Genomic DNA, 57,671 nt, shown 5'->3' on the forward strand with positions numbered 1-57,671 from the left:
GATGTTATTTCATCATATACTTCACCTTTCTTTAAAATTGTTGTTGGGTCCTCTTCAATATTAATTGCATCGGGAAGATTTTGAGTTTCAATACATAATGCGAATCTTCTTGGATATACAATTCCATATTTACCGATACGTCCATCTAAATAATTAGCACTATAAATTTGAGCTCCCGGCAATGATGTACTTACTGTCAATTTACGTCCAGTAGCTTCATGATATAATATAGCTTGGTCTTTATCTTGGTTAAAAATGAACGGATGGTCATAACCGGCACCTAATTTAAGCTGCTCATCATCACTATCAATTACATCACCAATTCTTGTCATTGAATTAAAATCAAATGGAGTATCTTTTACTAGATTAAATTTACCAGTCGGTAATCCATCAGAATCAACACATGCATATTTATCACTATGCACTAACAATTGATGATTATAAATATCTTCTTTAGCCCCCGACAAATTAAAATACGAATGATTAGTAATATTAATAATTGTATCCTTATCACTAGTTGCTTGATAACGTACAATTAAAGTATCTTTATTTAAAGTGTAAATTGCTTTGAATGCTAAATTACCAGGATATCCCTCTTCACCATCTTTTGACAAATAAGTAAACTCAATTGAATCCTCAAGTATTTGATAATCAAATATCTGATATGAAAAACCTTTGACCCCACCATGTAAACAATTAGGACCATTATTAATTGGCAGCGTATAAGTTTCACTGTTTAAAGTAAACTTACCTTTACCGATACGATTAGCTGTTCTCCCAACTAATGCCCCTAAATAAGCGTCTTTAGTCTGATAATCTCTAAAATCATCATACCCTAGCACTACATCATCAATATTTCCATCTTTATCTTTCATTAAAACTTTAACAATCGTACAACCATAGTTTGAAACAACAACTTCTAAATCATCATTTTTCATTTGAATTAGATCAATTTTATCATCAATCTTTTCGATTACCTTTATCATCTTATTCTCCTTTCAAAACTGTTTCCACGAAACTTGTTAAGGCATCAATTCCATAATCATCCATTTTAAAAACACCAGCATCTTCTAATACATTAACAAATTTAATTGCTACTGCTTCCTTCAAGATTTCATCAATATTTGTCTCTGTAAATTCATGTTGCGCTAACAACTGTTGATACCATGAATGGTGTTTATCTAATTCTGGATATTCTTCAATCTTTGCTTTTTTCAATAAACAGTCACTTAATAATTTTAATTCATCTTTTAATCGAGCTGGTAAAATAGCTAACCCCATTACTTCGATCAGACCAATATTTTCTTTTTTAATATGATGTGATTCTTGATGAGGGTGAAAAATTCCATCAGGATATTTTGTACTTGTCCGATTATTTCTTAAGACTAAATCAATTTGATACTTATCACCTTTACGACGAGCAATCGGTGTAATTGTGTTATGCGGAATATCCTCTGTATGCGAGATTATATCTAAAACTGGAGCATTATAATGGCGCCAGTAATCTAACATTTTCACTGATAAAGCGACTAATTCTTCTTTATTCTCTGAAGTTAATCGAACTGTCGATAATGGCCATTTAACCACTTCAATCAATGTACTTGGATATTTATCAGAAATTAGTGTCTTTAAAACTTCTGCCCCTTGAATTGGAAATTCATAATTTCCACCTTGATAGTGATCATGACTTAAGATTGATCCACCAACAATTGGTAAATCAGCATTTGATCCAATCATGTAATGAGGAAATATATCTAAAAATGAAAACAGATTCTTAAACGTGTTCTCATTAATCACCATCGGCTTATGTTCCTCATTAAACACAATACAATGCTCATTATAATAAACATATGGTGAATATTGTAAATAATAATTTCCAGTCGCCAATTCAATTGGAATAATTCGATGAGTTTGTCGAGCCGCCCGATTCAAATCGCCACTAAAACCAACGTTTTCTTTACACAATAAACATTTAGGATATCCGCTTGATTTAATCAATTTAGCTTTAGCAATTTCTTTTGGATCTTTTTCCGGTTTTGATAAATTGATAGAAATCTCAATATTTCCATATTTAACATACTTTTTCCAAATAATATTTTTATCCGTACGACTCTTTCTAATATAATTAGAAGCAATTGATAATTTGTAATAATAATCAGTTGCTACTTTAGGACTTACCATATATTTCTGCTTAAATTTTTCATTTACAGTATGGGGTCTAGGCATAATACAATTCATTATTTTAGTATCAAATAGATCTCTACTTGTGGTATTATCCTCAATTAATCCTTTTGTTACTGCATGATCCAACATCTTTTCTAAGATAGGTGTCGCTAACGGTAAGTGTTCACTAATCTCTTCATATTCAAAGTCATTTTCATCAAATAAATCTAATAATAGGTTTACTGAATAATCACATTCATCTTTAGTAATCATCTCTTTGTCTAAAGCAAACTGAATTAACCGATTAATTTCATGGTTCATTATAGTAATTCCTCCCTTTTACACAATTATATTGTAGCTCTAACTATAAATATTGTCAATCATTTTTACTAAATTATAAGTAAATATTTACTAATTTATTGACTAATGTTTACTAAAGAATTATAATAGCGTTGTAAAAATAAAAAAGGGGGACTCAAAATGAGTATATTAGTATTAGGTGGTGCTGGCTATATTGGAAGCCATACTGTATATCAATTAATCGAAAATGGAAAAGAGGTAGTTATCGTTGATAACCTTCAAACTGGTTTTAAAGAATTGATTCATCCTAAAGCCAAGTTTTATCAAGGAGATCTACGTGATAAAACATTTTTAAATAATGTTTTTGAACAAGAAAAAATTGATGGTGTAATTCATTTTGCCGCCAATTCATTAGTTGGTGTTAGTATGAAAGAGCCATTAGAATATTATGATAATAATGTTTATGGCATGATTGTTTTACTTGAAGTAATGAAAAATCATAGTGTAAAACATATTGTCTTTTCTTCTACTGCTGCAACTTATGGTGAACCTAAACGTATTCCAATCGAGGAAGACGATGAAACATATCCAACTAATCCATACGGAGAAACTAAATTAGCAATGGAAAAATTGATGAAATGGTGTTCTAGCGCTTATGGAATGAGTTTTGTAGCTTTAAGATATTTTAATGCTTGCGGTGCCCATCCAAATGGTAAAATTGGTGAACTTCATAATCCTGAGACACACTTGATTCCATTAATTTTACAAGTCCCATTAGGAATTAGAGAAAGTATTTATGTATTTGGTGATGATTATGATACTAAAGATGGTACCTGTATTCGTGATTATATTCATGTAATGGATCTTGCCGATGCGCATATCAAGGCTTTAAATTATTTAAAAGCTGGAAATCCAAGCAATATATTTAACTTAGGTAATGGTGAGGGCTATTCAGTTTTAGAAATTATCAACGCTGCCAAAAAAGTTACAAATCTGCCTATTGCAGTTACAAAGGCGGCACGTCGTGCTGGTGATCCTGCAAAATTAGTTGCTAATAATACAAAGGCAAAAGAAATATTAGGTTGGGAACCTAAATATACTGACATAGAAAAAATAATTTCTACCGCTTGGAACTTTTATATTGGCCGAAAATAGGTTATAATATTAAGTACATCAAGGAGGGTAATCATGGCTACAATTAAAGATGTTGCAGAGCTAGCAAATGTTTCCAGTGCCACTGTTTCAAGAATTTTAAACAATGATAAAACATTATCTGTTCCTGAAGAGACAAGGCAGGCGGTATTTAATGCAGCTAAAGAATTAAACTATATAAAGAAAAGAAAGGCAACCAAAAATGAATTCACGATTGGAATTGTTCAATGGTATTCATTGCAACAAGAAATTGATGACCCTTATTATTTACAAATAAGACAAGGTATCGAGAACTTTTGCTTACAAAATAATATAAATGTTATTAGAACTTTTAGAGCCGATCAAAACTATCTAGATGTTTTGAAAGGTGTAGATGGCCTAGTTTGTGTTGGTAAGTTTAATAATAATGAAATTTCTCAATTTAAAAAAATTTCAAATAAAGTTATCTTTCTAGATATGCATAGTCCAAATAGTGATGACAGTACGATCACTTTAGACTTCCACAAAGCGGTTATTGATGCTTTAGATTATTTAAAATCTTTAAATCATCATAAGATCGGTTATTTAGGCGGTAAAGAATATCTTGAAGACAATGTTGTATATCAAGATGCTCGTAAAGAAATATTTATTGATTATTGTAACAAAAATAAGATTATTTACAAAAAATATTTACTTGAAGGTGAATTTACAACTGAATCTGGTTATTCCATGATGATGGATCTGATCAATCAAAAAGATTTACCATCAGCGATTTTTTGTGCCAGCGATCCAATCGCAATTGGGGCTCTTAGAGCTCTTCAAGAACACAATCTCAGCGTTCCAAGAGATATTTCACTAGTTGGTTTTGATGATATTAAGGCAGCCAGCTTCACTAATCCACCACTGACAACAATTTATGCTCCAGCATCACTTATGGGGGAATATGGAGCAAGTATGGTATATAATATTTTAAGCAAATATAATTCTCCTACTCCAATGAGAATAACACTCCCATGTACTTTAATTGAACGAGAGTCTTGTAAAAAAGTAGATTAAATCTACTTTTTTTATTTATTAATTTATTCTCTCTAAATAATACAATAAAATACTAATTTGGCATAAATAAAAAATAAAGGTGCATAATATTTGTATCCATCATCATTCCATGTTAAGATTTATACAGTTAGCAAGAGCTAACCTAAATAACTATAAATCTTTGTCGACAAAAGGTAATAAAAATAGTAAAGGAGTGAAACACAATGGATAAACAATTAAATAAACTATTAGCAGATTTAGTAGTTGAATACCACAAATTACAAAGTTATCACTGGTATATTAAAGGAAAAGATTTCTTTACTGTCCATGCAAAATTAGAAGAACTATATAACGGAGTTAATAAAGCCATTGATGAAGTTGCGGAAGCTATCTTGATGACTGGTTTTAAACCAGCAGCATCAATGCAAGAATTCTTAGATATTTCTGCAATTGAAGAAGTCAAAGGTGAACATATTACATCAAAAGATATCTATAAAGTAGTTCTAAATGATTTTAATTATTTATTAGATAGGATTAAATCATTAAAAAATAATGCAGATAATGAAAATAATTATTTAATTTCATCTTTAATGGATGATTATATTAAAGAATTCACAAAATCTATTTGGATGATAAGCCAAGTAGTTGAAAATTAATAAAAAAAAGGAGAAAAACAATGTCATTAATCGGAAAAGAAATAACAGAATTTGAGGCTCAAGCCTTTCATGAAAATGAATTTAAAACAATCAAAAAAGAAGATTTATTAGGAAAATGGAATGTCTTATTCTTCTATCCTGCAGATTTTACATTTGTCTGCCCAACTGAATTAGAGGATTTGGCAAATAAATACGAAGAATTTAAAAATATAAATTGTGAAATTTATTCAGTATCATGTGATACTCATTTCGTTCATAAAGCTTGGCACGATACATCTAAAACAATTAAGAAAATCAATTATCCAATGTTAGCTGATCCTACTGCTAAATTAGCAAAAGATCTAGATGTATATATTGAAGCTGATGGTTTAGCAGAACGTGGAAGTTTCATCATTAATCCAGAAGGAAAAGTTGTTATGTATGAAGTAATCGCTGGAAACGTTGGACGTAATGCCGATGAATTATTTAGACGTGTTCAAGCTTCACAATTTGTTTATGAGCACGGTGATGAAGTATGTCCAGCAAAATGGAAACCAGGAGAAGAAACATTAAAACCATCACTAGATCTAGTAGGATTAATCTAAAATGTCTAATCTTTATGATGCTATTATCGTTGGCGGTGGTCCTGCTGGACTATCCGCTGCGATATATCTAGCTAGAGCTAAATTTTCAGTTCTTGTAATTGAAAAAGAAAAAATCGGTGGTCAAATAACAATTACTTCTGAAGTTGTTAATTATCCTGGAATTTTACAAACTAGCGGTCAAGAGCTAACAGAAGCAATGCGACAACAGGCACAAAATTTTGGTGCAGAATTCCTACTTGCAACGGTTAAAGGGATCAATTTGAAAGAACCAGTAAAAAAAATCATCACTGATAAAGGTGAATTTTCAAGTATTGGGATTGTTTTAGCAACAGGTTCTCATCCACGTAAACTAGGTTTTCCAGGCGAAAAAGAATTTCAAGGTCATGGTGTAGCCTATTGTGCTACTTGTGATGGTGAGTTCTTTACCGGTAAAGATATTTTTGTCATTGGCGGTGGCTTTGCTGCTGCAGAAGAAGCCGTGTTTTTAACCAAATATGCTCGTAAAGTTACAATCATTGTCCGTGAGGAAGATTTCACTTGTGCTAAACAAGTTAGCGATAAAGCTAAAAATCATCCAAATATCGAAGTTCATTATAACACGGAAATAATTGAGGCTAAAGGTAATCACCAGTTAGAACAAGCAACGTTTAAAAACAACGCAACCGGTGAAACTTGGTCATATCATGCCGAAGCAAATAACACATTTGGAATCTTTGTATTTGCAGGTTATGAGCCAGCAACTGAAATATTCAAAAATCAAGTTGAATTAAATAACTATGGAAACTTAATTGTCGATCAAAATCAAAAAACTAATCTTGATGGTGTTTATGGAGCTGGTGACGTTTGTGTCAAAGAATTACGTCAGGTTGTCACTGCAGTCAGTGATGGCGCTACTGCTGCGACCTCATTAGAAAAGTATATCCCTAATATTGTTACTGCTTTAAAACTTTCCCCCAAGAAAATAAAGATTAAAGAAGCAGTACAAACAAGCAAAGAAACAAGTGAAAATGATGATAGTTTTATTACCCCCAAAATAAAACAACAGTTGGCTCCAATTTTTGCTAAATTAGAAAAACAATTAATAATTAAATGCTCCCTCGATCATAGTAAACTTGCTGGTGAAATCAAATCATTTATTGAAGAATTTACTACTCTCAGTGACAAACTTTCCTATCAGTTCGAAGAATCAAACTCTTCACCAGCAATGCGTTTCTATGATGAAAATAATAATTATTTAAATATTAGTTATCATGCTGTTCCTGGTGGTCATGAATTTAATTCCTTTGTAATTGCAATCTATAATGCAGTTGGTCCTAAACAACCGCTTGATACGCAAATCATCAATGAAATTAAACAAATTAACAAACCAACCAACATTAAGGTAGTTGTCTCCCTTTCTTGTACTATGTGCCCAGATGTAGTAATGGCAAGCCAAAGAATTGCAATTGAAAATAATAATGTTGATGCCCATGTATTTGATTTGGCACATTTCCCCGAACTTAAAGAACAATATCAAATTATGTCAGTTCCTTGTATGATCATAAATGATCAAGATGTGTATTTTGGTAAAAAAGATATCCAGCAAGTTATTGAAATTATAAAAAAGTAAGCTTACGCTTACTTTTTTTAACGATATAAATAACTACCTAACGGTGCTTTCATATGGTCTACTACATAACCGCTTCCTCCACGATTTTTTACATCTTCAACCATCGTTGTGATTAAAACCGGATTATCACTATTTGTTGTCATTACTGTAAACCAGCCAATCTCACTACCACTTGTATCATTTTGTGAAGATTTTAATTCTGCTGTCCCAGTCTTACCGGCTAATTCGATATCTTGATGATAAATCGAATGCCCAGTTCCATTACTATCACTGATCACTCCTACTAAAGCCTCTTTGATTCTCTTAACTGTATCTTTGCTAAAAACATCTTTGATCCATGCATCATTAGGTTTTTCATCAATAACTAAATAAGGCTGAGCAATCGTCCCCTCATTAACAAACGCTCCATATATTGATGCTAACTGTACAGGGTTTAATAATAATTGACCTTGCCCGTAGCCACTGTCAGCTAATTGTTGATCATCAAATTTACTATCTTTATTTTGATATTGAGAAGCATTTAAAGATAATTCAAAAGGTATTTTTGATCCAATCTTTAATTTCTCATATCCCTCAATCAACTTTTCCTTTCCTATTTCACTAGCAGCTCGAGCAAAATAAACATTATCAGAATAGATAATTGCATTATTCAAATTATTAGGCTTTGGAGCATGAAGTGTTGTTACATAATAATTACCCCAACTAGAATCTTTCTGCCACTTATCCTTAGCTCCAAAATCTTCATCTGGATCTATCTTATTACTTTCTAAACCAATTGCTGCAGTAATTGGCTTCATACTAGAGCCAGGAATATATGTCCCTCTAAAACGATTTGTTAAAGGTTTATTAGCATCATCATTTAATGCTTGCCATTCAGCACTACTAAAACCAAAAATAAAATCATTACTTGAAAACGACGGTGTTGATACTAAGGCTAAAATCTCACCTGTCTTTGGATTCATAGCTACCGAAGCACTCTTATCATTTTGATATTCTTTATACAAAGATTGTTGCAAATCAGCATCAATCGTTAATTTTATATCTTTACCATTTTCAACTTTTTTAGTAGCTAATGTTTCTACTAATTTATTATTTTTATCAATAATTATAATTTCTTTACCATCAGTTCCTTTTAAATCTGCTTCATAAGCAGCCTCAATTCCACTTCGCCCAATTAAAGAAGTTTCACTATAGCCTTCATTTTTATGTTTCTTCAAATCCTCAGCATTTACTTGCTGCAAATATCCTGTAACATGTGAAGCAGCTTCTCCATAAGGATAATAACGAACACTTACAGTATTTAGCTTAACTCCTTTGATTGTTAATAGTTGTTGAGCTTTAGCTTTTCCTTCTTCATCTTTTGCCATCTCTTTTAACGGTACGAACGAATCATCTTTGATCCATGAAGCACTCATTACTTTTTTTATTTCATCACGACTCATTCCAATTATTTTGCCAATTGCTTCATAATCAGCTTCTCCATTTAGTTTGCCTTGGACTAAACCAACAGAATAAGCCTCCCCTTTAGTTGCAAGTTCTTTACCATTTCGATCCAAAATTTTTCCCCGACTAGCACTATCAGTATTAATTTTTATCTTATAATCTTCTTTTAATCCTTCCAAGATCATCGCTTCATTATAAACAAGCTCCCCATCTTTTACTTCAACTTTATTTTCAGAACTTATTTTTCCTGCCAAAGTATCCATCGTTAAAGTATAATTAACAATCCCATCTTCAACCTCGCCAATTTTAATTTCAATATTTTTAGCTTCAATCCCCTCATAAATATTTTTATATCTAGCCTCAAATACTTTTTGACTCGTTTTAGCAAGTGAGCCCTTTGTTAACATATTATACATTTTTCCATATTCTTTATTTTCTAAATAACCATAATATTCTTTTACATAATCATCAGCACTTTTACCCCGTGAAAAAATAAAAAAAACTGCACCTATAATTAATGCAACTGCCACAACACCAATAATGATTAATTTTCTCCGATCTTTCAATAACATACATTTCCCTCTTTCCTAGCTAATTAGTATTATCTAGATAATATTTTAGCATAATTTTGATAACTAAACAGCATTGTTTATAATTTAATAATTATATCAGCATTCAATAAACAATTCGCAAATACATCATACGTCTTATGTGATAGTGTGCTATAATAAGATTTATATAGGAGGATATTTAGATGAACATATTAGTATTATCAAGATTAAAAACAGATGAAATAAATAAACTAGAAAAAAGTTTTCCGGATTTTTCATTTACATACAGTAAGGAAAAAGAAGTGACCCAAACAATGATTGACAATTGTGATATTTTAGTCGGTAATCCAGGGAAGCATGTGGAACTTAATCGTCCCAATCTTAAAGCAATACTACTGAATAGTGCTGGCAGTGACTATTATATTCAAGAAGGTGTTCTACATGCGGCAACACGTCTTGCCAATGCTAGCGGCAGTTATGGTAAAGCAATCGCTGAACATACTATCGGAATGATGCTAGCATTAAATAAAAATTTTAAAAACTATATTAATAATATGCATGAACATTCGTGGAAAAGCTACCGTGGCGGAAAAGAAATTTATCATAGTACCGTAATCATTGTTGGACTAGGAGATCTAGGTTATGAACTTGCTAAACGTTTAAAAGCTTTTGAGTGCAAAACGATCGGTATAAAAAGGAATGTTTCTCCAATACCTAGGGATATTGATGAATTATATACGATTGATAAACTTGAAGAAATCTTACCCCATGGTGACTTTATCATTTCATGTTTACCTCAATCTACAGAAACCATTAATCTTTTTAACAAAAAACGCCTATTAATGATGAAATCTGATGCATTGTTTGTTAACGTTGGTCGTGGTAGTGCTGTAAATACTCAGGATTTAAAAGAGGTTCTTAAAGCTGGACATTTGTATGGTGCAGCGCTTGACGTAATTGATCCTGAGCCTTTTAAGACAGACGATGATCTTTGGGATTTTGATAATGTTTTAATTACACCGCATGTTTCTGGAGGATTTGAGTGGGATAGTGTCCGAGAATATTTCACCGAATTGACAATTAGAAATATTAATCATCTAATCAAAAATGAACCTTTAGAAAACGAGGTTGACTTTAATACTGGTTATCGTAAAGTCGTTAAATATAATGATTAAATAATAAGGACTAATTCTCTTGAACCGCCCCTGTCAAGTAGACAGATGAAATAATTAAAATTATTATTGAAGTTGTCTCATCGACAACTTCATTTTTTCTTTATGCAGCTAATATTGTGCTGCTTGTATAGTGTTCTATTTTATATTTTATTATTCTTTTATTTTCAGGTACTGGATATTGATTTGGTGTTTGTAAAGAGAATGCCTCATTTCTAACTTCATATGGTGTCTTAACTCCAAATCTTCTCTAATTTCTTTCATACATGTAATAATGAATCCAATCATCAACAGCTTTGACAAGTTCATCTTTTGTATTGTAATATTTTCCGTAATGATACATCTCACATTTCATGATTCCCCAAAACCCTTCCGTTGGTCCAGTATCTATGCAACAGTGAACCCTTAACATACTTTGTGTCATACCATGTCCCTTAAGCATGTTTATAAACACTGAACTTGTATATTAAAAACCTCTACCACTGTGGAATAAAGGACGTGCATTAGGATTATCTTTAACCGCCTTATCAAATGTGTTAAAGACAAGTATGTTATTATTGTGATCACCAACTTCATAACCGACAACTATTCTATCATAAAGATCAAGAAAGCTTAAGTTCCAGTTGTCCATTTCAAGTTCGTATTCCTTCTGCTTGAGCTGACGTTTTAATAATGTAACTTCATCAACTTTTTCATCATCCTTACGACAGCCACGCTTATCACCTAAACCATCTTCTCCTTTTTCCTTATACTTCTTAACCCAGTTAAAAACATTAGCGTAAGTTGTTTCAAACAGCTTAGCTGTTATCTTATAATCCATATCATGTTCAAGACAGTACTTTATAATTTCAATACGTTCTTCCTTATTGACTTTCTGCTTTTCACCATATAGATATCTTCTCCTCCAGGAATATAATCTTTTAGTTCTATATGACTATTATACAATTTTACCCAATTTTTTATAGGACTAGATGACGGAATACAATATTTTATTGCCAAATCATCATATGATCCCCCACCGTTAAGATAATCTAATACGACCTATTTTTTTAAATTCTTTGTATAAGATGCATTTGTATTAGAAATATCAAATGCACTTTCACCAAATGCATTATATTTTTTACCCAGTTGCCACTATATTGCCTGATGTATTTATTTCTTTGGCTAAGGAGATGGTTGATCCTTCACCCTCTAAATATCTTTTGACAATACTTAATTTTAGTTCTTTTAAATATTTATTTTTTCTTCCCAATATAAAAACCTCCTGTATCAATGTTTAATTATTTACACTGTCTACTGGGAGGTTATCATATCATCTAATTAAATTAGTCTTTATTTTACTAGTTATATATCTAATTTAATTTGGCGAACTTTATTCGAAGCAACAATTCTTTTATTAACTTTATCATCATATGATAAAGTTCCTAACAACATCGGACTTTCATCATCATGAATTGCCATATTTTTTGCAACTAAATTATGATTACATGCATAACAATAAGAACATCCATGATTACAACAGCTATATGCACCAATATCAATACTCGCTAAACAACTACAATTGGCACGATTAGTATTTGTCTTGATATCCAAGGGATATCCTATCAACGTTTCAATATATCCTCGATCTAAACAACTACCTTTAGCAATTCCATATTCCTCTAAATGATATTTCTCACTACAAGTTTGAATATGAAGTTGATATTTTTGAGCAATTTTTCCAAACCGCTGGGCCAATTCTATTACATCATGATCAGTTAACTCATCAAACTTACCAATAATATTTTTGTAAATATCAAGAAAACTAATAATTACGGTTTCTGTATACGGAAAGAGCAATTGGCACATTTTTTCAAACATTTTATAATGAAATACTTTTGTATAACGTTGATTTAACAGAACTGGATCATAGCGCCAGATCACCCGCTTTTTTCCAAGCATCTTACTTAATTCAATAAACGTCTTCATTATTTCTAGTTTTGGTCTTAATCCCGGTTCAATATCTAAATCATAGGCAGTAATAGTAACCATAAAATAGTAATTGTATCCCATGCTGTCTATTTGGGTCAAATAGGGGACTATTGCTTTGGGATCTTTAGTACAAAAGCAGATGCAATCAACAACTTCTGGAGTAACATCTACGTGTGAGACCTGATGCTCATTATAAGGATTTCGAACTAATATGTATCCCGCTTTTAATCGATTAACAAACCATTTAGGATAAAGTGCACATATATCAGTTCGTCCAGAGACTTGAAGTAACATTATTATTCTCCCTTTATCAATAACAGCCTTATTATTTGGTTATTTGCTGTTTTTTTAACTAAATTTTTCTGTTGTTTCTTTTTGACTTTAATTACAAATCGTTGAAACATTTCTTTAAAATATTTATAAAAACCATTTATGACAATTGCATAAAATTTTACTTTTTCTTCAATAATATAAATGATCAAAGCTGAATTGTTATAATAATATTTTTTAAACACTTTCTCACCTACCTCTTAGCTATTTTATCATAATTTATTACAAATATTAACAATCATGATATATCATTAAACAATTATTCATGGTATACTTTTGATTATCGAGGTGGGTTATGAACGAGCAAAAATTAATTAATTTAATCGGTGAAATTGGGCGGCTTTTATTAAAACATGGGGCTGAAATTTACCGGGTTGAAGAATCATTATTGAGAATGTGTAAAAGTTATGGTTATTTAAATGTTGAAGTATTTGCTTTACCTTCATACTTTACTCTAACGATTGAAATGCATGATAATCATACATATACTTTATCAAAACGGACTCAACAAAATCGTGTTAATTTAGATATGGTCTATGAATTAAATAATCTAGTCCGCTATACTTGTCAAGAATGTCCCGACTATATTCATTTAAAAAGTAAACTTGAAAAAATAAAAAACACACCAATCAACATGCCCTTAGTATTTCTAGGTTATGGATTAGGAACTGGGTTTTTTACAACTTTTTTTGGTGGTGGAATCCACGAAACAATTATTGCTGTAGGAATTGGATTTATCTTATATTTCTTTATTTGGTTAATGGAAATATTAGAAATAAATAATCTTGTCAGTACATTGTTATCAAGCATGGTTTTAACTGCCATAGCAATAATTTCTTTAAAATTAGGTTTAATAACCAATTTACAGTCTACTATCATTGGCTGTTTAATGATTTTAACTCCTGGGGTTGCTATTACCAATAGTTTAAGAGATATTATGGGTAGTGATCATATTTCAGGAATGGCACGAATGTTAGAGGCTTTATTAACAGCCACTTTTATTGCAATTGGGGTTGGAACAATGATGATGGTCTTAGGAGGGTAATATGCAAAGTATAATTGAATGTTTTAGTGCTTTCATTGCATGTCTCGGGTTTGCTTTTATTTTTCGTATTCATCAGCATCCACGCTTTGCTATAATCGGGTCAATCGGCGGGGCATTAGGCTGGTTAGTCTATTTGCTTGCTTCAAATTTTAAAAGTGAAATCAGCTGTTATTTTTTAGCAATGGCATTTGTTGCTTTATTTTCTGAGATATCCGCCCGAATCTATAAAGCTCCTGCCACAATTTTTTTAATTATCGGCTGTTTCCCCCTGGTTCCTGGACGTGGAATCTATCAAACAATGCTATACTGTACGCAAGGTAACAGTGAATTATTTTTAGATAGCTTTTTAAATACACTAGCGATTTCTGCTAGTCTTGCTTTAGCAATCTTGATTATTTCAACTATTTTCAAAGTAATCAAAAAATTATCATGTCGTAAAATAAAGGTGAACTCATGAAAGTACTAGGTCTAATTGTCGAATACAATCCTTTTCATCAAGGACATTTATATCATATCAATAAAGCAAAACAACTAATTAAACCAGATGTTACGATCGTAATAATGTCTGGACATTTTGTTCAACGCGGTGAGCCAGCAATTAGTAACAAGTGGACAAGAGCAGGAGTTGCAATTAAAAATGGCATTGACTTAGTAATTGAGCTGCCATTTGTTTATAGTGTTCAAAGTGCTGATTATTTTGCCCAAGGAGCAATTGAATTATTAGCAAAGCTAAAAGTCACTGATATTGTTTTTGGAAGCGAATGTGGAAATATCAATATTTTCAAAGATATTGCCTTCACGATTAAAAATAATCAAAAGAATTATGATAACTTAGTAAAAAAACAGATGAATCAGGGTTTGCGTTATCCAGATGCCTGTAATCAGGCACTATCTATTTTAATGAATAAAACTGTTACTACCCCTAATGACTTATTAGGGCTTGCCTATGTTAAAGAAGTAATTAATCATAATTATCCTATTGAATTACACTGTATTAAAAGAACAAATGATTTCCATAGTTTGGACATCGAATCAATTAGTTCAGCAAGTGCTATCCGTCATGCTTTAAAAAATAAAATTGATATATCAAATCAGTTTTGTAACTATGAAGACTATCAAGAATTTTACTTTTTTGATGACTTTTATCCCTTCCTTCGTTATAAAATTTTAACTACTGATGCGCCAACATTAAAACATTTGCATTTAGTCGACGAAGGAATTGAAAATTTACTTAAAGAAAAAGTAGTTATCACTAATCATATGGATGAATTAATAACAAGCCTTACTTCGAAACGTTATACACGCTCACGAATTCAGCGCATGTTAATTCATATCTTGATGAATAATAGTAAAGAAGATATTGCTGAAGCAATGCAAATCGACTATATTCGAGTATTAAAGATGAATAATGTTGGGCAGGCTTATTTAAACAAAATAAAAAAAAGCTGTGAATATAAATTAGTCACTAATTTTTCCAGTTATCATCATCCCGCACTTGAATTAGAATTTAGAGCAACAAAATTATTATCCTGTTTATCAAAAAATCCAAATCAGCTTATATCATTAGAATATAAAAGTATCCCAAAATAGAAGCCTAAAATGAAATGAACCTCTATTATTTAGAATGTGATGTGTGTCCAAGCAACGAGGTTCACTTCAAAAAACTTCTATTTTATCATTAATTTCCTTTAAAATTTCTTGATCAAAATCTAATGTCTTAACTATCGCGATTGCATTTCCAACAGTACAAACTCCCTTCTTAATAAGGTAATCAAAAACGATTTTATTATCTTTTTTAATATCATTAAAACAATATTTATCTACTTGATCAAAGACTTCTGTTAATTCAATATCATGAGTAGTAATAATCGTCATAGAATTGCATTTAAATAAATATTTCATTAATGCCAGCGCAATAATAATTCGCTCTTTTTCATTTGTCCCCTTTAAAATCTCATCAATTAAGATTAATGATTTTTGCTTATTAGCAAATTCAGTAATTTGCTTTAAACGTTTGATTTCTTTAACATAAAAACTATCTCCATTCATAATATCATCCTTCATATGAATTGATGAGATCAAAGCAAACGGATAATATTTAAATTCCTTTGCAAAACTAATATTTAAGGTTTTTGCTAACAACAAATTGGCACCTAACATTTTCAAAAACGTAGATTTCCCAGAGGCATTGCTACCAGTAACAATCGTATCATTTGATATTACAACAGTATTTTTAATCGGTTTTTCTATCAATAAATGATACCCCTCTACTATCTCAACTCTTTCATCTTTTAATATGATTGGTATACAAGTATCATAAAGACTACGAATAACCTTAATCATAATACATACATCCAACAAACCGATATTCTCATAAAGAACCATGATATCATTTTGTACTTGATCTACTTTCCTACTAAGTTTAACTGCTTGAAATATATCAATAAAGAATAATGATTTCATTAACTCCAAAATATTGAAAATATCAAACTGTTTTATTTTATTAAAATAATATGTTGTTTTTGTCATTTTCTTCAAATGGATAAATGAGTTCATTACTAAAGTCTGATTTGAATCAGGATAAATATTTATTTTTAATAATTTATTGGTAATTTGAAGCATATCATTAATTAATGATATCTGAAGACTAATTTTTCCTGTTTTTTGAGATAATTGGGTATTCATTAAAATGCTCAATAATAACATTATAACAACAGAATAAACATTCTCTATATCAATTATTGCTGCTATTATACTAACCACATCAAGTATCAAAAACAGCCCTGCTAATAAACACGATTTAGCTGAAATATTTAGCAAGCTTCTTTTAATAGATAAGATCGGTACATATGCTTTATTAAGTTTATTCAGCTGATAAATACTCTCTGCTAATTTTTTTTGACAATTCAATTTATCAATAATACTTTCTTGAGTATCTAAATTATTATTTTCTCTAAAAAATAAATTATACAAGTACTCATTTCCTATCTCACTATAAGTAAAATTAATTTTCTTTAAAATTTGCGGCATTTCAAAATCTATAAAAGTTTCTTCGTCAATACTTCGTTCTTTATTATAATGATAATACTCTTTAGTAAAATCCCGATACTGCACACCAACTCCTAAATTATATTGATGGATCAAATATTTCTTCGTAACTAATATTTTTAAGAAACCTAATACTCCTGCAATCAACACGATACTTATAATAATTAACCAAATCATTTATCTTTCCTCTTATATTCTTGCAACTTTTGATACAATTGATAAAAAAATTTACGCGATTGCGGATAATGCAATAAAGCCGTACTACAAATTAAAATAAGTAGATAAATAATAATTATTATTTCCCCAGATATCCTACCTCTTCCACATATGCTTATAGTTGTAAAAAATGTAAAGACAACAATTAGTATTTTTTCAAAATCAACATATATATTTTTATCTTTGATTTCTTCTTTTGATTCACGAATTAATAATTCTCGATATTCTTCTATATTCTCAATAATTTCATTTTGAATAAAATCATTTTTAACTAGATCAAGATATTGAATCTTTTTTTGTAAATCATAATCTCTAATTTTTAATTCACTAAGCTTATTATCAAAAAAACAATATTCATTATTAATAATGATATCCTTTATCTCACTCAAAGAGAAATCAAGAGAACGTAAAATTTTAATTTGTTTTAGAGTTTTAATTTCTTCCTCTCCATAAAGACGATATCCATTGCTATTTTTATTGGGTCTAAGTAAACCTTTCTCTTCATATAAATTAATTGCTTTTTTAGTAATTTTTAAATAATCTGAAACTTCACCAATATTCATATTATTCCCCCTACTATCACTAGTATAAACCTATACCTAGGGGAATAGTCAATTGGAATAACAATAATAATTTAATAAATTCTAACTAGAATTGCAATGAAGCCAGTATCCCTGTATCATTAAAGTAAAGAAAGCAGGTGTTAACTATGGAATATCCACGACCTCAATTAAAAAGAAATAGTTTTTTCAGTTTAAATGGAGTTTGGCAATTAAATGATCTCAGTATTAATATTCCCTATCCTCCTCAAGCACCACTATCTAATTATCATGGAATAATAAATGATACATTAGTATACCAAAAGGATTTCATTTTACCTATAGACTTCTATCATGCAAATAACCAGGTTCTCCTCCATTTTGGTGCTGTAGATCAACTTACTAAAGTATATGTAAATAATCGATATATTGGTTCTCACTCAGGAGGATATTTACCTTTTTATTTTGATATATCTTCATCACTTAATGATGGCGTAAATAAATTAGTGGTGAAAGTTACAGACTCCTTATCGCATGATTACCCCTACGGTAAACAAAGTCGTGAAAGCCATGGAATGTGGTATACTCAAGTATCCGGAATTTGGCAGACAGTCTGGGTAGAAGCCGTTTCAAAAAATTGTATTAAAGATCTGTTAATTACCCCCTCATTAACCGGCATTAATTTAAAAGTAAATACTGAGGCCAGTCGATATACTGTTACTATTGAAAATAATGATTTTAAAAAGACTTACACTGCAAAAGATACTGATATCACCATTGATAACCCTCATTATTGGACTCCCGATGATCCTTATTTATATACTTTTTCTATAACCACTGATGATGATTATATTGAAAGTTACTTTGCCTTAAGAACAGTTGAAATAAAAAAACATCAAATACTATTAAATGATACTCCCATTTTTTTGCATGGTATCTTAGATCAAGGATATTATCATGATGGTTTATTTTTACCGGAACATCCTGATTTTTACAAAACTGAGATTATGAATATAAAAAAACTGGGATTCAATCTTATTCGTAAACATATTAAGATCGAGCCAGAGCTATTTTATTATAATTGTGATAAATTAGGCATTCTTGTGATGCAGGATATGGTTAATAATGGTGAATACCGTTTTATCCATGATACCGTCCTTCCAACTTTAGGGTTTATAAATTTTAAAGACACACGTTACAAAAATACCCTACAACAAAATATTTTTAAGCAACATATGATCGACACAATCAGCCATCTATATAATCACCCTAGTATCATTAGTTATACAATTTTTAATGAAGGCTGGGGTCAATTTAATAGTGATGAAATGTATCAAATTTGTAAAGAGTTGGATCCAACAAGATTTTATGATACAACCTCAGGGTGGTTTAGTCAAAAAAATAGCGATGTTGTCAGTCGTCATATTTATTTTCGAAATAAAATCTTGTCAACAAACCTTGAACGTCCTCTATTATTAAGTGAATGTGGCGGCTATACTCGGCCAGTCAATAATCATCTTAACAGCAATAAAAAACAATATGGCTATGGTAAAACAAATAGCGAAAAAGAACTAACCGATAAAATCGAAAAAATGTACCAAGAAATGGTTATACCCTCAATTAATAATGGACTTTGCGGTTGTATTTATACTCAAATATCTGATATTGAAAACGAAATCAATGGCCTATATACTTATGATCGGAAAATCTGTAAAGTCAATCAGCAAAGAATGAGCGAACTAGCAAGAAAACTATACTCCTACTATGAAAAGAAATCAGGTTTATCCTGATTTCTTTATTATTTACGGAATGATGCAAAAAAACCTTTTTTTACATATGGAGCTTTTGTAATCGATGTAACTTTATAGCCAGTAGCATCGATAACCGCTTTTAATTTATCCTCATCAAGTTCATCAGCAGTAATGATCTCTGTTCTATCTTTACTATGAGAGGAACTGACTTTCTTCACTGAAAATGCCTTTCTAATAGCATCGTTAATATGGCTTTCACACATTCCACACATCATTCCATCAATTTCTAATGTAATTTTTTGCACTATAACCACCTCTTTAGCTCTATTCTAATCATGGTTCCAATCCTTGTCAAATAATATGAATTACATATTTAAAAAAAAGAAATAAACAAATACGTCTATTTCTTCGCTAATTTATTTTTATTATGCTCTAAGCACTGCTCCAAAATCTTTTTCCACAGCTGCTAAAATTTTCTCCATTGCAGCATTAACTGTTGCTTCTTCTAGAGTTCCTTTTGGATCTTGGAAAAGCAAGTTAATTGCAACTGATTTCTTCCCAGCTTCAATATGCTCACCTGCATAAACATCAAAAATTTTTGTTTCTTTAACTAGCTGTTTGCTCGCTTGAACAATCTTACGACAAATATCAAAAGTAGGAATATCCTGATCCATCACCATAGCAATATCTCTACTTACAGAAGGGTACATTGGGATTTCAGTAAATTTCACTTTGCTTGTTTTTAAATTTAATAATGTTGTTAGATTCAACTCAACAATGTAAACATCTTTAACATTATATTTCTTTTCCATCAATGGATGAATATTTCCTACGACCCCAACAACTTCTTTACCAATCATAATATACGCTGTTCTACCTGGATGATAATACTTATCATCTTGACTAGCCCGAACTAATTTATAACGAGATTCTTCAATTCCCAAATTTTTAAAGATTGTTTCAACAAACCCTTTTACTAAATAATAATCAGCTTTATATGAAATTTGTTTAAACGGTAAACCATTGTATTCACCACAGCAGGCAATTGCAAGATTTTGTAATTCTACACCTTTAGAATAAGTAGTTGATAATTCAAAAATATTAACATCCTTAATATTATGTGATTGATTATAATTGATTACTTGTAATAACGATCCAATTATAGATTTTCTTGTTACACTTCTTTCTTCACCTAATGGCATTGCTAATTTAACAGACTCATTTGTGTGAAAAATATTAAAGTCATCAACCATTACTGGTGAAGTTAATGAATACGTCAACGTTTCATGTAACCCTTGATCTTTTAATAAGTTTCTAATTAAATGTTTCTTTGCTTGAACATCTGTCCTCTTTCCAACAGTCATCGACATCTCTGGTAATGTTGAAGGAATCTTATCGTACCCATACATCCGTGCTACTTCTTCAATTAAATCTGCAGCTAAAGTAATATCATTACGATAAGTTGGTACTTTCACATTAAATTCTTCACCATCAATAGTATACTCAAATTTTAGTGCACTGAAAATATCTTTGATTTCATCAGTTGTAATTTTAGTTCCAAGTACCCCATTTACTTTTGATGTTGTTACTCGAACAAAACAGTCTTTGATTTTTAGATCAGTTGTTACACTTTGATATACTTCTTTTGCTTCTGCTAATTCAACTAATAAATTAGCACATCTTTCTAAAATCATTAAAGAATTTGCAGTATTTAAAGCACCTTTAATATAATGTTGTGAGGCATCAGTCAATAAGTTTAAACGTCGAGCAGTTTCTCTTAATGTTGCCCCATCAAACGTTGCTGCTTCAATAACAATATTGGTTGTATTCTCATCAATTTTAGTACTATTAGCACCCATAACTCCAGCAATACAACCAATTCCAGCATCAGTGGATACAATAAGGTCAGCTGGTTCAATTTTATATTCCTCACCATCTAACATTACTTCTTTACAATCAAATCCTGTTTTAATAATAAATTCCTTTTTATTTAATTTATCATAATCATACATATGAATTGGTTGTCCTGTTTCTAACATTACAAAATTAGAAATATCAACAATATTATTAATTGGTTTGATTCCACTAGCAATAAGTGCATTTCTTAGCCATTCAGGAGATTCTTTAGTTGTTACTCCCTTAACTAATTTAGCACCAAAAAATGGACATAAATCAGTTTCAACTTTAACGCTGATTCCACTTCCCTCTGCTCCGATAAATGAAACTTCTGGTAAATTAACTTCACGACCTAAAATTGCTGCTACTTCATAAGCTAAAGAAGTCATTGCCATACAATCAGCACGATTTGGAGTCAAACCAATTTCCAAAATCGTATCTTTTAATCCCATATATTCTAATGGCTCGGCTCCAACTGGAGCATCAGTGTCTAAAACATGAATTCCATCTTTATCTTCTGGTTTTAAAAGTCTTTGATCTAAACCGAGTTCAGCAATTGAACAAATCATTCCATTCGACTCAACTCCCCTGATCTTACTCTCTTTAATAACAAAACCATCACCTAAATCACATCCTGGATTGGCTACAATTACTTTTTGTCCAGTTGCCACATTTGGTGCCCCACAAACAATCTGTCTAATTTCACCAGGTCTAACTTCAACTTGGCATACATTTAAATGATCACTGTCTGGATGTGGCATACACTCTTTAACATAACCAATTGTCATGTTATTTCCTCTAGTCAAATCGTGCATTCCTTCAACTTCCAATCCAATTGAAGTAATTTTATCTGCTAATTCTTTAGGATCTTGATCATCAACCTTTACATATCTATTTAATACCTTTAAACTAATATCCATCTTTTTACTCCTTTCTACCAAACTGACTTAAAAATCTAATATCATCATTATAGAAATTGCGGATATTATCAATGCCGTATTTAAGCATTGCAACCCGTTCAATTCCAATTCCAAATGCAAATCCCTGGTATACTTCAGAGTCAAATCCGCACATTTCTAAAACACGTGGGTTAACCATTCCAGCTCCTAAGATTTCTATCCATCCTGTATGTTTACACATTGGACAACCTTTACCACCACAGTTATGACATGAAATATCAACTTCTACTGAAGGCTCAGTAAATGGAAAATACGATGGACGTAAGCGAACCTCACGCTTTTCACCAAAGAACTTGCGTGCAAATACTTCTAAAGTTCCTTTCAAATCAGCCATGGTAATATTTTTATCAACTACTAATCCTTCACACTGCATGAATTGATGTGAATGCGTTGCATCATCATCATCACGGCGATATGTTTTACCTGGACAAATTACTTTGATTGGTCCTTCACCATTTGCAGCTAACATTGTATGTGCTTGAACTGGTGACGTATGAGTCCGCATTAAAGTATTTTCATCAATATAGAATGTATCTTGCATATCACGAGCTGGATGACCTTTTGGTAAATTCATTAATTCAAAGTTGAAATAATCGCTTTCTACCTCAGGACCTTCAGCAATTTGATATCCCATTCCCAAAAACAAATCTTCTAATTCTGCTACAATTGTTGATAAAGGATGCAAAGACCCTTGGTCTAATTTAAAGCTTGGTAAAGTAATATCTATTCTTTCTTCGTTGATTTTATCTAAAATAGCTTGATTTTCCAAAGCTTCTTTTTTATCTTCAACTGCTTTTGATAATTCTTGCTTAACTAGGTTTGAAGTTTGACCAAAAGTTTTTCTTTCTTCAGGTGCCATATCTTTCATCGATTTCATTGCTTCTTGAATCGGACCTTTTTTACCTAGATATAAAACGCGAATTTCATTTAATTCTTTTAAAGAAGAACAGTCTGCTAATTTAGCTAATGCTTCTTCTTTGATTTTTAATAATTCATTTTCCATGTTTTCCCTCCTATAATATAAAAAATCGTTCCATATAGGAACGATTTATCTCGCGGTACCATCCTAATTCATGATCTATAATCATGCACTTAATTAACTGTAACGTAGCTTAAACGGCGATGATTAGTCGCACTCCAAGGTGAATTCAATAATGCTGCTGTTAGAAGATTTCCAGCAAATATCTTCCTCTCTATAACAACTTTCTTACCTACTAGTCCTTATCAACGTGTTATTATACCTAGATATTATAACGTGTTTAGCTTATTTTGACAATCATTTTATGAGCATAATCATAAAAATAGAGCTCTTGACTGCTTTAATCGATAAGCAAAGTTATTCGATAGTTATATTTTAAATATTAAGTTTTTATTCATCCAAACCACTATTTTCAAAAAATAAAGCTTTATAAATAATCAACTTACGTTTAATTAAAACCGCTTCCCCAACAATAAAAATAATTGCACTAATATCCAGCATTGTAGGTAATACAAACGAAACTAGTAATGTAATTATAATCAATCCTAAATACTCTTTCCAAAAACTTAAATATAATTTTAGATAGGCCTTCTTTTTATGCTTCATAAATTGTCGTGAACGTTTTAGTGCCCTTAGATTTTTTACATCACTTGTTTCCATTAAATATGGAAACATTCCATAATTGCAATCAAGAAAAACATATGTTCCGATGACAATTACTAATAAAGTAATTACTATTATCCAATACTGTGCTAAGATTGAAACAATGTCCCTGCCGCCAATAATTCCAATATCACAATATGATACAAGTAATATAAATGCAACTATAACTAGAGCTAAAACAAAAACAGCAATCAGTGAATAAATAAAATAAGTCGTAAAATACTTACTGATCTTCTTTATTCCGTAAAGTGTATCATCAATTGCAGATAATTCTTGCTGATCAACAATTTTTAATGATGCGTAAACTAACCCTTGTGGCATTGTTAATGTAATTAATCCTAAAATAAGCCCTAGCACTTGACTAAAAAAATTAACGGCCTGAACAAAAATGACAGCTGATGTAATCAGAAGAACTGTCTTCGTTATCTCTCGACCGTTATTACTAATATAATTATTAGCATATTCTTTTATTGTTTTGATTGAATACACTGGCATATAAATCCCCTCCCTATTCATTTAATTGCCCTGATCAACTCTTTAATTGTTTAATTTTACACTGTGTTATTTTAAATATTTATCTATCTTCGTAAAATTAACCCAATCAATAACAATATAATATAAACACAATTAATTATATTTATTATTTTTATGTGTTAATATTATCTAAATTAATTATAACTTAGATAATATAATACTGCAACTAATATATATTATAAAAAACAGTCACACCGTGACTGTTACTTAAAATGATACATCATAATACTTCCCGCAATAGCAACATTTAATGATTCAATCGTATTAATTGGTATGTATCCAATATCATCACATTTAGCAAGAACTTCTGGATTCATCCCATTACCTTCATTACCAACAACAAAAGCCATCTTACTATAGCGATTTATCTGTGCAATATTCTTTCCATTTTCAAGTGCACTGCCAATTACCACAACACCTTTTTCTTGTAATTGCGAAATTAATTGTGTTAGATTCCCATAAATACAACTAAGGTGAAAATTGGCGCCTTGCATTGAGCGAAGTAATTTATCATTATATAAATCAACACAGTTATTAGATAAAATAACTTGATCAATTGAAAAAGCTAAAGCAGTACGAATCAAAGTACCAATATTTCCAGGATCTTGTAAATCATCTAAAAGCAAATAACGTCTTCCTTCTTTTAATTGTATTTCTTTTTGCATCCGGCACTTAGCCATAATTGACTGAGGAGACTTGGTAAATGCCAGTTTAGCCATTACTTCCTCACTTACTTCAAGTACTTCTAATTCACTGTCAATATGTTTGGTACTAATTAGCAGTTCTACTTGATTTGCTTTTAATGCCTCTGTAACAAGATGATCGCCTTCAACTAAATATGCCTTCATTTCATCACGATACTTTTTTTGTTTTAATTTCATCAATGTTTTAATTGTACTATTAGTGGTAGAAGTTATCATATTCCAATCTCCTTTAACTTTTTCTCGCGCTCTTTGTAATCCGGGAGCCTCTTTTGTACTTCTTGATAAAATAGCTTTGAGTGATTAGGCTGAATAAAATGACATAGTTCATGAACAATTACATAATCAATCAATTCTTTTTCTAGATGTACTAGAACCAAATTAAAACAAACCTTATTTTGATTTGAAAAACACGCTCCCCAACGAGCTTTTAACTTCTTAATCTGAATTACCGGCATATTTAAACTAAAATTACTTTTTAAATATTCTTTAATTTTAAATTCTAAATATTTATTTAAAATTTGTTTTAACTCTCGTTCTATTGTCTCTTGAACTTGACGATGATACACAAATAATTTATTTTCATGAAAAGCTACTTTGCGTTGATTTAAATCGCGTACAACAATTTGATAACGCTGATTAAAGATATACACATAGCCATTATTAATATATTGATATTTAGGAAGATAATTCTTAATTTGTTTTAAAACGACTTGTTGATTATCACGAATCAATTTTTCTATAGCAGTAATTGAAAAAGCCGAAGAACTATTTACTACTACTTTACCAGAAACAATCTTCAAATAACAACGTTTGATTGGTTTAAAATTTAATTGATACTCAATAATTTGACCGTCTAATTCAATTTGTCTAATTTCCATAATTTCCTCAGTATAAAATCCATTAATCTTCCTATACTAATAAAGATGAGGAGTGATTATATGGATATTCGTAAAGCTTTATTAACTAAACTGCATAATAGTTCACCTGATGAACTGAAAGAAATCATCAATGGCGGAATTGCTTCGAAAGAAGAAACAATTCTCCCAGGTCTTGGTGTATTATTTGAAGAATATTATAATTCTTTAAATAGTATGCAACAGGATGCAATGATTCATGCTATTAGCAGTTTATTAAAATAGACTCTTAGAGCCTATTTTTTCTTTGTTTAAATTCTTCTTTAATTGATCTTAATAACATAAAAATAACCAATAAAATAAAGTTTAACTTAAATAATTGATTAAAATCAATTATCAATAAAATTACCAAAATTACAATTGGAATGATACTCCCATAAGCAATCATTTCTTTCCCTTTAATAACAAGTTTACCATGATTTTTATTACGATCTTTTAGTGCATCCATTACAATTTTATATATTTCAAATAACAGATAATTCAAGATCCATAGTAATAAAAAATATGCAGTAGTATAAAAATTATCAGCAAATATCTTGATAAATGCTCTTAACGGCAGCATGTTATAATAATTTGTTATATCATAAACAAAACTAAATACTGTGATTGCAAAAGTAGCTAATAAATTACGAGCTAGATAAATAACAATAAAATCCTTCTTTATCTTATCCATAATAGTCGCCTACTTCTCTAGTTTTTAAATCAATCGCAAAAGCAAACTTCTCTTTTCCATTGCTAAAAATAATCACTACACTTAAGTCCTTATCTTTAAAACTATCATCTTCAAGATTGTATGTCCCATAATCATTACCATTGACGAGTTCTTTACTTTTACCAGTAATCTTTTTAAATACCACATAATTATCATTATCTTCTTTATCACCATTTTTATCTTTTAAATAACGGTATTCTAAAGATACTGTAGGGTATTCTTTAATCACATCATCACTTGCCGCTTTTAGTGTCCCTAAACGCATCATCGAATTAGAAATACTTGCATTTTCAATTCGATATTCTTTATTTGAACCTTCCAATTGTTCAACTGGAGTAATTTTTAAATCAACTTCACTTAACTTTTGATCATTTGCTTCTATTGTTAGTGATGCTGATTTAACATCGTCCAAATCAATTTCTTTATATTTTTTTGAGATACTTTGAATTGAATAAATCAAATTATCACTATGATATTCTTCTACAACAAATTCATAGTCAAATTTTTGTTGATTCTCTCCATATAATGATAGTTTAACTGTAGGAACAGCTCCGTTAGTTAAATTCACATCTTTAAAAATAATTCGTCCTTCTCCTAAATGAAAACTTTGACGATCCAAATACGCTTCAATATTTTCTACTTTTAATTGATTATTTTCACCTTTTAATATGTAATCATAATAAACTACTTCACCATATGTTTGAAATACAAAATCATCATACATAAAAAATAATGTTGCTGTAACAATAAGGGTAAAGATCAATGTAACTAGTAAATGCTGTTTATGTTTTTTGTCCATTTTTATCACCGGTCTTATTATAACCTATTTTTTATGAGATAGAAAGAAAAACAACCCAAGCCAAATTTACATATTAATTCCTTATTCATCATTTTTTTATGAATTTACAACTTGCTATTACTTTTAAAAACCAGATAAGCTCAAAACAGTTACTAAATTAAAAGGGATCGACTCTGCTTTTCACAAAATCAATCCCTTTTAAAATCAAATATTTAAATTATAAATACCTATTTCACAATATACTTAAAATCTATATGTATTTAAAATTATTTTACAGTAACTAATTCTAAATAGCTAGTAGTTCCACCAACACCTGGTGTTCCAGCAGTAATTAAAATTTGTTCCCCTGGTTCAACACCATTTTCTTTAGCAAGAACTTGAGCATATTCTAATTGAGCTGCACGATCATGCATAGGTTGACATACAACACCTTTTACACCCCAGTTTAAGGCTAATGAACGAGTAACTGGTTCATAAGGTGTAGCTGCAATTACCATAGATTCTGGACGATAACGAGATACACGTTTAGCAGTTGATCCACTTTCAGTATAAACAACAATAGCAGATACCTTAAATTTAGAAGCAATCTCAGCTACTGACATACAAATTGCTTCTGAAGGGTCTTCTGGAGCAGTTCTGATTGCTTTTCTTAATAATGAAGCATAATCTAAAGTTTCTTCTGTCTTTAATGCAATTTTTGTCATTGTCATAACTGCTTCTTCAGGATATTTACCTTGAGCAGACTCACCAGATAACATGATTGCATCAGTACCATCATAAATAGCATTAGCAACGTCACTTACTTCAGCACGAGTTGGTCTTGGATTTTCTTGCATACTATCTAACATTTGAGTAGCAGTAATAACAACTTTACCAGCAGCACGACATTTTTTAATTAATTGTTTTTGAATTAAAGGTACATCTTCAGCAGGTACTTCAACTCCTAAATCTCCACGAGCAACCATGATACCATCAGCTACTTTTAAGATTTCGTCCATGTTTTCAACACCTTCGCTGTTTTCGATTTTAGCGATAATTTGAATTTCAGGATGACCATTTTCAATTAATAATTTTTTAACATCTAAAACATCTTGCGCCCGTCTTACGAAAGATGCAGCAATAAAGTTTACTCCTTGTTCGCATCCAAAAGTAATATCAGCTGTATCTTTAGGAGATAAATAATCAAATCCTAATTTAATTCCTGGAACATTGATTCCACGTTTGTTTTTAACTACACCATCGTTAGCACATACACAAACAATATCTTCTCCTTCAACATGATCAACTAATAATTCAACTTGACCATCATTTACTAAAATGAAACCACCAGGTTTAACATCTTTATATAATTCTTTATAAGTGATTGTAAAACGATCACTTGTACCTTCAATATCTTCAGTAGTAATAACAGTAGTTTGTCCTTTTTTGAATTCTGTTTTTCCACCTACGAAATCACCAGTTCTAATTTCTGGTCCTTTTGTATCTAATAAGATAGCAATGTTTTTATTTAACTCTTTGCTTAACTTACGTACAGTAACAATTCTTCCACCATGTTCTTCGAAATCACCATGAGAGAAGTTTAATCTCATAACGTTCATACCAGCAAGAATTAACTTTCTTAACATTTTTTCGTTTTCACTTGCAGGCCCAATTGTACAAACGACACGAGTTTTCTTTTTTCTTTCTTTTAGTTCAAATACCATATCCTAATTTTCCTCACCTTACATTTTTATTTATATTAACGAAGCTTCATTGCATCTTCGTAAATACCAAAATCAGTTTTACGTTTATGTGATAATGTTTCTTCAATATCTAATCCTTTGATTTCTCCATTGACTTGGCTTACACATAAACCACCTTTACCAGCTTCTAATAATTCCACTGCATATACACCCATGCGAGAAGCTAAAACACGATCGCGAGCTGAAGGACGTCCCCCTCTTTGCATATGCCCTAAAACGTTCGCACGAGTTTCAAAACCTGTTGCAGCTTCTACTTTTTTAGCTAATTCGTGAACATCAGTAATATGTTCAGTAATAACTACGATTGCATGTTTTTTATCAGATTCTTTTGATGCCTTTAATCTTTCAATTACTTTTGATTCATCAAAACCAATCTCACTAGTAATAATCATTTCAGCCCCATCAGCAATTCCAGCATTAATAGCTAAATCACCACAACGACGTCCCATTACTTCTAAGATAGTACAACGTTGATGAGAACTTGAAGTATCTCTTAAACGATCTAATGCGTCAACAATTGTATTTAAAGCTGTATCAAAACCAACAGTAAAATCAGTATCTGGAATATCATTATCAATTGTTCCTGGGATACCAATACAGTTAACACCCATTTCAGTAAGTTTTAAAGCTCCATTATAACTTCCGTCTCCACCAATAACGACCAAAGCTTCCATCCCTACTTTTTTCATTTGCTCAATTGCAACTTTTCTAATTTCAGGATCTTTAAATTCCGGGAAACGTGCTGATTTCAAAATCGTTCCCCCTAAGTTAATAATATTACGAGTACTATGACGATCAAATTTAATGAAATCTCCTTCATATAACCCTTTGTATCCTAGGCGTACTCCGTATACTTCAATACCTTTATTTAAACATGTTCTTGCCACTGCACGAACAGCTGCATTCATTCCAGGAGCATCTCCACCAGATGTTAATACACCAATACATTTAACCATTGTTTTTCCTCCTAATAACCACATTTTTATTTCCAAGACATTTTAACACAAAAAGATTGATGTTTCCATCAAATCTTTAATATTTTACACTAAAACTCAAACTTTTTTTAGCGTAAATCCTTACCTTTTAATTCTACTGGAATACTAACCGCTTTCATTCTTGAAATTAGTCGTTCGACTCTTTCTTTGTCTCCAGCTTTTAAAGTATAAAGCTTTTTTAGTTTTTCCAAAGAGTATTCACTAGTAAAAAAAGTAGCTCTTTGATTTTGTAGCCGATAAGCAATTATTGCTGATAATATCTCATCACGTGACCATGACGTAACTGACTCACCACCAACATCATCAATAACCAAATAATCTAAATTTTTCATCAGCTCAATTGAACTATTGACTCCCTCATTACCAAAAGAACTTTTTAAATCCATTAGAAAAGTTGGAAAATGTATATAACCACATTTATATCCCTTGGTTACAAGACACCGAATCAAGAAGCCCATTACTGTACTTTTACCATTTCCGCCTTCACCATATAAATAAAAGCCTTTATTAGTAGGATTTTTAATATAATCCATCATCATTTTAATAACTACTCGTCCATTGCCATTAGGATCATCAATGATTGTCAAGTCACTCGGCTTCGTTAATAATATTTTATTGTTAACATTTTTTAATAAAATATCATTCAAAATCTTTTGATCATCAAAATGTGCCTGACCATAACGGCAAGGCTGTAATGAAAGCTTTACTTCGCCATCCTGATAATTAAATAGACGAACCATTCCTTTAGAAATCTTAGGACAAGATTTTAATGATTTACAGCCAATACAAACATCTAAATCTTCTTTATAATCAAGAAATTCAATCCAATTTTCTTCAATATCACGACGACTTAAATTAAACTCCTGCAATACCTTAATAATATTATGGTCATTCATTAAAGTATTAATACTATTTTCTTTATTTTTATTAAAACTATCATCATTATTAAATAAATTAATATCTTGAATACTCTTCATCTTGCCCTCCTATTCGAACTGACTTAAAAATTCATCTAACTCATCCATGTCTACATTATCATTATCAACCATATTGATTTCAGTTTCTTCATTATCATCGTTATTATTACGACGATATTTTAAGTATACATTAGCTTCATCCATCGCATCTTTAACTGTCTTGATTTTTTTTCGTTTCCACTGTGAAGCTCGTGCTTGCATAAACGCTCTTGATAAAGCATTATCACATTGGGATAGTGTTAACTCAATTAACACATTCATCACACCAGGTTCTAGATACAATGAAGTCATTATCGATTCAACGATTTGTAAATCGTGCTTTAAAGGCTCTCGCCCCCCCTGTTTATCCTTTAACAGTTGATAAGGGTTAATACTTTCTAAATAACTAATATGCTTACTTAAAGCATCATCACCTGTAACACTTTTATGAACAATTGCCTGCTTATGATAAATTTCTTTAAATGTTTCTGGCATATTCAAATCATAATAATCACGGCATTTGCTAATCAAAGCACTGTGAATTAATTTATCATTTTGAAGACAATCTTTAACTAATCCTTGCATATCAATTGCATTAATACGATACAAAGTTCCTAACTGTTTGATTACGGCTTCATCATCGGGAGTAATACATGATCTTTTTATTTGATAATCAGCAAGCCCTTGATAGAACAATGTTAAATCATAATCACTTTCAATACTCCCATAATTAGTATTAAAGTAATCTTTTTCAACCAGGACATCATCACACCCATTTAGTAAATTAATATCGAATACATCAGTGAACTTAGCAGTTACATTATTAAATCCCTCAATACTAAACGCTGATGATTTAAAACATAATTTTGTTCGATATAGCTCCTCTTGCCCTAGACGTTGTAATAGGAGTGGTCCTAGAATAGCATGATTAAAAAATTTAGTTGGTGTTAGGGGTGTTTTTAAAGCATATAAGTATACTCTTTTATTATCACTATCTTTAATATATTTAGAAACTAATCCTATCGCTTCAAGTTTTAAACTCGCTTCATTAAGCTCGGTTAAACTTAAACCGGTTATTTTAGTTAAACGGCTATGAAGGCTAGGGGCTTTAGTCAATGATAACTGATCTAATTCAGCATAAAGACTTAAATATAATCCACAAGCATTATTACCAATCAAAGGTTGATATAGTAGTTGAATACTACGCATATGAATACTATCAAGAGGATAACTTGCATTAACCGTATATAAATCAGACATCATTAACTCGCTCATCTTATCTTCCTTTCAATAATGTTTCAATTTGTTGATATAATTCATCAAGACCCTGATTATTATCTAAAACAATATCCGCTCTCATTTTCTTTTCTTCAATACTCATTTGGTTACCAATGATCAACCTTGCATAATCTTCATCAATATTATCACGCTTCATCAATCTTTTTATTTCTTCGTCCTCTTTTAAATATACAACAATTACTGCATCACATAAATATTCCAAATTACTTTCAAATAATAGCGGTATATCTAAAAAAATTAAATCAAGATGCTGATTAAGCACAATTATTTCTTGCATTTTCTTGATTACATAAGGATGAATTATTGCTTCCAAATCCTTTTTTGCTTGTTTATCATTAAAAATAATCCGACCTAAAGCTTTACGATCAATTGGTCCAGCTGGTAAATCAAAGCGATTTTTTGTTTGTTTAATACACACCTCATCAATAGTTAGTGCATCGTAAGCTAATTTATCACTATCAACCACTAGATAGCCTCGCTGTTTTAGATAATTCGTCACCGTACTTTTACCAGTTGCAATACTGCCTGTTATTCCTAAAACCTTCACTTACATCATCTCCCGTACTGCCTCTAGTATCTTAGCACAATTGATGCTATGGTCAAGACTCATTATTGTACTTTCAACCTGACCATTTTCTATTAGATCATTAAAATGTACGATTTCACTATAAAAATCATCATGATCATATTCAATGTGATATTTGAATATTTCACCACTATTTAAAATAACTTCTAAATCAAGCGGCCGATGAATTGGTCGAATTATCATTTTACCAAGCGTTCCTGTCAATACTGCCTGGTTTTCTTTATTTCGATCCATCGCACATTCAACAATACCAGTTTGTTTCCCAAAATTTAAAATAGCTTTTACATATGTATCAACACCACAATCATGATATTTACAAGTAACATCGACAGTATCCAAAGGTACTTTAAAATAATCATCTAGATAAGCAATATTATAAATACCCAAATCTAATAAACAACCACCCTGCTTTATATCAAACAGATAAGAATTCTGATTATAATCAACTTTACCGCAAAAACTAGTTTCAAGACATTCAAGTTCACCAATAATTCCTTCACTAACCAAACTTTTTGCTTCTTGATAACCAGGTACAAAACGAGTTTTCATCGCTTCCATAAATAAAATATGATGCTTTTTAACTAAATCTTTTATTTCTTCCATTTCTGCAGTATTCATTGTAGCTGGCTTCTCAACTAAAACTTTCTTATTAGCAAGAATAGCTTTTTTGACCCATTCAAAATGATATAAATGCGGTAAGGCAATATAAACCGCTTCAATTTCAGGATCATCCAAAACAGCTTGAAAACTATCATAAGCTTTATTACATGGATGTTTTTCTTGAAAAGCTTTTGCCTTCTCTAGCGTTCGACAACTAACGGCTTCTAAATTAGCACGTGAATCTTGAGCCAGAGCTTCACAGAAACGATGAGCGATCCGACCAGCTCCAACTATTCCCCAATTAATCATTTTACCTTCTCCTTTTTTGACAATGCTTACAGTAATAAGTCCCACGACCTTTTATTGCTACTTTGGTAATCTCACCACCACAAATTGGACAAACTTTTTGTAAGTGGGCTTTTAATTTAACTTGAAATAAACCATCGATCCCATTCGCTGAAAATGAATGAATCGTAGTTCCTCCTTGAGCAATCGCTTCATTTAAAATTGCTGATGACACCTCAATAAGTTCCTGAACACTCTTTTTCGTTAATTTACATGCCGGTGTATTTGGATTTAAACCCATTGCAAAACATATTTCATTTGCGTAAATATTCCCAATCCCCGCAATAATACTTTGATCCAAAATAGCATGTTTAATTGGTAAATTACTTTTATGTAATTTTGGATAAATATCTTCCAACTTGGCATTAAAAGGCTCTGGACCCAATTTGCAAAGGGGGATTTCATTCATATAATTATCCAGACTAACTAATTTCATACGACCAAATTTACGAGTATCGTTATAGCGTAACTGCTTATTATCGTCAAGATTGAAAATGATATGATCATGTTTATTTAACGGCTCATCATGTTCAACATAATGATACTTTCCTTCCATACGAAGATGTGAGACAAATGCAATATCATCTAATTTAAAGATTAAAAATTTTCCAGCCCGATCAATATCATTAATAGTCTGATTTGTACAGGCTTCAATAAATTCCTCAACATCATCTTCAATAATATTAGGATATAATACATCGATTGAAATAATTTTTTTATTCAAAACAAAATTTTTTAACGTTCTACGAACAGTTTCAACTTCTGGTAGTTCTGGCATAATTATCTCCTATTTAAGTTCATACCAATTAACGGCATAACTTCCTTCTGCTTTTAATTCAACATCCATCTTAATTGCAGTCGTCATTCCTTTAGCAACAATTTCCATAACTTCTTGTAATTCTTCTTGATAAACATCAAAGATCAATTCATCGTGTACTTGTAAGATCATCTTAGATTTTAATTGGTGTTTCTTCAATAGCTCATCAACTTTGATCATTGCAACCTTAATAATATCAGCTGCCGATCCTTGTATTGGTGAATTCATTGCTAATCGTTTTCCAAACTCTTGACGCATATAATTTTTTTCATTAATTTCACGAATAAAACGTTTCCGATTCAGCATCGTTGTAACATAACCATTTTTCTTACAAAAATCAATATTACTATCCATATATAATTTTATCTCAGGATAGTTTTCAAAATAACGCTTGATAAATTCACGCGCTTCCCCTACGCTTACTCCAACTTGTTCTGCCAAACCAAAATCAGACATTCCATAAATAATTCCAAAGTTTACAGCCTTAGCATTACGTCGCATCGTACTATCAACTTGTTCTTCAGGTACTCTAAATATTTCACTAGCAGTATGGCGATGAATATCTTTATCTTCGTTAAAAGCTTTGATCAATGATTTAACACCCGCTAAATGAGCCAAGACTCTAAGTTCAATTTGTGAATAATCAAAAGATACTAAATAATCATATTCCGGAACAAAAGCTTTACGAATGAGTTTTCCTTCTGGTGTTTTAACAGGTATATTTTGCAGGTTAGGATCGGTTGATGATAACCTTCCTGTTTGCGTCAACGCCTGATTATAGATTGTATGAATCTTCCCATCTATAAAAACTTGATCTTGTAATCCTATAATATATGTAGAATATAATTTAGAAAGCGTTCGATACTTTAAGACTTTATCAATAATCGGATGTATATCTTTTAGTTTATTCAAAATATCTACTGATGTAGAATATCCTGTTTTCGTTTTCTTACCATTGGGCAAACCTAAATCCTCGAATAAAACTTCTCCCAACTGTTTAGGTGATGCGATATTAAACTCTCTATTAGCAAGCGTATGAATCTCTTTTTCTAAAATATTAATTTCACGACCGAATTGTTCCTCTAGTTGTTTTAAAACAACAGAATCAACTTTTGCCCCTTGAAACTCCATACGTGCTAAAATTTTTGCAACTGGCATTTCAACATCTTTATATAATTCAAATTGATTTTCATTATTCAATTTTTCAATTGCCTGATCCTTTAAAATATAAATAGCTTTTGCCTGTTTAATTAAATGCTCTGCTACTCTTGATGTTTCAGGAACCTTCTTCTTTGCACCCTTTCCATATACTTCTTCATCATAAAAAACATCGTAATACTCATAATACTCACAAACACTGCGAATCTCATCTTTTAAACTTGGATTCAATATATAAGAAGCTAATTGAAGATCAAAAACATAATTTTCTATTTCAAGGCCATGCCATTTTGCTGCATTAATACTCTTTTTAATATCATAACCATATTTTTCAATTTTCTTATCACTAATAAAATTTTTAAAATTAGTACAATTTAAGGCATCCTCAGTCCCAATGAAATAAGCTTCACTATCGTTATAAACTGCAAATCCAACGATCATTGACCGATGATAATTTGTATCATACACACCTACAACCAATGAACTATCACGCTTAATAATTGGTAATTGAGTTACGATTTTAACATCGACTGCTTTTTCAGCCTGAACCTCCTCATTATTCAAAGACATTCTTTTTAATAATGAATTCATGCTGTAACGTCGGTAGAATTCAGCTAACTCATTATAATCATGTCCTTGATAACGATATTCTTCTAAATCAATTTCCATCGGCACATCTTTAATAATTGTTGCAATTCGCTTTGATAACAATCCCTGATCAATATTATCACGAATTTTTTCACCCATCTTTCCTTTTAAATCATCAAGATGTTCGCTTAAATTCTCAACTGTATGATATTCCTTTAGTAATTTTAAAGCTGTTTTTTCTCCAACTCCGGGAATCCCTGGAATATTATCAGATTTATCACCCATCAATCCTTTTAAATCGCGCATTTGATCAGGAATCAAACCATATATTTCTTTAAATTTAGCAGGGGTGATTTTTTCTAATTCTCCTACCCCCTTCTTAGTAAGATAAACACTAATATTATCATCAACTAATTGGAGCATGTCTTTATCACTTGTAACAATACTTACTTTAAAACGTTGTTTGCTTGCTTTAACAGCAACAGTTCCAATAATATCATCGCCTTCATACCCTTCGATTTCCTGATAACGAATTCCATGAGCTGTTAAATATTCACGAATCATTGAAAACTGACAAGCTAATTCATCAGGAGTGGCGCTACGAGTTCCTTTATAAACTTCAAATAAATCATTTCTAAAAGTTTTTTTACCGTAATCAAAGGCAACAACTAAATACTCAGGATTACCCTTTAAAATACTTTCTAACATATTGGCAAATCCATACACTGCATTAGTAGGAACACCATCTTTATTTACCATTAAATTTCCCATTGCTGCCGTTGCATAATAAGCACGGTACAACAACGAGTTTCCATCAATCATTACTAATTCTTTCATTTCTACCTTCCTTAACGTACATTTTTTGCTTGATTTATTATTAGTGATAGTTTATCACGATAATTAACTCTACCTTCAATTAAACAAATCTCACCACGTACTAATATTTTCTTTAAAACTTGAAAACTTGAAGCAAAGACAACAGCATCTACTTCACCAGTTTCATCGTAACCATCAACAAAGCACATCTCTTGTCCTTTTTTATCAACAATCACTTTTACTCTCGATAATGCCATAATAACTCTAACCGGCTGATCAATATAATTGGATAATTCATTTAAATTAACTATTTGCTCCTTTAAGTTATTCTTGATCAAAGCAATCGGATGCATTGTCAAATATACTCCAAGGACCATCTTTTCTTCTTCCAATACTTTGATCCGATTATCACGAACGATCGTTAGGATCGGTGGTTCATCGATTCCAATTGAATTTTTCAATTCTGCATATTCCATAATCTTATGTAAATTTTGTTTAATTGTCGTGCGATTTAATTTAAACTCATCAAAAGCTCCTGCCATAATTAAACTATCAAGCATTTTACTATTTAATTTGCTTGATTCCATTCTAGAAACAAAATCAAATATATCTTTAAAAGTACCATTTTGACGCTCTGCTTCAATTGCTTTATATCCTGCATAACCAACATTTTTAATCGCTAATAAAGAATAACGAATATTGCCATCTTCAACTTTAAAGCGATCAGTTGAATAATTGATTGATGGTGCCAATAGTTTAACACCATATTTTTTTCCCTCTTGGATACAACTAAGTTTACTTGCATCACTACTTTGTTCATTTGATAATAAAGCACTAAAAAATTCTAATGGAAAGTTCGCCTTTAAATATGCTAACCAATAGGCAATATATCCATAGACAACCGAATGTGATTTATTAAAACCATAGTTAGCAAACCTTTCAATCAATTCAAACACTTTAACTGCTTCGAGCTCACTAAACCCATTAGCAATTCCCCCTTGAATAAATTCACTCTTCATCGCTTTCATTAAACTCGCTGTCTTTTTTGACATTGCTTTTCTCAAAATATCCGCTTTAGCTAATGAAAATCCAGCAACTAATTGTGCCGCCTGCATAATTTGTTCTTGGTATAAAAGAATTCCATATGTAGATTTTAAAATTGGCTTTAAACATTCTAATGGATAAGTTATTGGTTCTTTGCCTTTTTTTCGAGCGATATATGAAGGAATATTAGCCATCGGTCCTGGTCTAAATAATGCGATTGCAGCAATAACATCATCAAGACAATCACATTGCATCTTAACTAATAAATTTTTCATTCCTGAGGACTCTAATTGAAAGATTCCAAAAGTATCACCACGACTGATCATTTCATAAGTTTTTTTATCCTGAAGATCAATGTCGTTAATATTAATTTCAACTTGATGATTCTTAGCAATATCTTTAATAATATAATCAATGATCGTTAAATTCTTTAAACCTAAAAAGTCCATTTTGAGCAAGCCGACTTCTTCGATATAATCTTTTGAATATTGAGTTACAACTCCATTGTTAGGACCTCTGACAAGCGGGACAACTTGGTCCAATACGTCATTTGATAAAACCACTCCCGCTGCATGCGTTGAAATATTACGTGGCAATTTTTCAACAATAAAAACAGCAGGCATGATCTTTCTTAATGCAGGATCTTTATTCACCATTGATTGAAAACTATATGATGTTTCAAAAACTTCTCGAGCACTCTTACGATTCTTATAATTAGTAGGAATATTTTTAGTTAACAATTCTAATCGTGGCAAGGGTACCCCTAGTACTTTTCCAAGATCTTTAATTGCTACTTTAGGACCATAAGTAGAAAAAGTAACGATTTGCGCTACATGCTCATGACCATATTTTTCAGTAACGTAATTTACAACTTCATCACGACGGTCATCTTGAAAATCAATATCAATATCAGGCATACTAATTCTTTCTTCATTTAAAAAACGTTCAAATAGTAAGTCATATCGCAATGGATCTACTCCAGTAATTCCCAATACATAAGCCACTAGGCTGCCAGCCGCTGAACCACGTCCTGGGCCAACTAAGATCTTATGCATTTTAGCATATCGAACATAATCAAAAACAATTAAAAAATAGTCATTAAATCCCATCTTATTGATTACTGTTAATTCTTTTTTTAAGCGTTCAATATATTCATTAGGAATGTTTTTTCCTTTAAATCGTTTTTTCAAACCAACTAAACATAATTGCCTTAAGTAATCACCAGCATCGCCATCTTTAGGAACTGGGTATTTAGGTAAATGCATTTGATCTGTTGGAATGGTTACATTACACAGTCGTATTATATCGTTAGTATTTTCAATATATTTTTTATCAAAAAGACTCTCCATTTCAAAACTAGATTTTAAATATAATTGATCAGTTTGAACTTGGTGTTCTAAATCTAACATCATTCCTTTAGCGGAAGCTTGTAAAAGATCTAAAGTAAAAGCCTCATCTTTATTTAAATAACGGACCTCATTGGTTACACAAATGGGAATATTTTGGAGAGTTGCTAAAGCGACTAAACGTTCATTTAATTTTTGTTGCATTGCAATACCATGGTTTTGTAATCCTACATAAAAATTATTAAAAGTGTTTTTAAACAGTTCTAAATACTTTAACGCCTCCGAATCCAGTTCCTTTAGGATAAGTCGTTCAATAATTCCTTCTTTACATGCTGAAATTACAAATAGATGTTCACGATATAATGACAGTGCCTCTAAACTAATCGCACCTCTTTCACTCAAACAAATTTCACTAGTTATTTTAACCAAATCAAAATAACCCGTCACGTCCCTTGCCAATAGTAATAACGGATATATCTCATGATTGATTTCAACACTTGCTTCTAACCCAAAGACTGCTTTAATACCGTATTTTTTAGCATATTTAGCTAGTTCCATTGCCCCATACATGTTATCTTTATCAGTTAAAGCTAGCGCCTCATAGTGGAGATCACTAGCTTTTTTTACCAAGTCCTCAATTAAGATAGTACTATTTTGAAAACTATATGAACTATAAACTTGTAAATGTCCTAGCATCTATCCCCACATCCTTTCTATTGTGTATTATACCACTAAATAAGCTATTTAAAAAGATATTAGAGGATTGCACGGAACGAAAAAAGAATAATCATAATAGAAAAATATAAACATAAACACATATAAACGGTATCAAAGATTGCCCATGAAGTACAACTTAAGAGCCAAATACGATAACAATATAAAATTGTAACATAATAATGATATTGTACTTGCAAGACACAAAAGCGTCTTTGCCAGCCAATGATCACTATCGATAACAATGTTGCAATTAAATGAAACGGGACGATCCACATTGGACACAGTACCTGCATCAATAAAATTGCCCCACATAAAAATTGTAACTTTTTAATCCGTATTAACATATAATCACCACTAATATTATATGTTATTTACTCTAATAAAATGAAAAGAAGTGGATAATCAAATGATTATTCCACTACATCGCATGTTTAACTAATGCTTTAGCTAATTGATCAGGACAACTAGTTGGTCTTGCCCCACAACGAATACCTTGTAATCGTTCGATTACCTCATTTACTTGCATCCCTTTTGCTAATGCCCCAACACCTTGTGTATTACCAGAACATCCACCAATAAATTTTACGTTATTAACAATGCCATCCTCAACGTCAATAACTATTTGTTTTGAGCATACCCCTTGAGGTTGAAATTTAATTTCCATAACAATTCCTCCTATTTTTAAATATTATAGTTACAAATGAAAATAAAGCAAATAATTTGCTTTATTTTCGAACCAATTTTACAATCGTTGTTAGGTATGAATTATGACAAGATGTATCTAAGCCAATAATTCTTTCCAATTTGTAATTTTTTTCTAAATCAGCTAAATCCTTTGCTAAAGTTGAATGTGACTGACAAGCATAGATAATTGTTTTAAATTTAGCAATTTTAATTGTATCTTTGATTGTATCACTTAATCCATAACGTTCATTTTGAATAATTAAAGTATCATAGACTTTCTTTTTAGCGTATGTAACAATTTTACTATCTAGGTCACCAGCAATAAAAGTAACATTTTCCTTCTTTAAATACTTAGCATTTAATTTAGCATCATCAATTTGATATCTTTTTTCATCAATCGCTACAATTTCTTGATCAAGATTAAGTTCTAATAACCCAATTCCACAATTCAACGAAATTATTTTTTGACTGTCCTGTACTAATGATTTAATTGTTTGATTTTGTTTCCACATCATCTCAATATTTTCTGGTAATTTACTTTTAACCGATACTAGATATTGATTTTTATCATCGTGCAACTCTAGTCTCGTTGCCCCATATAATTTTGAATATCCTAACTCATCAAACTCTTGATGCTTTGAAGTATTAACAGACATGAAGATACTAGCAACATGTGGCAATTGACTAATTTCTTTAACAATTTCTTCCTTCAACCCATCACGACCTGTAATAAAAACTAATTGTAATTTATTATCAATTAATTTAACCTTTAAAAACCTTAATCCTGTTCTAAATTTATCACTATATGTTTTACATTTATTTGTAGTTAAAATCTCTTCTAATTTTAATAAACACTCATTAATTATTGGATGTTGTTTAAAACATCTTGTCATTAATGTTAAATATTTACTATCACGTTGATAGATTCCAAAACTAATTTTCCCTTTAAAATCAACAATAGGCAAATTAACAGCAGTAATAAAGCCCTCTTGACTAGGCGCCGCAATTACATCTTTAAAAATTGTTCTTGATAAATCATACTCTGTATATTTTCTAATTGATTCGCGTACAGCTTCTTTTTTTGCATTCAACTGCTTGAAATAACTTAAATGCAACATCGTACACCCTTGACAATTATCATACGAACGACACTTAGGCGTAACACGATCTTTTGATGGTTTTACTACTTGTAGTAATTTCCCTTCGCTATAAGTTCTAGTCTGTTTAATAATTTCAACAATAACTTCTTCTTGTGGCAACGCTCCAGGAACAAAAACGATCTTTCGATCAATATACCCGATACCTTCACCATTAATCCCTAATTTTTTAATTTCTACATTTTTCTTCATCCTACAATCTCCTTTTTAAAAGAGGAAGTCATCTAGTGATGCTCTTCCTCTTCATCTTTCTTTTCTTCTAGAATCGTCACTTTTAATTGAGCAATTCTGTTTTTATGCATTTTTACAATCTTAAAAATTACGTTTTCAATCTGAACTTCATCATCAATTTCAGGAACACCAGATACCTCTCCAAGAACTAATCCACCAATTGATTCAAAATCTTCAGAATCGAAATCAGTTCCTACTCTATCATTAACTTCATTTAAATTCAAGCTTCCATCTATTAAATATTCATTTTCTCCTAGAGAAATGATCATTTCGTCTTCTTCAGCATCATATTCATCATCGATTTCGCCTACAATTTCTTCAACAATATCTTCAAAAGTAACAATTCCACTCATAACCCCATATTCATCTAGTACAATCGCTAATGTTGCATGTTCTTTACGCATCGAAGCAAACACATCCGCAACTTCATTAAATTCATAAACAACAAAAGTATCGCGCATAAAATCTTTTACAACAAATTCATCAGGATCAATATTAAAGAAAAGTAAATCCTTAACATTTAAAACTCCCACAATTTCGTCAAATGATTCACTATGCACTGGGTAACGTGAAAATTGACTACGTTGATAAATTTCCATCAATTCTTGGTAAGAACAATCATCGGGAATACTCTCAACATGAATTCTTGGCGTCATAATTTCTTTGATCTCAGTTTCACCAAACTCAAATACATTATGAATCATTTCCTTTTCCTGTTCTTCTAATACCCCCTCTTCATGACCTACTGTAACGATCGTCTTTAAATCTTCTTCTGTCATGGTTGGTCCACTGTCACGAGCGCCACCCAATATTTTAATGAAAAAGCTTGTAATGATATTTAAGAAAAATACCACTGGGGTAAAAAGAGTACAAACTAAAGCAACAAATCGTGCCAAAAATAAAGCTATTGTATCTGCATTCTTAGTTGCAAAAGATTTTGGTGTAATTTCACCAAAAACCAAAATCAAGAATGTAACTACTCCAGTAGCTGCAGCTACTAGAGTTGCTGAATCTCCAAAAATTGAAATCACAAATGATGTAGATAACGATGAAGCACCGATATTAACTAAGTTATTTCCTACTAAGATTGAACTAAATAAACGATCCGAATTAGATAACAGCTTCTCTACTGTTAGTGCTCTTTTATTTCCTTCTTCAGCTAAGTTTCGCATCCTGATTTTATTAACAGATAAAAATGCTGTTTCAGTACAAGAAAAAATACCTGAGAAAATAATTAAAATGACAAATATTATAACATTGGTTATCTGGGTCGGGTCCACAATAAATCTATTCTCCTTATTATTAATGTTTTTCATTATCATATTATAAACATTATAAAAAGTCAAATTAAGCTTTAATTAACCAAGCATAATAACGATTGTTGATCCGGCTTCAACTGACTCACCAACTCGTGGTAATTGGTCTATTACTTTATCACCTTCGCCAATAAATTCAAATTTTAATTCCGGATTACTAACTTCCTTTTTACTTTTCCCAATATAGTTTTCAACCTTTAACGTTTTAGTATCCATAAATGTATAAGCTTTTTGCCGCTGTGAAGAAACTTTTTTTACATTCATGCTTGGCAAAATATCAACAAGCATTTTGCGAGCAATTGGAGCTACTGTCGTTCCTCCATACTGCACACAATTTTTAGGGTTATCCATTGCAACATATAAAACAATTTTAGGATCATCAATTGGCGCAATACCAATGAAAGATAAGATATAACCCCCATCAACATAACTACCATTTACTGCTTTTTGGGCAGTACCTGTTTTACCACCGATCCGGTAACCATCTATATAGGCATTTTTACCCCCTCCATCTGTAACAACTGATTCTAAAGCATCTCGCATTTTTTTGGAAGCATCCTCACTAATAACTTTACGTAGTGCCTCTGGTTTATGTTCATAAACAATATCATTAGAATAACTATCAATAATTTTATCAACCAAATATGGTTTATATAAAGTTCCACCGTTAACACAAGCACAAACTGCTCTCACCAGCTGCATAGGTGTAATTGAAATACCTTGACCAAAAGCAACTGTTGCTTGTTCCAACTCATTGAAGGCATCATAATCAAACATAATTCCTTTAGATTCACCTGGTAGGTCTATACCGGTTTTTTCTGTCAAACCAAATTTTTTGACGTATTCATATAATTTATCTTTCCCTAGACGGCGACCGATTTCAACAAATCCGGGGTTGGAAGAATTCTGAAGAACCTCTCTAAAGGTTTGAAGTCCATGTCCACCTTTTTTCCATGACTTAATTCGGGCACCACCAACAATTTCATACCCTTTATCAAAATAAGTATCTTTATCCATATCAAATAGATTTTCATTTAAAGCCGATGAAAAAGTAATGATCTTGAAAGTTGATCCTGGTTCGTAAGATTTCCAAATTGGGATATTATGATTATAAACATCCTTATCGGCATTTTGATAATCATTGGGATTATAATCAGGTTTACTTGCCATCGCTAAAACTTTTCCAGTACTTGGTTCCATCGCTAAAGCCCAGATTCCATCAGGATTATAAGTGTCATATGCATTGTTCAGTTCTCTTTCAACAATATCCTGAATATCACCATCAATCGTTAATTGTAAATTAAAGCCACTCGTTGGAGCACTATAAACACTTGGATACAGTGACAACGGGTTACTTTTGGCATCCATATAATAATCAATACTCCCGTTATTTCCGTTTAAATAATTATCGTATTTTAATTCTAAACCTAATAATCCTTGATTATCAATTCCTACGAAGCCAAGAGTCTGTCCTAAATAATTATCATTGGGATAATATCGTTTAGTATCTTTAATTAAATATACCCCAGGTAATTTTAAACGATCGATTTGTGCTGCTACTTCATCATCTAATTGTCGTCCTTCTGGCTGAATTCTTTGGATTGAAACTTTTTTACTTAATTTTTCTTGCATTACTTTAACATCAACATTTAAAATATTTGCAATTTTATCAGCAGTAGCCGCCACATCTTTAATTTGACTAGGAACAACAACTAGTGAAGCAGTTGTTAGATTTGTTGCTAAAACGTTATTATCACTATCAACGATCAATCCACGATTAGCTTCAACTGGAAAACTACGCTGCCATAAATCCACTGCTTTATTATAAATATTGACTCGATCAATAATTTGAATATAGCCAACTTTTAAAATTATTGCAATTACAATCAAAACTGTTACTACTTTTACCCATTTGATTTTCTTTTTTGTTATCTCATAGATCATCTAATCACCCTCTACACTATATGAAAAAAGTAAGGTCATTAGACCTTACTGAAGTGTAATTGTTAGAGCATCACCGTTGTGAACAACAGTTCCCTCTGGCGCACTTTGAGCTCCGACGAGACCGTTACCGCCATCAATAGTAATATTAACCCCTGATAACGAGCCAAAAGTTAAAACATCTTTACGTGACCAGCCAGTAAAATTAGGTAATACAATATCATTAGATTCCGTCTTAATAAAAACACGATCATTTTTTGCTACTTTAGAACCAGCTTCTGGATATTGTTCAAGAACTGTATTACCGTTTCCGATTACTTGAACATTTACAGCTTTTGATTCTAATTTTGACTTAACAAAACTAACACTCTGATTAACATATGAATCTAGTTTATAATCACTAGATACTGTCGTAGTTTCAGGAGCATTATATTTATTTACGATTGATAATGCTGCCGGCATTACACTTTTAATAACATTTGCCTGATGTTGAGTTGTATCATTATCAGCACCTTGGAAAACAATATTAACAATTATTTGCGGATCTTCATATGGTGCCATTCCCGAAAAGGATTTGGTATAAATAGTACTTGAATAACCACCATCAACAACTACTTGTCCCGTTCCGGTCTTACCGATAATTTGAACACCATTATCAAGATTAAATTTCTTTGCTGTTCCCATACTTTCAGTTACTACTCCTTTTAGTAGATCTCGAACATGTTGAACTGTTTGTGAAGAAAATATTTGTTCTGAATATTCTGTTTTACCTTTATATGTAACTTCGTTTGTTTCTTTATTAACGATTTTTTCAATTAAATAAGGTTCAACAGTTTTTCCATCATTTGCAAAGACACTATATGCGCGCAATAGTTGTAAAGCTGTAACGGTAGAGCCCTGCCCAAATCCTGTAGTTAAATAGGCCGCTCTACTTTTATCGGTTTTGTATAACGCTGTCCCTGCAACTGAATCAAAGCCATCAATATTGCTTGATTGGAAAAAACCTAATTTTTCATATACATCTAGTAATTCATCACGATTAGTATACCCGCGTTCAAGCAGATTGCAAATTGCAACGTTACTTGAACGATAAAAACCTTCATCATAACTAATACTCCCCCATCCAGCACCATTATTATGGTCGCGAATCGGTCTTGAACCACCATAATCATATTTACCAGATTCATATGTAGCTGCACCATTATATAAGCCGCTTTCAATCGAACTAGCATAAACAAATGATTTAAAAACCGAACCACATTCATAAGCAGTATCAAAAAAGAAATTTTTATAGTCCTCTATATTTCGCTCATTTGGATTAAATGAAGGATAACTTGATAAAGCTAAAATTTTTCCAGTCTTAGCCTCCATGATTACACATGATGCTTTAAGAGCTTGTGCCGCCGCTGCTTCAGTTGCCAGCTGGTAATCAAGATCTCGTTGTAATGAACTGTCGATCGTTAAATAAATGTCATCTCCATCAACAGCGTCTTTTTGTTCCAAGATTCCGTCCGGTAAAACATATCCTTTTGAATCTTTTTGATAGACTTTATAACCGTTTTCACCGGATAAAGTTTTGTCATAAATTGCTTCAAGACCCATTTCACCGACAAGTCCTTTGACTCCATCCGTTTCAGTTCCTTTAGCATAACCGATAATATAGCTGCAAAAATCTCCATATGGGTAATTACGAGAATTACTTTCAATAAATTCTAAACCTGGTAATCCAGTATCCTCAATTTGTTTTTTGACACCCGCACTTAGATCATTACCATTGGTTCCAAATTCAACCTGATATGCTCCTGCATCTACCTTTTCTTGGAGTTTTTGAGCCATTACAGTTGGGTCCATCCCAATAATTGGTGCTATTGCATTTGCTGTAGCCGTAATATCTTTAACATATGCATCATCTTTGCCATGATTAATTCTACTACTTGATACAATAGCGATTAATTTATATTTTTTTACATTTGAAGCTACAACTTCATTATCACTAGTATAAATTTCCCCTCGGGTTGCATAATCAATCGTTTTTGCCTTACCTCTACTTTTAGCAAATGTGGCGATATCAGCCCCACTGATTAAATGCTTACCTGTCACTCCTAAATAAACAATATTAGCAACAAGGGAAAAAATAACTAATGCAAAGACAACATAAGCTATCTTTGCACTTTTAAATTGATTCATTATTGATTTTGTTGTGCTTGAGTAGAGGCAGCTACTGAATCATTGCTATATGTATATCCTTTAGCATTAGCTACTGAACTAAGGCGTGAAAAAGATGCTAATTCTTGTTTTTGCATTTCTAAACTATCAATATCACTCTTTATCGTTTTAATTTCCTTTTCTAGAACTTGAGCTGTTCGGTTATATGATGATTCCATCGACTTAACGCCAATAATTCCAAAAACAAAAATTACCATTGAAATTACTAGAAATCTTTGTGAAAAAGCTTCAAATTTAGTTTTTTTAGTCTTATGTCTCATTTTCAAACTCCCTCTCGATTATTCTTAGTTTTGCAGAATGCGCGCGATGATTAACTTCAAGCTCTTCTTTTGAAGCAACCATTGCTTTTTTATTAATTAATTTAAATCTCGGCTGTAAGTAATCAGGAATTACTGGTAATCCCGGTGGCACATCCTTTAACTTAGTTACATCATTAAATGTATATTTACATATTTTATCTTCCAAACTATGGAAAGTAATAACTGAAATTCTACCCCCAACGTTCAATAAATCTAGTGAATCCTTTAAGGCTCGATCAAAGACATTTAATTCATCATTAACTGCTATTCTAAGGGCCTGAAAAGTCCGCTTAGCAGGATGACCTCCTTTACGTCGGGCAAAAGCAGGAATTGCATCTTTAATAATATCAACTAATTCAAAAGTTGTTTCAATTGGTCGTATTTGTCGTTTTTGTTCAATTTTACGTGCAATCTGTTTAGCAAACTTTTCATCAGCATATTTATATAAAATTTCAACAATCCTTTCATACGGCCACGTATTAACGATTGCATAAGCATCAAGTGGATTTGATGTATCCATTCGCATATCAAGGCGAGCATCATAATTATAGCTAAAGCCTCTAGAACCTGTATCGAACTGAGGAGATGATACACCTAAATCAAACAATATTCCGTCGACTCTTGTTACACCTAATTCATTTAATTTTTCTTTAATATTTACAAAATTAGAATAAATGATTGTATAGTTGTTACCAACTGCATCAAGGCGTAGACGAGCTGCTTCAATTGCCGTTTGATCTTGATCAAAACAATACAAATGACCGGTCGTAAGCTGCTTTAAAATAGCACAACTATGTCCTGCTCCGCCTAAGGTGCAATCAACATAAATTCCATCTGCTTTAATATTCAAGCCCTCAACGGCTTCCTTCAATAATACTGTTACATGATCAAACATCGCTCTCTCCTATAATTCAAAACCTTCTAACGATTCAGAAATTTCATCAAAGTTATCTTTATTGGCATCATAATAATCATCCCAAATATTCTGATTCCAGATTTCTACATGATCACCAACGCCAACGATGATACATTCCTTTTCTAATTTACCTTCTATTCTTAAAACATTAGGAATATTTACTCTCCCTAATTTATCAAATTCACATTCACTTGCTCTTGAAGTAATAATTCTAACAAAGTTACGTGCCTCTCTTTTAGTTTTTGGCAGTGTTTGGAGTTTTTGATAATAGTCATTCCAGCCTTCTTGGGTGTATAAAGCTAGACAACCATCAAAACCGCGAGTGATTACAACACTCTCGCCACATTGCTCCCTTAATTTTGAAGGAATAATAAGACGCCCCTTGGCGTCAATATTATGCCTAAATTCACCCATGAACATCTATATCACCCACTCTTTAACACTTAGTAACACAAATTAACACTTCTTACCACCATTATATACCCTGGTCGATACTTTGTATAGCATTTTCTTTAAATAAGAAGATTTCGACAATTAAACAAAAAAGGGTCAATTAACGTAAAATTTCGTTAATCAACCCTTAAACAACAAAAAAAGCGCCCTTAAGACGCCGTTTCTTATAAAACTTTTTGTCCTTTGTAAGTACCGCAATGTTTACAAACTTTATGAGACATTTTGTATTCACCGCACTCTGGACATACAACTACAGCTGGTGCTGTAAGCTTATCATGAGTTCTTCTCTTATTTCTTCTTGTACTTGAAACTCTTCTAAATGGTACTGCCATCAGTATAACCTCCTATTTAATCTTTAAAATAATCTTTTAATTTAGCTAACCTAGGATCGATATAATCATCATCTTTATCACTAGTACTGTTATCTAATATTCTCCAACCTTTTCCTTTAGATTTAATATTAGCATCATCTTTGACGACCCTCATCGGTACTTCCAGCATAATGTTTTCAAATACCACTGGGGTAAGATCAACAATATCTTTTTTTACTTCATGAACATCTTCAAGTGGATCAGGTTTTTCAAAAGCAAACACTTCAGTTGAATTAATTTCAAAAGGATACTCAACATCTTCAAGTGTAATAGCACAAGGAAGAATCATAGTTCCTTTAATATTAAGATCAACATATAAACGTTTATCTTTCAAATCAAGATCTCCGGTTCCTGAGACAATAATGTCCTTCAAGTCATTAATTTGAGCATACTGGTCAAATAACTCCGAAGGAAAAGTTAGTCCCTCTTCAAAATCAAATTTTCCACGATGCTTAACAATCCATTGTAAATTGTATTTCAAAATAATCACCCTTCTATAACCGCAATGACAATTATATATAAAATAATACCATAAGTCAACCTAAAAAATACTTGTTTTTATCGTTTATTTTACTATATTGTCTTAGACCATCTTGTCGATATCTTTAGGAATTTTATTTGATTTAATCATCGAAACTAATTTATCAACCTTGCTAGGAGTGATTGGTTTATTAGTCACCTTAGCCACACTCATAATAAAATCCTTAATATCATTTTCATTATTTAAATCTTTAGACTGTAAATCATTAGCTAATTTTAATATTTCTCCTTTATTAACATTAGTTTTCTTTACAACCTTATCTAATAAAACATCTTCATCTTTCATATTATCACCACTATATACTATGATAATATTTAAATAACGTTACCCCTCAATTTTCAATTCTCGACGCATCAGCTGTTGAATCTCACGTTTTGGTTCATGATTATTGTATAGAACATTGTAAATCGCATTTATAATAGGTAATTCAATATCTGTATATTTCTTAGCATCTTCATAAATAACTCGACAAGTACGAATTCCTTCACAAGTTTTTTTATTATTTTTCATGAAAGCACGTGCATCATTGGTTTTACCAATTTCTAGACCAGCCTGAAAATTCCGCGAATGGACCGATGAACAAGTGACAATTAAATCTCCAACACCTGTTAATCCCATATAGGTTTCTAATTTACCACCTTTTTTCGTTCCATAACGAACCATTTCTGCCAGACCCCGAGTAATTAATGCTGCCTTAGTATTATCACCATAGCCTAAACCACTTAAAACTCCAGCCGCCACTGCAATAACATTTTTAATAGCAACCCCGTACTCAGCCCCAACTTCATCATTTAATCGATAGACTCTAAAATAATCATTCGAAAATAACGTCTGAACATCTCGGGCAGTATCATCATCTAACGAAACAGCACACACTGTCGTTAACATTCGAACGACTACTTCTTCAGCATGACTTGGACCAATCAATGAAACGACCGGATTAATCAAGTTCTCATCAAGCACACTACGAATCGTATCAGACATACGCATATTTGTCCCTAAATCAAAACCCTTAGCTGCATTTATAACTGTAATCTTTTTCTTTATTAATGGTTTTACTTGTTCTAATGTTTCTTTAACAAATTGTGTTGGAATAGTAATTAATAAATAATCCATATCCATTAAGGCTTCTTCTAAATTATTTGTCGCTTTAATTTCACTTTCTAAAGAAATATTGTGAAAAAAAGCTTCGTTTTGATGATTAAAATTAATATCATCAATTTGTTCTTGATCAATACCATACATCATTATCTCATTTTGATTATCGATCAAAACTCTGCTTAAAGCTGTTGCCCAACTTCCAGTTCCTAGTACCGCAATTTTACTCATTGTTACACTTCCTTATATTATTGTATCAATATTATACCAAACTAATTAATTAATAGCACGACTAATCACGTTTACGACAAATAATATGAATTGGCGTTCCTTCAAAACCAAAAGAATCTCTTAAACGATTTTCTAAATAACGCTTATAACTAAAATGCATGTATTGAGGATCATTAACAAATAGAACAAAAGTTGGGGGACAAATACTAACCTGATTAGCATAGAAGATTTTTAAGCGTCCACCATTGAACGTAGTTGTTGGATTGATTGCTTGAGCATCAACAAGAACATCATTTAAAACACTAGTTTGAACACGTTTATGTGAATTTTCAAATGACTCTTGAATCAATGGGAATAATTGTTGAACTCGTTGATGAGTTTTGGCAGATAAGAAAATAATCCGCGCATAATCCAAATATTTAAACTGACTACGCAATTCTTTTTCTTTCTTTTGCATTGTCTTCTCATCTTTTTCAACTAAATCCCATTTGTTAACAACTAAAATTACTCCCTTACCAGCTTCATGAGCATAACCGGCAACATGTTTATCTTGTTCAATAACTCCCTGATTCCCATCAATAACAACAACGATAACATCACTTTTTTCAATTGATGATAAGGCTCTCAAAATTGAATATTTTTCAATATTTTCATATACCTTACCTTTTTTTCGCATTCCGGCAGTATCAATAACACGATATTTTTGTCCATCCTTAACAAATGCTGTATCAATCGCATCACGAGTTGTCCCTTCAATATTCGAAACAATTACTCTTTCTTCACCAAGAATCGCATTCGTCAACGATGATTTTCCGACATTTGGTCGTCCAATAATTGAGAAACGAATTTCATCTTCATCAAATTCTTCTTCAACAAAATCGAGATTCTTAATGATTTCATCTAATAAGTCACCAATTCCAATTCCATGACTTCCTGATACTGCAATTGGGTCACCAATTCCTAAATTATAGAATTCATAAATATCATCTTTAAAAGCATTATCATCAATTTTGTTAACAGCCAATAAAACCGGCTTACTTGTTTTTTGTAAAAGACGTGCTACATACTCATCTTCACGAGTTATTCCTTCACGTCCATTAACAACAAAAACAATTAAATCTGCTTCTTCAATGGCAATTTCTGCCTGCATCTTGATTTGGGCAGTAAAAGATGCATCTTGTAATTCAATTCCTCCCGTATCAATCAAACGGAATTCTTTTGTCAACCATGTTGCAGTTGCATAAATACGATCACGAGTAACACCCGCAACATCTTCTACAATGGAAATACGCTCTCCAACAATTCGGTTAAAAATAGTTGATTTACCAACATTCGCTCGTCCAACTATTGCTACTACACCTGCCATATTATACCTCCTTTATTTTTTCTTCTACTAATTTTAAAACAGCATCAACAACTTCTTGTAAAGTCATCGCTGATGTATCTAATACGATGGCATCTTCTGCCTGTTTTAACGGTGAAATATCGCGATTCATATCTTGATAATCACGTTGTTCAATATCTTTTTTGATCAGCTCTAAATCTGCTGTTAATCCTCGCTCTTGATTTTCTAAATAACGACGTTTAGCACGGGTATCAACACTAGCAATTTGATATATTTTCAATTCTGCATTTGGCAAAACAACTGTCCCAATATCACGCCCATCTAAAATCACACCACCAACATTTGCCATCTGACGCTGCTGTTCTACAAGAAACGTACGAACCGCCTGATAACTTGATACTACACTAGCAGACATAGAAACTTGATCTTGACGGATCACTTGGCTAACATCTTGCCCATTTAAAAAGATATGGTTATTACTATCCATTTCAATTTTGATTTGTTTCAAAGCCTGAGATACCGCTTGTTCATCTTTTAAATCAATATTATTTTCAAGACAATAATATCCTACACAACGATACATTGCCCCTGTATCAATATAGATATAATCTAATCGTTTAGCAACTATTTTTGCAATACTGCTTTTACCAGCCGCACTTGGCCCGTCAACGGCAATAGAAATTTTTTTCATAATATCCTCCACTCCTTGAAAAAAACTAAGGGTAACCTTAGTTTAAAAGAACAACTGGTATCCTATCATACCACACAATCCAATAAATACAACTACTAGGAATATAATTACATAGTTTAAGATAGTAGCGATTCGATCACTTTTCTTTTCATCAACAATATCACTACGAGATTGTTTTGCCTTTGATTTACTATCTATAGTTTTATCATTTGTTTGATTTTTAATCACTTTTAAATCTGCTGTGTCTTCTTTTTGTTTAAGTACTTTTTCAACCTCTCGCTGATCTTTCTCTTTAATCTGTCGAAGCATTTCCTCTAACGAACGTGTTTGTTCAATTTTTGCCAATTCTTCATCTTCTAAAGTGTCCTCAGCTGTTCCAGAACTCACAACACCTGTATCTTTTTTCAATGCTTCTTCAAGTTCATTTTCTTTTTGCTCTGCTTCTTCCTGAACTTCGTCCATTACCAGCTTAGCTTTTTTAGCATCTTCTTCTGGTGACATGCTGGCAAGTCGTTCCATTAAAGTCATCTTCTTTTTAGCAGCCTTTTTTTCTTCTTCAGCTTTTGTAACAACCGATTCCTCCTGATTTACAAAATACCCTTTAGAAAATTCTGAAGTATTGATATTATCCAGATTATCGATATGAACTACTTGCTTTTCTGGTTCTCTAATTTTATTTAAAATATCCATTCTTGTATTGTACTGCGCTTCTTTACCAACACTGACCTTAGCACTTCGCAAAGCTCGGTTTATTTCTTCACTGCTTTCTTGACGCATTTGTTCAAAAGTTTTAGCTTCTGTCAAAGTGTCATTAATATCTGGCAAGTCTTTTTCTTCTTGTTTAAAAGAACGATTTATTGTCGCTAAAAAATCATCATCTTCAATATCATCAATGATATCAATTGTATCCTCTATATTTTCACGATTAATCCCTGCTTCATCTTTTAAACCAGCTCGTAAATCGCGATATTTGTTTACACGTGAACTATTCACTCGAAATCACCCTTTCGTCGTACATTATAACATACTTTTTCATTATTTCCTTTATAAAATATTGGAAAATATATTTATTTGGGATATAATAGATACATAACAAAGGAGGAATTTATAATGGCTAAAATTACAGTAAACGAATCTTGCATCGGATGTGGTGCTTGTACAGGTGTTGCACCAGATGTTTTTGAAATGAATGATGAAGGATTAGCATCTGTTGTTGGCGATGATGTTGCTTCAGCTAAAGAAGCTGCTGAGTCTTGTCCTGTAGAAGCAATCGAAGTAGAAGATTAATCGATAGAAAGAGGCTGTAACGAATAAAGGTTTTTAAACCTTTAAGCGTTATGCCTTTTTTATTTTTTGAGTTTTTAGAATAATAAAATTATTCGTATGTGTATGACTTTTTGAGTATTATAAAAAATATCGCTCTTCTGTTTTTAAAATTTTGATATTTAAGAAACTATGCTGTTTCTATTCTTATGCTTTTTATTATGATATTTTCTTAAATTTATATACTATTCCGATCAGAAAAAGCTCTGTTTTCACATCTAGACTTCCTTTTTTTCTCAGTCTTGTATAATTCATCTCCTATTTAATAACTCCAAATGTGTCTTCAGCCTGAATGCTTCTTTGCTTTTTCATTTCTATCCCATCAGCTGTTCTCAAGTTTTCATCTACTTTTGACTGAAGTTTATTAAGATTGTAATTAATTTGTATTTTTCTTTATTTAAGCATTCATTGCAATGTCTATATTCAAACACTCTGCTTATCTGTAAGTAATCACCTCTGGTGTTCCATACTTCTTCCTATTCAATATTAAATGTGTACCCTTGAGGAAAGACTTTATAACCTGAAGAATCATATTGGGGTTGGAGCCTTTATCGCCTCTGTGAGAGCAGTCAAAATACTTGGAGGTATTAATACCTTTCATAATCTCTACGAATGATGTCAACGGATCATCTATAGGTATAACAATAAAAAAGTCTAGTGGAAGTCTGCATTGAAATGTGTCATAATTACCATTGGCTATAGGGTAATTAGATTCTAACAGTTCGATGTTTTTCATAATCTAATTATACCAAAAACAGCACTTAAACTCTATTTGAGTCTAAGTGCTGTTTAATTTTTTAGACAAACACATTATTTTAATGCGTCACAGCCTCCTTGTTTTTCCATTTATCCATGTTTTTCATAATAATTGTTTATTACGAAAAATATTACAAACATCACCACAACCACACTCACAAGTGTGGTTCCAGCTATCATAAACATCATTTTCTTTGTGATTCCATACAAAACAATTGTAATAATACTACCTGCATAAAGTAATAAATTCATTAATTGTACTGTTTTTTGACCACTCTTCATCGCAATAAACAAATCTCGTTCATCTGTATTATTTTTCAATTCATCTTCCCAATCATTATCAAAACAATGATATAAATTATAAACCCCTAAAACAAAAGCAACTAGCAAAGCTAATCCATATTTTAAAACAAAGCCCTTTTGCCAAATAACATAGGCTGTAGCAAATACTAAAATAATTCCCAATGTCCCATTAATAATATACCGGGGATTGATCTTATGCATTTTTTTGATCCTCCAATTCTTTATTTTCTTTTAAACAACATAATTCCTCAATTGTAGTATCGAAAACTTCGGCAATTCGATACGCTAACATTAGTGATGGGTTATATTGTTCTTTTTCTATCGAAATGATTGTCCTAGATGATACATGAACCAGATCGGCTAACTGTTGTTGTGTCATATTTTTTATTAAGCGCATTTCTTTTATTCTTGTTTTCATTTCCACCACCATAATATGAAGTTAACTTCACGTGAAGTACATTTCATATTATAAACTAAAAAAATAGATATAGCAAGAGCTATATCTACAGTGATTTCAATAACATTAATGCTGTTGCTTTATTAGATGCTAAAGGAATATAGTGTACATCACATAAACGTATTAACGCGCTAATATCTGGTTCATGCGGCTGTGCTGTCAAAGGATCCCGAAAAAAAATAACCATATCCATCTGTCCTAGCGCAATTAAATTTCCTACCTGTTGATCTCCGCCATAAGGTCCTGATAAAAATCTAGTTACTTCTAAATTTGTATTCTCCATGACCTTTTTACCAGTCGTTCCAGTTCCATATAAATTATGTCTTGCAAAAATTTCTTCATTATCTTTAACAAAATCAATCAATTCGCCCTTTTTCTGATCATGAGCAATTAAAGCAATATTCATCTTATGCCTCCTTAAACTTTGATTCAATTGGTCTTACTATATAATATACAATAGCAGAAATAATCCCTTTGATAAAGTTAAATGGGAAATAAATGATAAAAATGGCTTGACCATAAGGCGATAAGAAATTCAAAAAGCCCGGTACGGACATATTTGTACCATATTGTTGATTGAATGAATTAATATCTAAAACAAATGGTAAATCTGTATACC

60 protein-coding genes and 1 other annotated feature (2 of these 61 cut by a window edge) are annotated in these 57,671 nt (G+C 31.5%); of the genes, 12 read left to right on the plus strand and 48 right to left on the minus strand.

Annotated elements, in window-relative coordinates; genetic code table 11:
* Window positions 1–986, minus strand: the 5' portion of a protein-coding gene (locus tag KTF99_RS06815) for an aldose epimerase family protein (RefSeq protein ID WP_003534469.1). 25 nt of this gene lie to the left of the window's left edge; 986 of the gene's 1,011 nt are visible here — the first part of the coding sequence; its start codon is at window positions 984–986; its stop codon lies beyond the left edge, outside the window.
* A gap of 1 nt (window position 987) precedes the next feature.
* Window positions 988–2,484, minus strand: a complete 1,497-nt coding sequence (locus KTF99_RS06820) for a UDP-glucose--hexose-1-phosphate uridylyltransferase (RefSeq protein WP_201900503.1) — start codon at window positions 2,482–2,484, stop codon at window positions 988–990.
* Between the two features lie 159 nt (window positions 2,485–2,643).
* Between KTF99_RS06820 and galE the strand changes: the two genes are divergently transcribed.
* The 5 genes from galE (at window position 2,644) to KTF99_RS06845 (ending at window position 7,478) form a co-directional block, all read left to right on the plus strand.
* Complete coding sequence (gene galE, locus KTF99_RS06825; RefSeq protein WP_003534471.1) at window positions 2,644–3,618, plus strand: UDP-glucose 4-epimerase GalE; 975 nt, start codon at window positions 2,644–2,646, stop codon at window positions 3,616–3,618.
* Window positions 3,619–3,651: 33 nt separating this feature from the next.
* Window positions 3,652–4,650 (plus strand): LacI family DNA-binding transcriptional regulator, encoded by a 999-nt coding sequence (locus tag KTF99_RS06830; RefSeq protein WP_003534472.1) that lies wholly within the window; start codon window positions 3,652–3,654, stop codon window positions 4,648–4,650.
* A 203-nt stretch (window positions 4,651–4,853) separates the two neighbouring features.
* On the plus strand, window positions 4,854–5,285 hold the full coding sequence (locus tag KTF99_RS06835) for a Dps family protein (protein WP_009009424.1): 432 nt from the start codon (window positions 4,854–4,856) through the stop codon (window positions 5,283–5,285).
* A gap of 20 nt (window positions 5,286–5,305) precedes the next feature.
* Window positions 5,306–5,869 carry an alkyl hydroperoxide reductase subunit C gene (gene ahpC / locus KTF99_RS06840; protein WP_003534474.1) on the plus strand — a complete coding sequence of 188 codons (564 nt, stop codon included), beginning with the start codon at window positions 5,306–5,308 and terminating at the stop codon, window positions 5,867–5,869.
* Between the two features lies 1 nt (window position 5,870).
* Window positions 5,871–7,478, plus strand: coding sequence for an FAD-dependent oxidoreductase (locus KTF99_RS06845; protein ID WP_008792758.1), 1,608 nt, complete (start codon window positions 5,871–5,873; stop codon window positions 7,476–7,478).
* Window positions 7,479–7,495: 17 nt separating this feature from the next.
* Here KTF99_RS06845 and KTF99_RS06850 read toward each other — a convergent pair whose 3' ends face one another.
* Window positions 7,496–9,493: a penicillin-binding transpeptidase domain-containing protein gene (locus tag KTF99_RS06850; RefSeq protein ID WP_003534476.1), complete on the minus strand. Its 1,998-nt coding sequence runs from the start codon at window positions 9,491–9,493 to the stop codon at window positions 7,496–7,498.
* A 182-nt stretch (window positions 9,494–9,675) separates the two neighbouring features.
* On the opposite strand from KTF99_RS06850, the gene KTF99_RS06855 reads away from it, so the two are divergent.
* Complete coding sequence (locus KTF99_RS06855; RefSeq protein ID WP_003534477.1) at window positions 9,676–10,647, plus strand: D-2-hydroxyacid dehydrogenase; 972 nt, start codon at window positions 9,676–9,678, stop codon at window positions 10,645–10,647.
* Window positions 10,648–10,894: 247 nt separating this feature from the next.
* Here the strand turns inward: KTF99_RS06855 and KTF99_RS06860 are convergent, their stop codons facing one another.
* The 5 genes from KTF99_RS06860 to KTF99_RS06880 form a co-directional block, all read right to left on the minus strand.
* Window positions 10,895–11,068: an IS3 family transposase gene (locus KTF99_RS06860; RefSeq protein ID WP_008792760.1), complete on the minus strand. Its 174-nt coding sequence runs from the start codon at window positions 11,066–11,068 to the stop codon at window positions 10,895–10,897.
* Window positions 11,069–11,110: 42 nt separating this feature from the next.
* Complete coding sequence (locus KTF99_RS06865) at window positions 11,111–11,497, minus strand: helix-turn-helix domain-containing protein (RefSeq protein ID WP_336244692.1); 387 nt, start codon at window positions 11,495–11,497, stop codon at window positions 11,111–11,113.
* Between the two features lie 267 nt (window positions 11,498–11,764).
* The gene (locus KTF99_RS06870) at window positions 11,765–11,896 is read right to left on the minus strand and encodes a transposase (protein WP_217215502.1); all 132 of its coding nucleotides are present in this window, start codon (window positions 11,894–11,896) and stop codon (window positions 11,765–11,767) included.
* 92 nt (window positions 11,897–11,988) lie between these two features.
* Complete coding sequence (locus tag KTF99_RS06875; RefSeq protein WP_003534481.1) at window positions 11,989–12,909, minus strand: DUF1848 domain-containing protein; 921 nt, start codon at window positions 12,907–12,909, stop codon at window positions 11,989–11,991.
* Between the two features lie 2 nt (window positions 12,910–12,911).
* A complete protein-coding gene (locus KTF99_RS06880) occupies window positions 12,912–13,130 on the minus strand; it encodes a hypothetical protein (protein ID WP_003534482.1) in 219 nt (72 codons plus the stop codon).
* Between the two features lie 110 nt (window positions 13,131–13,240).
* On the opposite strand from KTF99_RS06880, the gene KTF99_RS06885 reads away from it, so the two are divergent.
* From KTF99_RS06885 to KTF99_RS06895, 3 genes are read left to right on the plus strand one after another with little or no spacing between them, the layout of a single operon-like run.
* On the plus strand, window positions 13,241–13,990 hold the full coding sequence (locus KTF99_RS06885) for a threonine/serine ThrE exporter family protein (protein ID WP_008792763.1): 750 nt from the start codon (window positions 13,241–13,243) through the stop codon (window positions 13,988–13,990).
* A 1-nt stretch (window position 13,991) separates the two neighbouring features.
* Window positions 13,992–14,447, plus strand: a complete 456-nt coding sequence (locus KTF99_RS06890; RefSeq protein ID WP_003534484.1) for a threonine/serine exporter family protein — start codon at window positions 13,992–13,994, stop codon at window positions 14,445–14,447.
* Window positions 14,444–15,580, plus strand: coding sequence for a nucleotidyltransferase (locus KTF99_RS06895; RefSeq protein WP_003534485.1), 1,137 nt, complete (start codon window positions 14,444–14,446; stop codon window positions 15,578–15,580). The genes KTF99_RS06890 and KTF99_RS06895 overlap by 4 nt, the downstream gene beginning before the upstream one ends.
* A 66-nt stretch (window positions 15,581–15,646) precedes the next feature.
* On the opposite strand, the gene KTF99_RS06900 is transcribed toward KTF99_RS06895, so the two are convergent.
* The gene (locus tag KTF99_RS06900) at window positions 15,647–17,215 is read right to left on the minus strand and encodes a MutS-related protein (protein WP_029482445.1); all 1,569 of its coding nucleotides are present in this window, start codon (window positions 17,213–17,215) and stop codon (window positions 15,647–15,649) included.
* Entirely contained in the window at window positions 17,212–17,817 is a 606-nt protein-coding gene (locus KTF99_RS06905) for a MerR family transcriptional regulator (RefSeq protein ID WP_003534487.1), read from the minus strand. The genes KTF99_RS06900 and KTF99_RS06905 overlap by 4 nt, the downstream gene beginning before the upstream one ends.
* Before the next feature lie 146 nt (window positions 17,818–17,963).
* On the opposite strand from KTF99_RS06905, the gene KTF99_RS06910 reads away from it, so the two are divergent.
* Complete coding sequence (locus KTF99_RS06910; RefSeq protein WP_029482443.1) at window positions 17,964–19,583, plus strand: glycoside hydrolase family 2 protein; 1,620 nt, start codon at window positions 17,964–17,966, stop codon at window positions 19,581–19,583.
* Between the two features lie 8 nt (window positions 19,584–19,591).
* Here KTF99_RS06910 and KTF99_RS06915 read toward each other — a convergent pair whose 3' ends face one another.
* The 6 genes from KTF99_RS06915 to KTF99_RS06940 all read right to left on the minus strand — a co-directional run bounded on the left by KTF99_RS06915 (window position 19,592) and on the right by KTF99_RS06940 (window position 26,157).
* Window positions 19,592–19,849, minus strand: coding sequence for a heavy-metal-associated domain-containing protein (locus KTF99_RS06915; protein ID WP_008792765.1), 258 nt, complete (start codon window positions 19,847–19,849; stop codon window positions 19,592–19,594).
* 120 nt (window positions 19,850–19,969) lie between these two features.
* Window positions 19,970–22,360 (minus strand): phenylalanine--tRNA ligase subunit beta, encoded by a 2,391-nt coding sequence (pheT, locus tag KTF99_RS06920; RefSeq protein WP_029482439.1) that lies wholly within the window; start codon window positions 22,358–22,360, stop codon window positions 19,970–19,972.
* A gap of 4 nt (window positions 22,361–22,364) precedes the next feature.
* Window positions 22,365–23,402, minus strand: coding sequence for a phenylalanine--tRNA ligase subunit alpha (gene pheS / locus KTF99_RS06925; RefSeq protein ID WP_003534492.1), 1,038 nt, complete (start codon window positions 23,400–23,402; stop codon window positions 22,365–22,367).
* 33 nt (window positions 23,403–23,435) lie between these two features.
* Window positions 23,436–23,636 (minus strand) — a binding site (T-box leader).
* Window positions 23,637–23,768: 132 nt separating this feature from the next.
* The gene (locus KTF99_RS06930) at window positions 23,769–24,536 is read right to left on the minus strand and encodes a DUF975 family protein (protein WP_008792768.1); all 768 of its coding nucleotides are present in this window, start codon (window positions 24,534–24,536) and stop codon (window positions 23,769–23,771) included.
* Between the two features lie 242 nt (window positions 24,537–24,778).
* Window positions 24,779–25,495, minus strand: coding sequence for a TrmH family RNA methyltransferase (locus KTF99_RS06935; protein ID WP_009009417.1), 717 nt, complete (start codon window positions 25,493–25,495; stop codon window positions 24,779–24,781).
* Entirely contained in the window at window positions 25,492–26,157 is a 666-nt protein-coding gene (locus KTF99_RS06940; RefSeq protein WP_029482438.1) for a M48 family metallopeptidase, read from the minus strand. Before KTF99_RS06940 ends, KTF99_RS06935 begins: the two co-directional genes overlap by 4 nt.
* Before the next feature lie 60 nt (window positions 26,158–26,217).
* Here KTF99_RS06940 and sspI point away from each other — a divergent pair, with 60 nt between their 5' ends.
* The gene (gene sspI / locus KTF99_RS06945) at window positions 26,218–26,418 is read left to right on the plus strand and encodes a small acid-soluble spore protein SspI (RefSeq protein ID WP_008792770.1); all 201 of its coding nucleotides are present in this window, start codon (window positions 26,218–26,220) and stop codon (window positions 26,416–26,418) included.
* A gap of 4 nt (window positions 26,419–26,422) precedes the next feature.
* Here the strand turns inward: sspI and KTF99_RS06950 are convergent, their stop codons facing one another.
* The 27 genes from KTF99_RS06950 to KTF99_RS07080 form a co-directional block, all read right to left on the minus strand.
* Window positions 26,423–26,866, minus strand: coding sequence for a hypothetical protein (locus KTF99_RS06950; protein ID WP_003534502.1), 444 nt, complete (start codon window positions 26,864–26,866; stop codon window positions 26,423–26,425).
* Complete coding sequence (locus tag KTF99_RS06955) at window positions 26,859–27,704, minus strand: hypothetical protein (protein ID WP_003534503.1); 846 nt, start codon at window positions 27,702–27,704, stop codon at window positions 26,859–26,861. Before KTF99_RS06955 ends, KTF99_RS06950 begins: the two co-directional genes overlap by 8 nt.
* A gap of 266 nt (window positions 27,705–27,970) precedes the next feature.
* Window positions 27,971–29,407 (minus strand): pyruvate kinase, encoded by a 1,437-nt coding sequence (gene pyk / locus KTF99_RS06960; protein ID WP_003534505.1) that lies wholly within the window; start codon window positions 29,405–29,407, stop codon window positions 27,971–27,973.
* Between the two features lie 35 nt (window positions 29,408–29,442).
* On the minus strand, window positions 29,443–30,402 hold the full coding sequence (gene pfkA / locus KTF99_RS06965) for a 6-phosphofructokinase (RefSeq protein ID WP_008792771.1): 960 nt from the start codon (window positions 30,400–30,402) through the stop codon (window positions 29,443–29,445).
* Between the two features lie 107 nt (window positions 30,403–30,509).
* Window positions 30,510–31,418, minus strand: a complete 909-nt coding sequence (locus KTF99_RS06970) for an ATP-binding protein (protein WP_003534509.1) — start codon at window positions 31,416–31,418, stop codon at window positions 30,510–30,512.
* A gap of 9 nt (window positions 31,419–31,427) precedes the next feature.
* A complete protein-coding gene (locus KTF99_RS06975; RefSeq protein ID WP_008792772.1) occupies window positions 31,428–32,672 on the minus strand; it encodes a DnaD domain protein in 1,245 nt (414 codons plus the stop codon).
* A 1-nt stretch (window position 32,673) separates the two neighbouring features.
* The gene (gene coaE, locus KTF99_RS06980) at window positions 32,674–33,243 is read right to left on the minus strand and encodes a dephospho-CoA kinase (protein WP_008792773.1); all 570 of its coding nucleotides are present in this window, start codon (window positions 33,241–33,243) and stop codon (window positions 32,674–32,676) included.
* Window positions 33,244–34,191, minus strand: coding sequence for a Gfo/Idh/MocA family protein (locus KTF99_RS06985; RefSeq protein WP_020994206.1), 948 nt, complete (start codon window positions 34,189–34,191; stop codon window positions 33,244–33,246).
* 1 nt (window position 34,192) lies between these two features.
* A complete protein-coding gene (gene mutM, locus KTF99_RS06990; protein WP_003534517.1) occupies window positions 34,193–35,005 on the minus strand; it encodes a DNA-formamidopyrimidine glycosylase in 813 nt (270 codons plus the stop codon).
* A 9-nt stretch (window positions 35,006–35,014) separates the two neighbouring features.
* On the minus strand, window positions 35,015–37,627 hold the full coding sequence (gene polA / locus KTF99_RS06995; protein ID WP_003534518.1) for a DNA polymerase I: 2,613 nt from the start codon (window positions 37,625–37,627) through the stop codon (window positions 35,015–35,017).
* Window positions 37,628–37,638: 11 nt separating this feature from the next.
* Entirely contained in the window at window positions 37,639–40,692 is a 3,054-nt protein-coding gene (gene dnaE, locus KTF99_RS07000; protein ID WP_020994207.1) for a DNA polymerase III subunit alpha, read from the minus strand.
* Window positions 40,693–40,751: 59 nt separating this feature from the next.
* Complete coding sequence (locus KTF99_RS07005) at window positions 40,752–41,057, minus strand: hypothetical protein (protein WP_003534520.1); 306 nt, start codon at window positions 41,055–41,057, stop codon at window positions 40,752–40,754.
* A gap of 74 nt (window positions 41,058–41,131) precedes the next feature.
* On the minus strand, window positions 41,132–41,377 hold the full coding sequence (locus KTF99_RS07010) for a TIGR03905 family TSCPD domain-containing protein (RefSeq protein ID WP_008792776.1): 246 nt from the start codon (window positions 41,375–41,377) through the stop codon (window positions 41,132–41,134).
* A gap of 61 nt (window positions 41,378–41,438) precedes the next feature.
* Window positions 41,439–42,746: a 23S rRNA (uracil(1939)-C(5))-methyltransferase RlmD gene (rlmD, locus tag KTF99_RS07015; RefSeq protein WP_003534522.1), complete on the minus strand. Its 1,308-nt coding sequence runs from the start codon at window positions 42,744–42,746 to the stop codon at window positions 41,439–41,441.
* Window positions 42,747–42,778: 32 nt separating this feature from the next.
* On the minus strand, window positions 42,779–44,065 hold the full coding sequence (locus tag KTF99_RS07020; RefSeq protein WP_008792778.1) for a hemolysin family protein: 1,287 nt from the start codon (window positions 44,063–44,065) through the stop codon (window positions 42,779–42,781).
* Window positions 44,066–44,143: 78 nt separating this feature from the next.
* Window positions 44,144–46,045 carry a penicillin-binding transpeptidase domain-containing protein gene (locus tag KTF99_RS07025; RefSeq protein ID WP_003534525.1) on the minus strand — a complete coding sequence of 634 codons (1,902 nt, stop codon included), beginning with the start codon at window positions 46,043–46,045 and terminating at the stop codon, window positions 44,144–44,146.
* Window positions 46,046–46,090: 45 nt separating this feature from the next.
* Window positions 46,091–48,229: a penicillin-binding protein gene (locus KTF99_RS07030; RefSeq protein WP_003534526.1), complete on the minus strand. Its 2,139-nt coding sequence runs from the start codon at window positions 48,227–48,229 to the stop codon at window positions 46,091–46,093.
* On the minus strand, window positions 48,229–48,528 hold the full coding sequence (locus KTF99_RS07035) for a hypothetical protein (RefSeq protein WP_003534527.1): 300 nt from the start codon (window positions 48,526–48,528) through the stop codon (window positions 48,229–48,231). The genes KTF99_RS07030 and KTF99_RS07035 overlap by 1 nt, the downstream gene beginning before the upstream one ends.
* Window positions 48,518–49,462 (minus strand): 16S rRNA (cytosine(1402)-N(4))-methyltransferase RsmH, encoded by a 945-nt coding sequence (gene rsmH / locus KTF99_RS07040; RefSeq protein ID WP_003534529.1) that lies wholly within the window; start codon window positions 49,460–49,462, stop codon window positions 48,518–48,520. The genes KTF99_RS07035 and rsmH overlap by 11 nt, the downstream gene beginning before the upstream one ends.
* Window positions 49,463–49,471: 9 nt before the next feature.
* Window positions 49,472–49,903 (minus strand): division/cell wall cluster transcriptional repressor MraZ, encoded by a 432-nt coding sequence (gene mraZ, locus KTF99_RS07045; RefSeq protein ID WP_008792779.1) that lies wholly within the window; start codon window positions 49,901–49,903, stop codon window positions 49,472–49,474.
* Window positions 49,904–50,100: 197 nt separating this feature from the next.
* Entirely contained in the window at window positions 50,101–50,268 is a 168-nt protein-coding gene (gene rpmF / locus KTF99_RS07050; protein ID WP_003534533.1) for a 50S ribosomal protein L32, read from the minus strand.
* Between the two features lie 16 nt (window positions 50,269–50,284).
* Window positions 50,285–50,797, minus strand: coding sequence for a YceD family protein (locus KTF99_RS07055; protein WP_003534536.1), 513 nt, complete (start codon window positions 50,795–50,797; stop codon window positions 50,285–50,287).
* Between the two features lie 93 nt (window positions 50,798–50,890).
* A complete protein-coding gene (locus tag KTF99_RS07060; RefSeq protein ID WP_003534537.1) occupies window positions 50,891–51,133 on the minus strand; it encodes a stage VI sporulation protein F in 243 nt (80 codons plus the stop codon).
* Between the two features lie 39 nt (window positions 51,134–51,172).
* Window positions 51,173–52,177 (minus strand): NAD(P)H-dependent glycerol-3-phosphate dehydrogenase, encoded by a 1,005-nt coding sequence (locus KTF99_RS07065; RefSeq protein WP_003534539.1) that lies wholly within the window; start codon window positions 52,175–52,177, stop codon window positions 51,173–51,175.
* 61 nt (window positions 52,178–52,238) lie between these two features.
* Entirely contained in the window at window positions 52,239–53,543 is a 1,305-nt protein-coding gene (gene der / locus KTF99_RS07070) for a ribosome biogenesis GTPase Der (protein ID WP_003534541.1), read from the minus strand.
* Between the two features lies 1 nt (window position 53,544).
* Window positions 53,545–54,213, minus strand: a complete 669-nt coding sequence (gene cmk, locus KTF99_RS07075) for a (d)CMP kinase (RefSeq protein WP_009009409.1) — start codon at window positions 54,211–54,213, stop codon at window positions 53,545–53,547.
* Window positions 54,214–54,255: 42 nt separating this feature from the next.
* Entirely contained in the window at window positions 54,256–55,206 is a 951-nt protein-coding gene (locus KTF99_RS07080; RefSeq protein ID WP_003534545.1) for a hypothetical protein, read from the minus strand.
* 117 nt (window positions 55,207–55,323) lie between these two features.
* Between KTF99_RS07080 and KTF99_RS07085 the strand changes: the two genes are divergently transcribed.
* The gene (locus KTF99_RS07085; RefSeq protein WP_003534547.1) at window positions 55,324–55,500 is read left to right on the plus strand and encodes a ferredoxin; all 177 of its coding nucleotides are present in this window, start codon (window positions 55,324–55,326) and stop codon (window positions 55,498–55,500) included.
* Window positions 55,501–55,794: 294 nt separating this feature from the next.
* Here the strand turns inward: KTF99_RS07085 and KTF99_RS17525 are convergent, their stop codons facing one another.
* From KTF99_RS17525 to KTF99_RS07105, 5 genes are all read right to left on the minus strand, one after another.
* Entirely contained in the window at window positions 55,795–55,872 is a 78-nt protein-coding gene (locus tag KTF99_RS17525; protein ID WP_288596274.1) for a hypothetical protein, read from the minus strand.
* A gap of 510 nt (window positions 55,873–56,382) precedes the next feature.
* Window positions 56,383–56,796, minus strand: coding sequence for a hypothetical protein (locus tag KTF99_RS07090; protein WP_003534549.1), 414 nt, complete (start codon window positions 56,794–56,796; stop codon window positions 56,383–56,385).
* Window positions 56,789–57,013: a helix-turn-helix transcriptional regulator gene (locus KTF99_RS07095; RefSeq protein ID WP_008792784.1), complete on the minus strand. Its 225-nt coding sequence runs from the start codon at window positions 57,011–57,013 to the stop codon at window positions 56,789–56,791. The genes KTF99_RS07090 and KTF99_RS07095 overlap by 8 nt, the downstream gene beginning before the upstream one ends.
* 85 nt (window positions 57,014–57,098) lie before the next feature.
* A complete protein-coding gene (locus tag KTF99_RS07100; RefSeq protein ID WP_029482433.1) occupies window positions 57,099–57,458 on the minus strand; it encodes a methylglyoxal synthase in 360 nt (119 codons plus the stop codon).
* Between the two features lies 1 nt (window position 57,459).
* Window positions 57,460–57,671 carry the end of a Gx transporter family protein gene (locus KTF99_RS07105; protein WP_003534555.1) on the minus strand. Its footprint extends 433 nt past the window's final position, so the window shows 212 of its 645 coding nt (coding positions 434–645); its start codon lies off the right edge, out of view; it ends in the stop codon at window positions 57,460–57,462.

Origin of the sequence: Erysipelatoclostridium sp. MSK.7.34, from assembly GCF_019041935.1 — a bacterium.
Classification (GTDB): Bacteria; Bacillota_I; Bacilli_A; order Erysipelotrichales; family Coprobacillaceae; genus Thomasclavelia; species Thomasclavelia ramosa.

Bases quoted from the DNA above. Each gene is read 5' to 3' on its own strand.
- KTF99_RS06820 (WP_201900503.1), bottom strand. From the start codon at position 2,484: ATGAACCATGAAATTAATCGGTTAATTCAGTTTGCTTTAGACAAAGAG.
- galE (WP_003534471.1), top strand. From the start codon at position 2,644: ATGAGTATATTAGTATTAGGTGGTGCTGGCTATATTGGAAGCCATACT.
- KTF99_RS06830 (WP_003534472.1), top strand. From the start codon at position 3,652: ATGGCTACAATTAAAGATGTTGCAGAGCTAGCAAATGTTTCCAGTGCC.
- KTF99_RS06835 (WP_009009424.1), top strand. From the start codon at position 4,854: ATGGATAAACAATTAAATAAACTATTAGCAGATTTAGTAGTTGAATAC.
- ahpC (WP_003534474.1), top strand. From the start codon at position 5,306: ATGTCATTAATCGGAAAAGAAATAACAGAATTTGAGGCTCAAGCCTTT.
- KTF99_RS06845 (WP_008792758.1), top strand. From the start codon at position 5,871: ATGTCTAATCTTTATGATGCTATTATCGTTGGCGGTGGTCCTGCTGGA.
- KTF99_RS06850 (WP_003534476.1), bottom strand. From the start codon at position 9,493: ATGTTATTGAAAGATCGGAGAAAATTAATCATTATTGGTGTTGTGGCA.
- KTF99_RS06855 (WP_003534477.1), top strand. From the start codon at position 9,676: ATGAACATATTAGTATTATCAAGATTAAAAACAGATGAAATAAATAAA.
- KTF99_RS06860 (WP_008792760.1), bottom strand. From the start codon at position 11,068: ATGACACAAAGTATGTTAAGGGTTCACTGTTGCATAGATACTGGACCA.
- KTF99_RS06875 (WP_003534481.1), bottom strand. From the start codon at position 12,909: ATGTTACTTCAAGTCTCTGGACGAACTGATATATGTGCACTTTATCCT.
- KTF99_RS06885 (WP_008792763.1), top strand. From the start codon at position 13,241: ATGAACGAGCAAAAATTAATTAATTTAATCGGTGAAATTGGGCGGCTT.
- KTF99_RS06890 (WP_003534484.1), top strand. From the start codon at position 13,992: ATGCAAAGTATAATTGAATGTTTTAGTGCTTTCATTGCATGTCTCGGG.
- KTF99_RS06895 (WP_003534485.1), top strand. From the start codon at position 14,444: ATGAAAGTACTAGGTCTAATTGTCGAATACAATCCTTTTCATCAAGGA.
- KTF99_RS06900 (WP_029482445.1), bottom strand. From the start codon at position 17,215: ATGATTTGGTTAATTATTATAAGTATCGTGTTGATTGCAGGAGTATTA.
- KTF99_RS06905 (WP_003534487.1), bottom strand. From the start codon at position 17,817: ATGAATATTGGTGAAGTTTCAGATTATTTAAAAATTACTAAAAAAGCA.
- KTF99_RS06910 (WP_029482443.1), top strand. From the start codon at position 17,964: ATGGAATATCCACGACCTCAATTAAAAAGAAATAGTTTTTTCAGTTTA.
- pheT (WP_029482439.1), bottom strand. From the start codon at position 22,360: ATGGATATTAGTTTAAAGGTATTAAATAGATATGTAAAGGTTGATGAT.
- pheS (WP_003534492.1), bottom strand. From the start codon at position 23,402: ATGGAAAATGAATTATTAAAAATCAAAGAAGAAGCATTAGCTAAATTA.
- KTF99_RS06930 (WP_008792768.1), bottom strand. From the start codon at position 24,536: ATGCCAGTGTATTCAATCAAAACAATAAAAGAATATGCTAATAATTAT.
- KTF99_RS06935 (WP_009009417.1), bottom strand. From the start codon at position 25,495: ATGATAACTTCTACCACTAATAGTACAATTAAAACATTGATGAAATTA.
- KTF99_RS06940 (WP_029482438.1), bottom strand. From the start codon at position 26,157: ATGGAAATTAGACAAATTGAATTAGACGGTCAAATTATTGAGTATCAA.
- sspI (WP_008792770.1), top strand. From the start codon at position 26,218: ATGGATATTCGTAAAGCTTTATTAACTAAACTGCATAATAGTTCACCT.
- KTF99_RS06950 (WP_003534502.1), bottom strand. From the start codon at position 26,866: ATGGATAAGATAAAGAAGGATTTTATTGTTATTTATCTAGCTCGTAAT.
- KTF99_RS06955 (WP_003534503.1), bottom strand. From the start codon at position 27,704: ATGGACAAAAAACATAAACAGCATTTACTAGTTACATTGATCTTTACC.
- pyk (WP_003534505.1), bottom strand. From the start codon at position 29,407: ATGGTATTTGAACTAAAAGAAAGAAAAAAGAAAACTCGTGTCGTTTGT.
- pfkA (WP_008792771.1), bottom strand. From the start codon at position 30,402: ATGGTTAAATGTATTGGTGTATTAACATCTGGTGGAGATGCTCCTGGA.
- KTF99_RS06970 (WP_003534509.1), bottom strand. From the start codon at position 31,418: ATGAAGAGTATTCAAGATATTAATTTATTTAATAATGATGATAGTTTT.
- KTF99_RS06975 (WP_008792772.1), bottom strand. From the start codon at position 32,672: ATGAGCGAGTTAATGATGTCTGATTTATATACGGTTAATGCAAGTTAT.
- KTF99_RS06985 (WP_020994206.1), bottom strand. From the start codon at position 34,191: ATGATTAATTGGGGAATAGTTGGAGCTGGTCGGATCGCTCATCGTTTC.
- mutM (WP_003534517.1), bottom strand. From the start codon at position 35,005: ATGCCAGAACTACCAGAAGTTGAAACTGTTCGTAGAACGTTAAAAAAT.
- polA (WP_003534518.1), bottom strand. From the start codon at position 37,627: ATGAAAGAATTAGTAATGATTGATGGAAACTCGTTGTTGTACCGTGCT.
- dnaE (WP_020994207.1), bottom strand. From the start codon at position 40,692: ATGCTAGGACATTTACAAGTTTATAGTTCATATAGTTTTCAAAATAGT.
- KTF99_RS07005 (WP_003534520.1), bottom strand. From the start codon at position 41,057: ATGTTAATACGGATTAAAAAGTTACAATTTTTATGTGGGGCAATTTTA.
- KTF99_RS07010 (WP_008792776.1), bottom strand. From the start codon at position 41,377: ATGGAAATTAAATTTCAACCTCAAGGGGTATGCTCAAAACAAATAGTT.
- rlmD (WP_003534522.1), bottom strand. From the start codon at position 42,746: ATGAAGAAAAATGTAGAAATTAAAAAATTAGGGATTAATGGTGAAGGT.
- KTF99_RS07025 (WP_003534525.1), bottom strand. From the start codon at position 46,045: ATGATCTATGAGATAACAAAAAAGAAAATCAAATGGGTAAAAGTAGTA.
- KTF99_RS07030 (WP_003534526.1), bottom strand. From the start codon at position 48,229: ATGAATCAATTTAAAAGTGCAAAGATAGCTTATGTTGTCTTTGCATTA.
- KTF99_RS07035 (WP_003534527.1), bottom strand. From the start codon at position 48,528: ATGAGACATAAGACTAAAAAAACTAAATTTGAAGCTTTTTCACAAAGA.
- rsmH (WP_003534529.1), bottom strand. From the start codon at position 49,462: ATGTTTGATCATGTAACAGTATTATTGAAGGAAGCCGTTGAGGGCTTG.
- mraZ (WP_008792779.1), bottom strand. From the start codon at position 49,903: ATGTTCATGGGTGAATTTAGGCATAATATTGACGCCAAGGGGCGTCTT.
- rpmF (WP_003534533.1), bottom strand. From the start codon at position 50,268: ATGGCAGTACCATTTAGAAGAGTTTCAAGTACAAGAAGAAATAAGAGA.
- KTF99_RS07060 (WP_003534537.1), bottom strand. From the start codon at position 51,133: ATGAAAGATGAAGATGTTTTATTAGATAAGGTTGTAAAGAAAACTAAT.
- KTF99_RS07065 (WP_003534539.1), bottom strand. From the start codon at position 52,177: ATGAGTAAAATTGCGGTACTAGGAACTGGAAGTTGGGCAACAGCTTTA.
- der (WP_003534541.1), bottom strand. From the start codon at position 53,543: ATGGCAGGTGTAGTAGCAATAGTTGGACGAGCGAATGTTGGTAAATCA.
- cmk (WP_009009409.1), bottom strand. From the start codon at position 54,213: ATGAAAAAAATTTCTATTGCCGTTGACGGGCCAAGTGCGGCTGGTAAA.
- KTF99_RS07085 (WP_003534547.1), top strand. From the start codon at position 55,324: ATGGCTAAAATTACAGTAAACGAATCTTGCATCGGATGTGGTGCTTGT.
- KTF99_RS07090 (WP_003534549.1), bottom strand. From the start codon at position 56,796: ATGCATAAGATCAATCCCCGGTATATTATTAATGGGACATTGGGAATT.
- KTF99_RS07095 (WP_008792784.1), bottom strand. From the start codon at position 57,013: ATGAAAACAAGAATAAAAGAAATGCGCTTAATAAAAAATATGACACAA.
- KTF99_RS07100 (WP_029482433.1), bottom strand. From the start codon at position 57,458: ATGAATATTGCTTTAATTGCTCATGATCAGAAAAAGGGCGAATTGATT.